At 74.0% G+C, this 56,671-nt stretch carries 49 protein-coding genes and 1 tRNA gene (2 of these 50 running past the window's edge); 27 read left to right on the top strand and 23 right to left on the bottom strand.

Annotation, left to right across the window (positions count from 1 at the left end):
• From egtB to FH609_RS13740, 4 genes are all read right to left on the bottom strand, one after another.
• A protein-coding gene (gene egtB, locus FH609_RS13755; RefSeq protein WP_139669274.1) for an ergothioneine biosynthesis protein EgtB crosses the window boundary here: on the bottom strand, positions 1-1,235 show its 5' portion. 190 nt of this gene lie to the left of the window's left edge; the window shows 1,235 of its 1,425 coding nt (coding positions 1-1,235); the start codon lies at positions 1,233-1,235; its stop codon lies beyond the left edge, outside the window.
• Entirely contained in the window at positions 1,232-2,776 is a 1,545-nt protein-coding gene (gene egtA / locus FH609_RS13750; RefSeq protein WP_139669272.1) for an ergothioneine biosynthesis glutamate--cysteine ligase EgtA, read from the bottom strand. Before egtA ends, egtB begins: the two co-directional genes overlap by 4 nt.
• Before the next feature lie 97 nt (positions 2,777-2,873).
• Complete coding sequence (locus FH609_RS13745) at positions 2,874-4,061, bottom strand: M20 metallopeptidase family protein (RefSeq protein WP_139669270.1); 1,188 nt, start codon at positions 4,059-4,061, stop codon at positions 2,874-2,876.
• A gap of 63 nt (positions 4,062-4,124) precedes the next feature.
• Positions 4,125-5,681 (bottom strand): FtsW/RodA/SpoVE family cell cycle protein, encoded by a 1,557-nt coding sequence (locus FH609_RS13740; RefSeq protein WP_139669269.1) that lies wholly within the window; start codon positions 5,679-5,681, stop codon positions 4,125-4,127.
• 464 nt (positions 5,682-6,145) lie between these two features.
• Between FH609_RS13740 and FH609_RS13735 the strand changes: the two genes are divergently transcribed.
• The 4 genes from FH609_RS13735 (at position 6,146) to FH609_RS13720 (ending at position 10,849) form a co-directional block, all read left to right on the top strand.
• Positions 6,146-7,156, top strand: a complete 1,011-nt coding sequence (locus FH609_RS13735; protein WP_139669266.1) for an RNA polymerase sigma factor RpoD/SigA — start codon at positions 6,146-6,148, stop codon at positions 7,154-7,156.
• Positions 7,157-7,457: 301 nt separating this feature from the next.
• Entirely contained in the window at positions 7,458-8,108 is a 651-nt protein-coding gene (locus tag FH609_RS13730; RefSeq protein WP_139669264.1) for a TetR/AcrR family transcriptional regulator, read from the top strand.
• A gap of 155 nt (positions 8,109-8,263) precedes the next feature.
• Positions 8,264-9,796, top strand: coding sequence for an MFS transporter (locus FH609_RS13725; RefSeq protein WP_139669262.1), 1,533 nt, complete (start codon positions 8,264-8,266; stop codon positions 9,794-9,796).
• A gap of 387 nt (positions 9,797-10,183) precedes the next feature.
• Entirely contained in the window at positions 10,184-10,849 is a 666-nt protein-coding gene (locus FH609_RS13720) for an AMP-binding protein (RefSeq protein WP_193317954.1), read from the top strand.
• 20 nt (positions 10,850-10,869) lie between these two features.
• Here FH609_RS13720 and FH609_RS13715 read toward each other — a convergent pair whose 3' ends face one another.
• The 4 genes from FH609_RS13715 to FH609_RS13700 all read right to left on the bottom strand — a co-directional run bounded on the left by FH609_RS13715 (position 10,870) and on the right by FH609_RS13700 (position 13,847).
• Entirely contained in the window at positions 10,870-11,376 is a 507-nt protein-coding gene (locus FH609_RS13715) for an MscL family protein (RefSeq protein ID WP_405379025.1), read from the bottom strand.
• A 210-nt stretch (positions 11,377-11,586) separates the two neighbouring features.
• The gene (locus tag FH609_RS13710) at positions 11,587-12,156 is read right to left on the bottom strand and encodes a hypothetical protein (RefSeq protein WP_226961637.1); all 570 of its coding nucleotides are present in this window, start codon (positions 12,154-12,156) and stop codon (positions 11,587-11,589) included.
• Positions 12,157-12,552: 396 nt separating this feature from the next.
• A complete protein-coding gene (locus FH609_RS13705) occupies positions 12,553-13,461 on the bottom strand; it encodes an S-methyl-5'-thioadenosine phosphorylase (RefSeq protein WP_139669258.1) in 909 nt (302 codons plus the stop codon).
• Complete coding sequence (locus FH609_RS13700) at positions 13,458-13,847, bottom strand: FmdB family zinc ribbon protein (protein ID WP_139669256.1); 390 nt, start codon at positions 13,845-13,847, stop codon at positions 13,458-13,460. Before FH609_RS13700 ends, FH609_RS13705 begins: the two co-directional genes overlap by 4 nt.
• A gap of 180 nt (positions 13,848-14,027) precedes the next feature.
• Between FH609_RS13700 and FH609_RS13695 the strand changes: the two genes are divergently transcribed.
• Positions 14,028-16,745 carry a penicillin acylase family protein gene (locus FH609_RS13695; RefSeq protein ID WP_139669253.1) on the top strand — a complete coding sequence of 906 codons (2,718 nt, stop codon included), beginning with the start codon at positions 14,028-14,030 and terminating at the stop codon, positions 16,743-16,745.
• 81 nt (positions 16,746-16,826) lie between these two features.
• Here the strand turns inward: FH609_RS13695 and FH609_RS13690 are convergent, their stop codons facing one another.
• A complete protein-coding gene (locus tag FH609_RS13690) occupies positions 16,827-17,438 on the bottom strand; it encodes a 5-formyltetrahydrofolate cyclo-ligase (RefSeq protein ID WP_139669252.1) in 612 nt (203 codons plus the stop codon).
• Positions 17,439-17,689: 251 nt separating this feature from the next.
• On the opposite strand from FH609_RS13690, the gene galU reads away from it, so the two are divergent.
• The 7 genes from galU to FH609_RS13655 all read left to right on the top strand — a co-directional run bounded on the left by galU (position 17,690) and on the right by FH609_RS13655 (position 23,171).
• A complete protein-coding gene (gene galU / locus FH609_RS13685) occupies positions 17,690-18,601 on the top strand; it encodes a UTP--glucose-1-phosphate uridylyltransferase GalU (protein ID WP_139669250.1) in 912 nt (303 codons plus the stop codon).
• Positions 18,594-19,958, top strand: a complete 1,365-nt coding sequence (gene glp, locus FH609_RS13680; protein WP_264372774.1) for a gephyrin-like molybdotransferase Glp — start codon at positions 18,594-18,596, stop codon at positions 19,956-19,958. Before galU ends, glp begins: the two co-directional genes overlap by 8 nt.
• 23 nt (positions 19,959-19,981) lie before the next feature.
• On the top strand, positions 19,982-20,461 hold the full coding sequence (gene moaC / locus FH609_RS13675) for a cyclic pyranopterin monophosphate synthase MoaC (RefSeq protein WP_139669246.1): 480 nt from the start codon (positions 19,982-19,984) through the stop codon (positions 20,459-20,461).
• The gene (locus tag FH609_RS13670) at positions 20,458-20,985 is read left to right on the top strand and encodes a molybdenum cofactor biosynthesis protein B (protein WP_139669244.1); all 528 of its coding nucleotides are present in this window, start codon (positions 20,458-20,460) and stop codon (positions 20,983-20,985) included. The genes moaC and FH609_RS13670 overlap by 4 nt, the downstream gene beginning before the upstream one ends.
• Complete coding sequence (locus FH609_RS13665) at positions 20,982-21,719, top strand: GNAT family N-acetyltransferase (RefSeq protein WP_139669242.1); 738 nt, start codon at positions 20,982-20,984, stop codon at positions 21,717-21,719. Before FH609_RS13670 ends, FH609_RS13665 begins: the two co-directional genes overlap by 4 nt.
• A gap of 161 nt (positions 21,720-21,880) precedes the next feature.
• Positions 21,881-22,984, top strand: coding sequence for a gephyrin-like molybdotransferase receptor GlpR (gene glpR, locus FH609_RS13660; protein WP_226961636.1), 1,104 nt, complete (start codon positions 21,881-21,883; stop codon positions 22,982-22,984).
• A gap of 113 nt (positions 22,985-23,097) precedes the next feature.
• A tRNA-Ala gene (locus FH609_RS13655) sits at positions 23,098-23,171 on the top strand.
• A gap of 123 nt (positions 23,172-23,294) precedes the next feature.
• Here FH609_RS13655 and FH609_RS13650 read toward each other — a convergent pair.
• Positions 23,295-24,500, bottom strand: a complete 1,206-nt coding sequence (locus tag FH609_RS13650; protein ID WP_226961635.1) for an MFS transporter — start codon at positions 24,498-24,500, stop codon at positions 23,295-23,297.
• Positions 24,501-24,552: 52 nt separating this feature from the next.
• Positions 24,553-25,005, bottom strand: a complete 453-nt coding sequence (locus FH609_RS13645) for a carboxymuconolactone decarboxylase family protein (RefSeq protein ID WP_193317953.1) — start codon at positions 25,003-25,005, stop codon at positions 24,553-24,555.
• Positions 25,006-25,051: 46 nt separating this feature from the next.
• Between FH609_RS13645 and FH609_RS13640 the strand changes: the two genes are divergently transcribed.
• Entirely contained in the window at positions 25,052-26,503 is a 1,452-nt protein-coding gene (locus FH609_RS13640; RefSeq protein ID WP_139669238.1) for a PLP-dependent aminotransferase family protein, read from the top strand.
• Between the two features lie 57 nt (positions 26,504-26,560).
• Here the strand turns inward: FH609_RS13640 and FH609_RS13635 are convergent, their stop codons facing one another.
• The 6 genes from FH609_RS13635 to FH609_RS13610 all read right to left on the bottom strand — a co-directional run bounded on the left by FH609_RS13635 (position 26,561) and on the right by FH609_RS13610 (position 30,269).
• Positions 26,561-27,109 carry a hypothetical protein gene (locus tag FH609_RS13635; protein ID WP_139669235.1) on the bottom strand — a complete coding sequence of 183 codons (549 nt, stop codon included), beginning with the start codon at positions 27,107-27,109 and terminating at the stop codon, positions 26,561-26,563.
• Between the two features lie 68 nt (positions 27,110-27,177).
• Positions 27,178-27,519: a thioredoxin gene (gene trxA / locus FH609_RS13630; protein WP_139669233.1), complete on the bottom strand. Its 342-nt coding sequence runs from the start codon at positions 27,517-27,519 to the stop codon at positions 27,178-27,180.
• A gap of 46 nt (positions 27,520-27,565) precedes the next feature.
• Positions 27,566-27,973 carry a MerR family transcriptional regulator gene (locus tag FH609_RS13625; RefSeq protein WP_139669231.1) on the bottom strand — a complete coding sequence of 136 codons (408 nt, stop codon included), beginning with the start codon at positions 27,971-27,973 and terminating at the stop codon, positions 27,566-27,568.
• 143 nt (positions 27,974-28,116) lie between these two features.
• A complete protein-coding gene (locus tag FH609_RS13620) occupies positions 28,117-29,046 on the bottom strand; it encodes a glycosyl hydrolase (protein ID WP_193318156.1) in 930 nt (309 codons plus the stop codon).
• A 202-nt stretch (positions 29,047-29,248) separates the two neighbouring features.
• On the bottom strand, positions 29,249-29,458 hold the full coding sequence (locus FH609_RS13615) for a hypothetical protein (RefSeq protein ID WP_139669226.1): 210 nt from the start codon (positions 29,456-29,458) through the stop codon (positions 29,249-29,251).
• A gap of 97 nt (positions 29,459-29,555) precedes the next feature.
• Complete coding sequence (locus FH609_RS13610; RefSeq protein ID WP_226961634.1) at positions 29,556-30,269, bottom strand: DUF6338 family protein; 714 nt, start codon at positions 30,267-30,269, stop codon at positions 29,556-29,558.
• Between the two features lie 281 nt (positions 30,270-30,550).
• On the opposite strand from FH609_RS13610, the gene FH609_RS13605 reads away from it, so the two are divergent.
• The 3 genes from FH609_RS13605 to FH609_RS31080 all read left to right on the top strand — a co-directional run bounded on the left by FH609_RS13605 (position 30,551) and on the right by FH609_RS31080 (position 35,809).
• The gene (locus tag FH609_RS13605) at positions 30,551-32,929 is read left to right on the top strand and encodes an NB-ARC domain-containing protein (protein ID WP_139669224.1); all 2,379 of its coding nucleotides are present in this window, start codon (positions 30,551-30,553) and stop codon (positions 32,927-32,929) included.
• A 1,336-nt stretch (positions 32,930-34,265) separates the two neighbouring features.
• Entirely contained in the window at positions 34,266-35,288 is a 1,023-nt protein-coding gene (locus FH609_RS13600) for a helix-turn-helix domain-containing protein (RefSeq protein ID WP_193317952.1), read from the top strand.
• 98 nt (positions 35,289-35,386) lie between these two features.
• Positions 35,387-35,809 (top strand): hypothetical protein, encoded by a 423-nt coding sequence (locus FH609_RS31080; protein ID WP_193317951.1) that lies wholly within the window; start codon positions 35,387-35,389, stop codon positions 35,807-35,809.
• A gap of 74 nt (positions 35,810-35,883) precedes the next feature.
• Here FH609_RS31080 and FH609_RS13595 read toward each other — a convergent pair whose 3' ends face one another.
• Positions 35,884-37,068, bottom strand: coding sequence for a substrate-binding domain-containing protein (locus FH609_RS13595; protein ID WP_139669220.1), 1,185 nt, complete (start codon positions 37,066-37,068; stop codon positions 35,884-35,886).
• Positions 37,069-37,236: 168 nt separating this feature from the next.
• On the opposite strand from FH609_RS13595, the gene FH609_RS13590 reads away from it, so the two are divergent.
• The 6 genes from FH609_RS13590 (at position 37,237) to FH609_RS13565 (ending at position 44,023) form a co-directional block, all read left to right on the top strand.
• A complete protein-coding gene (locus FH609_RS13590) occupies positions 37,237-38,523 on the top strand; it encodes an ABC transporter substrate-binding protein (protein WP_193317950.1) in 1,287 nt (428 codons plus the stop codon).
• A 131-nt stretch (positions 38,524-38,654) separates the two neighbouring features.
• Positions 38,655-39,587 (top strand): carbohydrate ABC transporter permease, encoded by a 933-nt coding sequence (locus tag FH609_RS13585; RefSeq protein ID WP_139669216.1) that lies wholly within the window; start codon positions 38,655-38,657, stop codon positions 39,585-39,587.
• Entirely contained in the window at positions 39,584-40,459 is an 876-nt protein-coding gene (locus tag FH609_RS13580) for a carbohydrate ABC transporter permease (RefSeq protein ID WP_139669214.1), read from the top strand. Before FH609_RS13585 ends, FH609_RS13580 begins: the two co-directional genes overlap by 4 nt.
• Positions 40,456-42,432 (top strand): DUF2264 domain-containing protein, encoded by a 1,977-nt coding sequence (locus FH609_RS13575; protein ID WP_226961633.1) that lies wholly within the window; start codon positions 40,456-40,458, stop codon positions 42,430-42,432. The genes FH609_RS13580 and FH609_RS13575 overlap by 4 nt, the downstream gene beginning before the upstream one ends.
• A 131-nt stretch (positions 42,433-42,563) precedes the next feature.
• Positions 42,564-43,403 (top strand): phosphotransferase enzyme family protein, encoded by an 840-nt coding sequence (locus tag FH609_RS13570; protein WP_139669212.1) that lies wholly within the window; start codon positions 42,564-42,566, stop codon positions 43,401-43,403.
• A gap of 47 nt (positions 43,404-43,450) precedes the next feature.
• Entirely contained in the window at positions 43,451-44,023 is a 573-nt protein-coding gene (locus FH609_RS13565) for a hypothetical protein (protein WP_139669210.1), read from the top strand.
• On the opposite strand, the gene FH609_RS13560 is transcribed toward FH609_RS13565, so the two are convergent.
• Positions 44,020-44,397: a winged helix-turn-helix transcriptional regulator gene (locus tag FH609_RS13560; RefSeq protein ID WP_139669208.1), complete on the bottom strand. Its 378-nt coding sequence runs from the start codon at positions 44,395-44,397 to the stop codon at positions 44,020-44,022. The genes FH609_RS13565 and FH609_RS13560 overlap by 4 nt on opposite strands.
• Positions 44,398-44,520: 123 nt before the next feature.
• Here FH609_RS13560 and FH609_RS13555 point away from each other — a divergent pair, with 123 nt between their 5' ends.
• Entirely contained in the window at positions 44,521-44,949 is a 429-nt protein-coding gene (locus FH609_RS13555) for a PPOX class F420-dependent oxidoreductase (protein WP_139669206.1), read from the top strand.
• Positions 44,950-45,034: 85 nt separating this feature from the next.
• On the opposite strand, the gene FH609_RS13550 is transcribed toward FH609_RS13555, so the two are convergent.
• Positions 45,035-46,192, bottom strand: coding sequence for a pyridoxal phosphate-dependent aminotransferase (locus FH609_RS13550; protein ID WP_139669204.1), 1,158 nt, complete (start codon positions 46,190-46,192; stop codon positions 45,035-45,037).
• A gap of 285 nt (positions 46,193-46,477) precedes the next feature.
• Between FH609_RS13550 and FH609_RS13545 the strand changes: the two genes are divergently transcribed.
• On the top strand, positions 46,478-48,292 hold the full coding sequence (locus FH609_RS13545; protein WP_226961632.1) for a hypothetical protein: 1,815 nt from the start codon (positions 46,478-46,480) through the stop codon (positions 48,290-48,292).
• 99 nt (positions 48,293-48,391) lie between these two features.
• Here FH609_RS13545 and FH609_RS13540 read toward each other — a convergent pair whose 3' ends face one another.
• Positions 48,392-49,510, bottom strand: coding sequence for an ADP-ribosylglycohydrolase family protein (locus FH609_RS13540; protein WP_139669200.1), 1,119 nt, complete (start codon positions 49,508-49,510; stop codon positions 48,392-48,394).
• The gene (locus FH609_RS13535) at positions 49,507-52,086 is read right to left on the bottom strand and encodes a bifunctional FO biosynthesis protein CofGH (RefSeq protein ID WP_264372775.1); all 2,580 of its coding nucleotides are present in this window, start codon (positions 52,084-52,086) and stop codon (positions 49,507-49,509) included. The genes FH609_RS13540 and FH609_RS13535 overlap by 4 nt, the downstream gene beginning before the upstream one ends.
• 259 nt (positions 52,087-52,345) lie before the next feature.
• Here FH609_RS13535 and FH609_RS13530 point away from each other — a divergent pair, with 259 nt between their 5' ends.
• The 3 genes from FH609_RS13530 to FH609_RS32125 all read left to right on the top strand — a co-directional run bounded on the left by FH609_RS13530 (position 52,346) and on the right by FH609_RS32125 (position 56,193).
• Positions 52,346-55,276, top strand: coding sequence for an AfsR/SARP family transcriptional regulator (locus tag FH609_RS13530; protein ID WP_139669196.1), 2,931 nt, complete (start codon positions 52,346-52,348; stop codon positions 55,274-55,276).
• Positions 55,277-55,463: 187 nt separating this feature from the next.
• Complete coding sequence (locus FH609_RS13525; protein WP_139669192.1) at positions 55,464-55,925, top strand: hypothetical protein; 462 nt, start codon at positions 55,464-55,466, stop codon at positions 55,923-55,925.
• A gap of 145 nt (positions 55,926-56,070) precedes the next feature.
• Positions 56,071-56,193: a hypothetical protein gene (locus tag FH609_RS32125; RefSeq protein ID WP_264372773.1), complete on the top strand. Its 123-nt coding sequence runs from the start codon at positions 56,071-56,073 to the stop codon at positions 56,191-56,193.
• 368 nt (positions 56,194-56,561) lie between these two features.
• Here the strand turns inward: FH609_RS32125 and FH609_RS13520 are convergent, their stop codons facing one another.
• On the bottom strand, positions 56,562-56,671 hold the end of the coding sequence (locus FH609_RS13520; protein ID WP_139669190.1) for a phosphotransferase. The gene runs 643 nt beyond the window's last position; 110 of the gene's 753 nt are visible here — the last part of the coding sequence; its start codon lies beyond the right edge, outside the window; the stop codon is at positions 56,562-56,564.

Here is a 56,671-nt window from a genome sequence, read left to right as displayed (position 1 = left end):
AAGACCTCGCTGTACTCGCGGTAGGGATGCGCCGCGAACCCCGGGTAGCCGGTGAACTCGGTGTCCGTCCACTCCCAGACGTCACCCAGGAGTTGACGGGCGCCGCAGGGCGCGGCGCCGTCCGGGTAGGCGCCGACGGGGGCGGGGCGGAGGTGGCGCTGGCCGAGGTTGGCGTGGCGCGGCTCGGCGGGCGCGTCGCCCCACGGGTGGCGCAGGGAACGGCCGGTGGCCGGGTCGTGGCGGGCGGCCTTCTCCCACTCGGCCTCGGTGGGCAGCCGGCGGCCGGCCCAGCGGGCGTAGGCGTCGGCCTCGTACCAGGTGACATGGAGCACGGGTTCGTCGGGCGGCACGGGTTCGACGCGGCCGAAGCGGTGGCGCAGCCAGCGGCCGTCCAGGTCGCGGTACCAGAACGCGGGCGCGGTGAGGTTGGCCTGGCGGCGGTGGAGCCAGCCGTCGGGGTGCCACCAGCGCGGCTCGTGGTAGCCGCCGGCGGCGATGAACTCCTGGTAGGCGGCGTTGCTGACGGGCGTGGTGTCCAGCCAGAACGCGGGGATCTCGACCCGGTGGGCGGGGCGTTCGTTGTCCAGCGCCCAGGGGTCGTCGGCCGGGTCGGTGCCCAGGGTGAACGGGCCGGCGGGCACGAGGACCTCGGCGGGGAGCGCCTCCCCGTGGGGCGCGCGCGGGGGTGAGGGGGCGTGCAACACGGGGCTTCCACGGCGCAGTTGGTGGGTGGCCAGCATGGTCTCGTCGTGCTGCTGCTCGTGCTGGGCGATCATCGCGAAGAGGAACGCCTGCTCGGGGCCCGCCTCGGCGAGCACGTCGAGGGCCGCCGCGCGGACCTCGGCGGCGTACCGCCTGGCCTCGGCGGGCGACAGCAGCGGCAGCGCCGGCCGGTCGCGGCGCGCGTGGCGGAACGCGTCGTAGCAGGGGTCGAGGTCGGCGCGCAGCGGGGCGCGTGCGCCGGCGCGGCGCAGCAGCCAGATCTCCTCCTGGTTGGCGATGTGCGCCAGGTCCCAGACCAGCGGGGACATCAACGGGGAGTGCTGCGCGGTGAGTTCGCTCTCCGGCAGGCAGTCGGTGAGGTCGTGGGTGCGCTCGCGCGCGGCGTTCAGCGCCCGGGCCAGCGCGCCGGCGTCCGGAGGGGCGACGGAGCCGGCGGGGGCGGCCGTGCCGGCTGGGCCTGCGGGGCCGGCTGGGTGCTCGGCGGGTGAGGGGGCGACGGGGGTCTCGGTCATTCGCTTGCCTCCTGGGGGGCGAGCCGACGGGATGGGGGCCGTCGTCCCTGGGGTTCGGTCGGGGCCGGCCGGCGGCCGCCCGGGGCCGCGCGGGGGCGGCCTTCGAGCGCGTCGAGTTGGTCGTCGGCCGGGCAGCGCCCGCGCTCGGCGTAGCGGTCGGCGAACGCGGCGACGTCGGCGCGGAGTTCGGCCGCTTCGGGCAGCCGCGCCAGGGCCGAGTCGGCGGCGGCGAGGCAGGCGCGGACGGCGGGGCCGAGTTCGGGGTCGGCCGGGCCATGACGGGCGGCGCGCAGCCAGACGTCGAGCGCCGGCAGCGCGCGCCCCCGGGTGAGCGGCTCGGTGGCGCGCCACGCCTCCTCGGCGGCGCGCGGGTCGTCCAGCAGGACGCTGGCCACGGCCAGCGGCACGGTCCAGCCGTCGCCGGGCTGGGCGTCGATCATCCGCAGTTCGAGCCAGCCACGCGGCCGCACCGGCGGGAAGAGCGTGCCCAGGTGGTAGTCGAGGTCGGCCAGCGCCGGGGCGCGGGCGTCGGCGGTGGGGCCGCGCAGCCAGGAGCGGAAGGAACGGTTGGGCGGCGCCGTCCAGCTCGCCGGCGCGGCGCGGCGCACGCACAGCAGCGAGGCGTCCAGGGCGTAACGGGCCCACGCCGCGCGGGGGTCGGCGTGGCCGGTGGCGTGGCCGTTGCCGGCGTCAGCCGTCTCGCAGGACGCCTCCCCGGGCGCCTCCCAGGACGCCTCCCCGGGGGCCGGCGGGCGGGTGCGGCCCGGGTCGATCCGGGTCCACAGGGCCTGTCGGGTGGAGCGCCAGCCGGTGGGGCGGCCCAGCCAGAGCGGCGAGTTGGCGAAGGCGGCGGTCAGCACCGGACCCAGCCGGTGCGCCAGTGCCCAGCGGGCGCGGTAGCCCCGCGGTCCTTCGGACTCGTCGCCGGCGTCCACGCTGATCTGCACGGAGGCGGTGGCCCGCATGACGAGCCGGCCGCCCGGGCTCTGGCGGTCGAAGTAGCGCTCCATCGCCCGGTAGCGGGGGTGGTCCAGGACCCGGGGCGGGCTGCGGTGCGGGTCGAGGCCGAGGCCGACGGCCGCCAGGCCGGCGTCGGCGAGGGCGGCGCGGACCCGTTCCAGGTCGGCCCGGGTGGCGGCGACGCAGGCGGCGAGGGAGGGCGCCGGCGCGCTGCTGATCTCGACCTGGCCGCCGGGCTCCCTGGTCAGCCGGCCGCCGCCGGGCAGCGGCCCGGCGTCGGTGAGGCGGTCGAGGGCGGCGCGGGTCGCCGCGCCCGGCACCGGGGCGCCGGGGTCGTCGGGGCGCCACACCAGCCACTCCAGCTCGACACCGGTGCGGGCGGGCGGGCCCGGGGCGAAGCAGTGGGCGGCGACATGGGCCTCGGCGTCGCGTTCGCTCAGCGGCGCGGACGACGGCGCGAACGACGGCGCGAACGACGGCGGGGGCGGGGACGGGCGCGCGGGAGGGGGCGTGGGCGCCGGCGCGCGCTCGGCGGCACCGGCCGGGTCGTCCCTCGCGGGGCGAGACGCATCCGAGGCCATCCCGGCCGCCCTCCTTGCGATTCCGTTCTGACCCTTTGATCCTGTTTCGTCGGGCCAGTGGAATCACGGTAGGACGGCCGGGGGCGACCCGCCGGCGCTATACGGCCAGTCGGCGCACGGCCAGCTCCGCGTAGAGCGCGGCGCCCCGCGCCAGCACCGACTCGTCGAACGCGGCCAGCGGCGAGTGGTTGGTGGGCGCGGTCTCGGGGTCGGCGCCCTCGGGGGTGGCGCCCAGGAAGACCATGGCGCCCGGCACCTCGTCGATCACCCGGGAGAAGTCCTCGGCGCCGGTCAGCGGGCTCTCCATGGGCGAGAACCACTCCTCGCCGAACGTCTCCCGCACCGCGTCGGCGGCGAACGCGGTCTCGGCGACGTCGTTGACCGTGACCGGATACTGCTCCACGAACCGCGCGTCGACGCCGAGCCCGTGGGCGGCGGCCACCCCCTCGCAGACCGCGACCAGGCCCTCGGCGAGCCGGGACCTCGCCTCGTGGGAGAAGCTCCGCACGGTGGCGGCGAACCGGGCGTCGTCCGGGATGATGTTGGTGGCCGTGCCGGCGTGGAACCGGCCGACGGTCAGCACCACCGGGTCGAAGACGTCAAAGGCGCGGCTGACCCAGGTCTGGAGCGCCGTGACCATCTCGCAGGCCGCCGGGATCGGGTCCAGCGCGCGGTGCGGCGCCGAGCCGTGGCCGCCGGCGCCGCGCACCGTGACCTCCAGCACGCTGGAGGCGGCCATCGCCGGGCCGCCCCTGGCCGTGAAGACGCCGGCCGGCCAGCTGTGGGAGAGGACGTGCAGGGCGTAGGCGGCGACCGGGCGGTCGCCGGTGGCGTCCAGCAGGCCCTCCGCCAACATGTGGCCGGCGCCGTTGTAACCCTCCTCGCCCGGTTGAAACATCAGCAGTATGTTTCCGGCCAGTTGGTCCCTGTGCGCGGCCAACAGCCGGGCCGCGCCGGCCAACATGGCGGTGTGCAGGTCGTGGCCGCAGGCGTGCATCCGGTCGGCCTCGGCGGCGAACGGCAGGCCGGTGCGCTCGGCGACCGGCAACGCGTCCATGTCGCCGCGCAGCAGCACGGTGGGTCCCGGCCGCGCGCCGCGCAGCACGCCGGTGACCGAGGTCAGACCGGCGCCGGTGGTGACGTCGATGGGCAGACCGTCGAGCGCGGCCAGCACCGCCTCCTGGGTCCTGGGCAGCTGGAGGCCGATCTCGGGGATGGTGTGCAACTGACGGCGGAGCCGAACGAGTTCGTCGCTCATCGCCCTGGCGTCGTCGAGAAGGTTCATCGTGGAGTTCTTCCCAACTCTGGCCGGTTTCAGCGCTCTTCGCGGCCTCGGGATCGGGTTCCGTCAGAGGGGATCGGGCCGGTCACGGCGGTGGCCCCGGACCGGCGGACCGTCCGTGACGGCGGGGGTGATGATGGTGGCGTTCCCCTCCGGCTCGGTCGCAGCCCGCCCGGCGCGGTCGCTGACCCGGATCAGCAGCGCCACCAGCAGCCAGTTGGCGACCGTCGCCGAGCCGCCCTGGGCGAGGAACGGCAGCGCCTTGCCGGTGAACGGGATCAGCCCCGTGACCCCGCCCGTGATCACGAAGACCTGGAGCGCGAGCACCGTGGAGAGCCCGGCGGCCAGCAGCTTGCCGAACGGGTCGGGGGTGACCAGCGCCGCCCTGATCCCGCGCTGGACGAGCAGCGCGTAGAGCATCAGCACCAGCGTCATGCCCGCCAGGCCCAACTCCTCGCCGACCGTGGTCAGGATGAAGTCGCTGCGGCCGGCGAACCGCACCAGCCAGGAGTGCCCCTGCCCCAGACCCGTTCCGGTCAACTCTCCGGCGCCGAAGCTGAACAGGGCCTGCGCCGGCTGGTCCGAGACGATTCCGGCCGGCTGCTGGTCGGGCGGGAGGAACGCCGCCATGGGGTCGAGCCAGGCGCGCACCCGGCCCTGGACGTGCTCCTGGGTCGCGGCGACCGTGACCGTTCCCACCACGGCCAGCAGCGCGCCGAAGACCAGCCAGCCGATGCGGGCGGTGGCGATGTAGAGCATGGCCACGAAGACGCCGAAGAAGATCAACGAGGTGCCCAGGTCACGCTCGTAGAAGAGGACGACGAGGCTGACCGCCCAGACCAGCAGGATCGGGCCGACGTTCCGCCCGCGCGGCAGGGCCACGCCCAGCACCCGGCGGCCCACCAGGGCGAGCGCGTCGCGGTTGGCCATCAGATAGCTGGCGAAGAAGATCACGATCATGACCTTGACGAACTCGCCCGGCTGCACGGAGAAGGAGCCGACCGTGATCCAGCGCTTGGCGCCGTAGGTGTCCTCGCCGAAGAACGCGGGGGCGATCAGCAGCGCCATCGCGACCGCCATGCCGAGGTAGGGGTAGCGCTGGAGCGTGCGGTGGTGGCGCAGCACCACCAACGTCGCGATCAGCAGGGCCACCCCGATCACGGTCCAGCGGACCTGGTCGGGGGCGACGGGCGGCGAGAGCCCCGGGTCGTGGGCGAGGTGGGTGGCGTAGGCGTGGTCGAGCCGGTCCAGCAGGACGAGGCCGAGGCCGGTGAGCAGCACCGTGATCGGCAGCAGCAACGGGTCGGCGTAGCGGGCGAACCGGCGCACCACCAGGTGGGCGGCGAGCGCCAGGGCGCCCAGGCCCAGCGCGTGGGCGGGCAGGCCGGTCGGCAGCCGCTCTTCGAGGGTCAGGCCGACGATGGCGTGCCCGCCGGTGACGATCGCGATCGCGAAGATCACCAGCGCCAGTTCGACGTTGCGGCGGTGCGCGGTCCAGGCGCGCACCCAGGGCGGAACGTGCGGGCCCCGGCTGCCTCGGCCGGCCCGGCCGCCGCGCCGCCGGCCCGCGCCACGGCGGCGGGGCCCCCGCCCCGCGCGCGTGCTGCTGCTGCTGCGATTCATCCCCACCCCATGTGTCGTTCCGCACACGCGGCGACGACCCAGAGGGCCGTCGCGCCGGGCGGAGGCGAACGCCGTTTCGCAACCTACCCAGCGACGTTGGGCGCGTCACCCGGCGGGGGCCCGGCGCATGTCGGCCGAGGACCGGGGGTACCCGGACGCAACTATCGCTCGTCTCTGTTCGTCTTCAGGGTGGGGAGGGGGTGACGGCCCCGGTTTCGGCGCCGGCGCGCGATGGCCCAGGGTGACCGAGCAGGTGCCCGAACGGCGTCGGCGCGCGATGGGGACGTGTGGCCGGGCAGGGTACTCCATCGCCCAGAAAAAGATGCACTGGTTGGGAATTCTGTCCGGATTCCCGTCGTTAGATCGTTACGGGCTTGGGAGGCAAGGGGGCATCCCGGGTCCGGTCCGAGGAGGACCGTGTGTGATCACCTCGATCACCTTTGATCAATCGCAAGGGAGCACGTATGGCAACCCGTGCCGTCGCCCGGCGTCAGGACACCGATGACAGTGTCGCGACGGGCAGTGTCCGGTCCAGCGCGAGCAGCGATGCCACGGAGCGCGACCTGGTCGGAATGTATCTGGACGAGATAGCGCGCACCCCGCTGCTCGACGCGGCGAAGGAGGTCGAGCTGTCCCTCGCCATCGAGGCGGGGCTCTACGCCCGCCGCCTGTTGGAGGGGCTGGAGGAGCCCGCGGAGGGTGGGGCATCGGCCTCCGCCTCGCGGGAGGAGCTGGCGGAGCTGGTCCGCGAGGGCGAGCGCGCCAAGGACAGCTTCATCCGGTCCAACCTCCGCCTGGTCGTGGCCGTCGCCCGGCGCTACCCGCGCAGCGGACTGCCGCTACTCGACCTGATCCAGGAGGGCAACGCCGGCCTGGTCAGGGCGGTGGAGAAGTTCGACTACACCAAGGGCTTCAAGTTCTCAACCTATGCCACCTGGTGGATCAGGCAGGCCATCACCCGGTCGATAGCCGACCAGTCGCGCACCATCCGGCTGCCGGTGCACCTGGTGGAGGAGCTGGGCCGCATCCGCCGCGTCCAGCGCGAGTTCAACCGCGAGCACGGCCGCGAGCCCGAACCGGCCGAGGTGGCCGGCGAGTTGGGCTCCACGCCGGAGCGGGTGCAGGACGTGCTGGACTGGGCGCGCGACCCGGTCAGCCTGAACATGTCGGTGGACGACGAGGGCGAGACGCAGTTCGGCGACCTGCTGGAGGACACCTCGGCGGCCTCGCCCGAGCAGTCGGTGCTGGTGATGATGCGGCGGGAGGGTCTTGAGGACCTGATCAGCCGGCTCGACCAGCGCACGGCCGACATCATCAGGGCGCGCTACGGCATCGAGGACGGGCGCGAGCGCACGCTCACCGAGGTGGGCAAGCAGCACGGCCTGACCAGGGAGCGCATCCGGCAGATCGAGAAGCACGCGCTGCTGGAGCTGAAGCGGATGGCGAACGACTCCGGCTTCGACGCGGCGGCCTGACCCGGCCGCCCGTCGGGCGGGGCGGTCGCCCCAACCATCCCGGGACGGCCCGTCGTTGACGGCCGTCCCCCCTCACCGACTCGACGGCCCCGGTGCCCATGGGCACCGGGGCCGAGCGCTGCCGGAAGCAGGTGTGACGGTCAACACACCGACGCGGGGAAATAACCGGGGACCCCCTCCCCGTTGAGACCCGTGTCCGACACAAACGGGGAATCGCTCCCCGGTTGTTGAAATCCGCACCAGTTGACATCCGCGCCATTCGGCGCGGAAACACCAGACCGGTACATCCGTGGGGGGCAACGTGGAGAGCACCATCGCCAGGGGCGGGACGCGCGCCCCGCTGCGCGCCGACGCGGCGCGCAACCGGGAACGCATCCTGGTCGCGGCGCGGGAGGCGATCGTCGAGCAGGGGCCGGATGTGGCCCTGGACGAGGTCGCCCGCCGCGCCGGGGTGGGCAACGCCACCGTGTACCGGCACTTCCCCGACCGGGAGTCGCTGCTCCACCACGTGCTGATCCACGTCAGCGACCGGATCACCCAGCGCGCCCAGGAGGCGTTGGAGTCCGAACGCGATCCGTTCGAGGCCCTCAGCCGGATGATCCTCGACTCGGCCGACGAACGCGTGGGCGGTCTCTGCGGACTGCTCAGCCTCTCGGTCGACGTGCACGGGGCCGAACTGGCCGCCGGCCGCCAGCGGTTCCTGAAGGTCACCGAGGAGCTGCTGGCCAGGGCCCACGCCTCGGGGCAGCTGCGCGAGGACGTCGGAGCGGGGGACCTGCTGGTCGCCGTGAGCCGGCTCACCCTCACCGTGCCGGGCAGCACCTGCGCCCACGACAGCACCCTCGCCCGGCGACACCTCCAGATCTTCCTGGACGGTCTCCGCACGCCGCCGCGCAGCCAACTGCCCGGCAACCCCACTCACTTGGCGGACCTCAAGGACGAGTCCCGCTGACCGGCCCCCGGTGGCCGACGCGCCACCGATGAGTTCCACCTCACCGACCGGTCATTTCCACCAGCCCTCACCCGACACGCCCTGCCGGCGAAGCCTTGTCTTCTCCTGGCCCACTTCCGTCACTTCTGACCCTCCCCGATTGAGGTAACCACCCGATGCCACCCGACAACGCCACCCTGAGCAAGGCGCCGGTCGGCGCCGACCCTCGACGCTGGCAAGCCCTCTTCTTCATAGCGCTGGCCCAGCTGATGGTCGTGCTCGACGGCACGATCGTGAACATCGCCCTGCCCACCGCCCAGGCGGACCTCGACATCTCGGCGGGCAACCGCCAGTGGGTGATCACCGCCTACGCCCTCGCCTTCGGTGGCCTGCTGCTCTTCGGCGGCCGGGTCTCCGACCTGTGGGGACGGCAGCGCACCTTCGTGCTGGGCCTCGTCGGCTTCGCCGCGGCCTCCGCCCTGGGCGGCGCCGCCCAGAACGAGCTGATGATGTACGGCGCCCGGGCGCTCCAGGGCGCCTTCGGTGCCCTGCTCGCGCCGGCCGCGCTCTCGCTGCTGACCGTGATGTTCACCGACGCCAAGGAGCGCGCCAAGGCGTTCGGCGTCTTCGGCGCCATCGCCGGCGCCGGCGCGGCCGTCGGCCTGCTGCTCGGCGGCGTGCTCACCGAGTACCTGGACTGGCGCTGGACGTTCTATGTGAACGTGCCCTTCGCCGCCGTCGCCGTCGTCGGCGCCCTGCTGGTGATCCGCGAGCCGGCCGAGGCCCGCAACCGCTCGACCCTCGACGTGCCCGGGGTGCTCCTGGCCACGCTCGGCCTGGTCGCGCTCGTCTACGGCTTCAGCCGCGCCGAGCACGAGAGCTGGACCGAGACCTGGACCGTCGCCAGCTTCGTGGCCTCCGCCGTGCTGCTGCTCGCCTTCGTCATCGTCGAGTCCCGCGTCAGGGCGCCCCTGCTTCCGCTGCGCGTGATCACCGACCGCAACCGGGGCGGCACCTACCTCGCGTTCGCCCTCTCCGTGATCGCGATGTTCGGGCTGTTCCTCTTCCTGACGCTGTACCTCCAGGGCATCAGGGGCTACTCCCCGGTCGAGACCGGCTTCGCCTTCCTGCCGATGGTCTTCGGCATGGTGATCGGCTCCACCCAGATCGCGCCCCGGCTGTCCTCGAGGCTCGCACCCCGCTACCTGATGGGGCCCGGCCTGGGCGTCGCGGCGCTGGGGATGCTCTGGCTGACCCAGCTCGACCTCAACTCCTCGTACGCCGAGGTGATCCTGCCCGCGCAGTTCCTGCTGGGGCTCGGCATGGGCACCTCCTTCATGGCGGGGATGAGCCTGGCGACGTCCGGCGTGCGGCCCACCGACGCCGGCGTGGCCTCGGCCATGGTCAACACCGCCCAGCAGATCGGCGGCGCCATCGGCACGGCGCTGCTGAACACCATCGCGGCCAGCGCCAGCAGCAGCTACCTCGCCTCCCGCATCGCCGGAACCTCCGGCGAGGCCGCCCAGCTGCGGCTGGGCCTGGAGTCCGAGGTGCACGGCTACAGCGTCGCGATCTGGTGGGGCTTCGCCATCGTGGCGGCGGCCGCCGTGATCGCCTTCGCGCTGATCAACGCGCCCAGGAGCGGCGGCCCGGTGCTCAACGCCGACGGCGAGCTGGAGGGGCAGCCGGCCCCCGTCATGGCGCACTGACGCCGGGGGCGCCCCGGCGCCGGGGCCGGACACTGTCAACCGGCCCCACCGCCCGCCGGGGCGCCTCAGGGGCGCGCGGCCTGCCCGGTCCTTCGACCGGGGGCCGCGCGCCTTCGCATGGCCTCCGGTTGCCGAGGCCGGGGCGGGCGCGGCAGCGTGGACAGTGCGGTGGTCCCGGACGCGCGCCGACGCTCCGGGGCCACCGGCCCGCACCGCACCCGCCGCCGGCGGACACCCGCACAGCGCCGCAACCGCCTCCGGTGGACAACCGGGCCCCCGAGCCGCACCGCCCGGCGCAGCGGGCCCCCGAGCAGGGCTTGACGCCGGCCCTCGCGGTGTCGATGGGGCGTTTATCGGATGTCCAGCGCGACCGACCAGTCTGGTGGCATGTCGGGAGATCAACACGGCGGAGGACGCTGGTCCGGCCCTGCGGACGTCCTCACCCACGGCCAGCTGCTGCACATGGGCGAGAAGGCCGGCACGACGCTGCGCCGGCACGGGGTGGCCGAAGGGGACGCCGTCGCCGTACAACTGCCCATGTGCCTGGAGTCGGTGGTGGTCACCCTCGCCTGCCTGGCGATCGGTGCCCAACGCATCACGCTGCCGATAGGCGACCACCAGCGCTTCGTCCGCGACCGGCTCAACGGCTGCCGGGCCAGGGTCGTCGTCTGCGCCGACGCCTGCGAGATCGACGGCCGCGTCCACGCCGTGAAGTCGGCCATGAACCGCGTCCTGGAGGAGTGCCCCGACGTGCGGTCGGTGCTGGTGGTCAGGCAGCTCGCCCGGCCCGTGCCGTGGGAGCCCGGGCGCGACCGCTGGTGGCACGAGGAGCTGCACCCCCGCACCCTGCCGCCCCGGCCTTATCCTGGCCGCATGAGCGAGCTGAACCCGGAGGACCAGCGCCAGGGAGCCGAACGGCTCGTCTTCGACGATCCGCTCGCCGGCCGTTCGTCCGACGACAGCGACCACGGCTGGGGCGAGGGCTCGCCCGAGGACGCCGCCGACGGCAACCTGGCGCGCCTGATCGACGAGCGGCCGCCGCACCACATCTGAGACGACGGCCGCCCCGCCGGCTACTCGTCGTCGCCCTCGGCCGAGCCCGGGCCCTCGCGCCGCTCGCCCGACGCCTCCCCCGTCTCCGCGCCGGGCGCCCGCCGCTGGGCGCCGACCGAGGCCACGCCCGGGGCCGCGACGCCGGCCGCGCCACCCGTCCGCAGGGCGATCAGCTCGTCGCGGATCTCCGCCAGCAGCTCCACGTCGGTCTTGGCCTCCGGCTCCACCGGCTGCTTCGCGCGCCGCCGCTCCAGGTACCGGGTCATGGGCAGGATCATCAGGAAGTAGACCACCGCCGCGGTGATCAGGAAGGTCAGTGAGGCGCTGATCACCGAGCCCCAGCGGATCGAGATGCCGCCGCTCTCGTCGCAGACCCCCCGCAGACACGAGTCGTAGTCGTCCAGGCTCTGGGTGCCGAAGGCTCCCACCACGGGGTTGATGACGCCCTCGACCACCGAGTTCACGATGTTGGTGAAGGCGGCTCCGATGACCACGGCGACCGCGAGGTCGACCACGTTCCCCCGCATCAGGAAGCTGCGAAAACCGTCCAGGGTGTTCCGCACGCCCGCCAGCCGCTGCCCGCCGCTCCGATCTTCCTGGTTCACCGTGGTGCCTTCCTGCCGCTCCGCCCGGGCGCGGTGCGCCGAGCGGTCCGTGCGCTCTCGTCGATCCGTGCCGGTCACCGTGCACCACGCGTGGACGGGCTGTCCAATCCAGAAACCACCGCAGCAGCGCCCTCACCATCGGGCCACCGCCAGCCGGGAGCCCGCCGCCGCGCCCGTCAGCTCGACCGCCGTCTCCGCGTCGACCGAGACCACCAGCTGCCCGCCGAGACCGTCCGGCCCCGCGGCGAACGCCTCGCCCTCCGCCGGCGCGGGCACCCCGATCACCCGCACCCCGCTGGCCACCAGCCGCGCCTCCCCGGCGCCCGAAGCGGCGCCCGGGACGGCCGGCGGGCTTCCGTCCTCCGAGGCTCCGGCGGCATAGAGATCGACGCGGTCGCCGACCTCCAGCAGGCGCAGCGAACCCGGGTCGGCGATGCGCAGCGGCAGCTCGACGACCCTGGGCTCCGGCGGCCTCGCCGGCCGCTCGCCGCCGTCGCTCTTCGACTCACGCGGACCGTCAGCACCCCCGCTGACCAGGCCGCCTTCCTCCCTCTCCGCAGGCGGGCCGCCCTGCGTCAGCAGGGTCAGCAGCGCGGAGGCGACCAGCGCCAAGGCGCCCGCCAACAGCCGCCGCCCGCGCCCGGGCCGCCACAGCCGCCGGCGCCCGACGCGTGGCCGGATCGGCGGAAACGCCGGCACCACGACGGACTCCACCCCCGTGACGCCCGACGGACGCGGGGCACCGGCGGCGGCGAGGGAACCGGGGCCGGCCGGCGCCCCCCGGCCGGCGCCGGCGCGCGGCTCGGCAGGATCAGAGAAGGGGGCCCGCAGACGCTTGACGAAGGAGTTCATGGCGCCACCCTGCCCGCCGCGCGCCGATCCCGCTGGGGCCTGTGGACAACCCTCGGCCTGTGGAAAAACCCCTCACCCGAACGTGTGACACGCGAGCCCGACCAACGGTCGTACGAGCCCCGCCGACGGTCGCGCGAGCGCCGCCGACCGCCCCCTCCTACACCGCCCGGGCGGCCGAACACCCCACGCGCCGGCGGGTGTTGGGCCGTGAAACCGCCGCGCCCGCCGCGCGCCCCGACCGGGCCCTCAGGGCAGGGCGATCCCCGGGTCCTGGCCAGCCAGCGCCGAGGCGCACAGACAGTCGCGCCGCTCGGGCAGCCGACCCACCACGTCGAAGAGGACGTCCCGCAGCCGCCCCACGTTGCGGCCGAACACCTCCAGCACCTCCGCGTGCGAGACTCCCTCGCCCGCCTCGGCGCCCGCGTCCAGGTCGGTGACCAGGGCCAGCGACGTGTAGCACAGCTCCAACTCGCGCGCGAGGGCCGCCTCGGGGTGGCCCGTCATGCCCACGACCGACCAGCCCTGCGCGGCGTGCCAGCGGGACTCCGCACGGGTCGAGAAGCGCGGCCCCTCGATCACGCACATGGTGCCGCCGTCCACCGCGTCCCAGTCACGCCCGCGCGCCGCGTCGAGGGCGACCCGGCGCCCGGCCGGGCAGTACGGGTCGGCGAGCGAGACGTGCACCACCCGGGAGCGCTGCCCGTCGGGCCGGGTCTCGCCGTCGAAGTAGGTGCCGACGCGGCTCCTGGTGCGATCGACCAGCTGGTCGGGCACCAGCAGGGTCCCGGGTCCGTACTCGGGGCGCAGCCCGCCCACGGCGCAGGGTCCCAGCACCTGGCGCACGCCCACCGAGCGCAACGCCCAGAGGTTGGCGCGGTAGTTGATGCGGGCGGGCGTGAGGTGGTGCCCCCGCCCGTGCCGGGGCAGAAACGCCACGCGCCGCCCCGCGACCTCGCCGAGGAACAGCGCGTCGCTCGGCGGCCCGTAGGGGGTGTCGACGGTGATCTCGGTCACATCGTCCAGGAACGCGTAGAACCCGGAGCCACCGATCACGCCGATCTCGGCGAGCGGCTCGCCCGTCGGGACCGTCACGGCCTCGCTCGCCGAGCCCCCGCTCACGGAGTCAGAGCCCCCGGAGGAACCGGTCGAGTTCATGCGGCGGAGGCCGCCGCGCCCGCGCTCTTGGAGGGGCCGCTGGTCAGCCCGGCGCCGCCCGAGGTGGCCGCCGACGCCGAGGAGCCAGCCCCGGAGGAACCCGAGGACCCAGAGGAGGAACTGGAGGAAGAACCGGAGGAGGAGTCGGACTTCTCGCCTTTGCCACCGCCCGACGCGCCCCCGCCCGCCGGGCTGCTGCTCGACGAGGCGTTGCGGCTGTCGTTGCGGTAGAAGCCGGAGCCTTTGAAGACGATGCCGACCGCCGAGTAGACCTTCTTCAGGCGCCCCTGGCAGCTGGGGCACTCGGTCAGCGCGTCGTCGGTGAACTTCTGCACCACCTCAAGACCCTCGTCGCACGCGGTGCACTGGTACTGATAGGTCGGCACGTCTTCCTCCTGGCACTCTGCACTGTGGAGTGCTAACGACGACCCATCGTGCAACATTCCGGGGCCGGAAGTCCACCGCAGTCGCCTGTGACCCGCCCGTCACGCTCCCCGTAGGCTCACCCCAGTGGCCGTATGTCTATGGTTGCTTCCACCCGCTCAGCTGCCCTGTGAAGGACAGAGATGCCCGCCAAGAAGCCCAGGCGACGCGGTCGTCTGATCGTGATCGCGCTCGTCGTGCTGCTCGTGGCCGGTGTCGGCTACGGCGCCTGGTGGAGTGTGTCCACCGTGCGCGCGTCGTTCCCCCAGGTCTCGGGGGAGATCGCGATCGACGGGCTCTCGGCGCCCGTGACGGTGGAGCGGGACGCCAACGGCATCCCCCAGCTCTACGGCGACACGGCCACCGACCTGTTCCGCGCCCAGGGTTATGTGCACGCCCAGGACCGGTTCTGGGAGATGGACGTGCGGCGGCATATGACCGCCGGACGCCTTTCGGAGATGTTCGGTGAGGACCAGGTCGAGACCGACGCCTTTCTCCGCACGCTCGGTTGGCACCGGGTCGCCCAGGAGGAATTCGACAACGAACTGTCGGAAGAGACCAAGGAGTTCCTGGTCGCCTACTCGGAGGGCGTGAACGCCTATCTCGCCGAGCACAGCGGCGAGGAGATCTCCGTCGAGTACGCGGCGCTGGACCTGGTCAACGACTACCGGCCCGAGGAGTGGCAGCCGGTCGACTCCGTGGCCTGGCTCAAGGCGATGGCCTGGGACCTGCGCGGCAACATGGAGGACGAGATCGACCGCGCCTTCATGTCCGAACGGTTCACTCCGGAACAGATCGAGGAGCTTTATCCGGAGTACCCGTACGACCGGAACCGCCCGATCGTGACCGAGAACGGCGCGGACGAGGACACGGACGGCGGCGACTTCTACCCGGTCGAGGACCCGGTCGAGGACCCGGACGGCGTCCAGGACGCGGCCGACGGCGTCACCACCCAGCTCGGCTCGCTCTCCGAGACCCTCGACGAGATCCCCGCGCTGCTGGGCACCAACGGCTCGGGCATCGGCTCCAACTCCTGGGTGGTGCACGGCGACTACACCACCACCGGCAAGCCGCTGCTGGCCAACGACCCGCACCTGGCCCCCTCGCTGCCCGGCGTCTGGTACCAGATGGGGCTGCACTGTTCCGAGGTGACCGAGGAGTGCCCGTTCGACGTCTCGGGCTTCACGTTCTCCGGAATGCCGGGCGTGATAATCGGCCACAACCAGGACATCGCCTGGGGCCTGACCAATCTGGGCGCCGACGTGACCGACCTGCGTCTGGAGAAGCTCGACCACGGCAACTATCTGCGCGACGGTGAACAGGTTCCCTATGACACCCGAACCGAGGAGATTCGGGTGGCCGGCGGGGAGACCAGGGAGATCACCGTTCGTTCCACCGTCAACGGGCCCATCGTCTCGGACCGGCACGAGGAGTTGGAGGCCCTGGGGAACAGCGCGCCCGTGGACGCCGGCGCTCCCGACCGGGGCAGCGGCTACGCGGTCTCGCTCAACTGGACGGCGCTGCGGCCCTCCAACACGATGGACGCCGTCTTCGGGCTCAACGCCGCCCGCGACTGGGACGAGTTCCGCGCCGCCGCCCAGGACTTCGCCGTGCCCTCGCAGAACCTGATCTACGCGGACACCGAGGGCAACATCGGCTACCAGACCCCGGGCCAGATCCCCATCAGGGGCGCGGGCGACGGGCGTTACCCCTCGCCGGGCTGGGACTCCTCCTACGACTGGACCGGGTTCATCCCGCAGGACGAGCTTCCCTGGGAGTTCAACCCCGAGCGCGGCTACATCGTCACCGCCAACCAGGCGGTGATCTCCCCGGACGACTACGCCTACCACCTCACCGACGACTGGAGCTACGGCACCCGCAGCCAGCGCATCGAGGACCTGATCCAGACCACCGTCGAGGACGGCGGCAAGATCTCGATGGGCGACATGCAGGACATCCAGCTGGACAACAGCAACGAGATGGCCAAGATCCTGGTCCCACGCCTGCTGGAGATCGACATCTCCGATCCCTATGTCCGCGAGGCCCAGGAACTGCTGGAGGGCTGGGACTTCAGCCAGGACTCCGACTCGCCGGGCGCCGCCTACTACAACGCGGTCTGGCGCAACCTGCTCCAGCTGGCCTTCGGCAACAAGATGCCCAAGGAGCTGCGGGTCGAGGACCAGTGCCTGTGGGTGCGGCCGGCCGACGACTCCGAGCCGATGGAGGACCTCGACGGCGAGGAGCGGCTGGTCGAGGAGTGCGGCGAGCGCTCCCCCGACACGGCCCAACCGGACGGCGGCGACCGCTGGTTCGAGGTGGTGCGCAACCTGTTGGAGGAGCCGGACAGCGAGTGGTGGAGCACGCCGGCCACCGCCCAGGCGGCAGGCGCCGAGAACCTGGACGAGCTGCTGGCGCGGGCCATGCGCGACGCCCGCTGGGAGCTGACGGCCGAGCTGGGCAAGGACATCGACACCTGGAGCTGGGGCCGGCTGCACCAGCTGATGCTCAACAACCAGACGCTCGGCACCGAGGGCCCTGGCCCGGTTCAGTGGTTGCTCAACCGGGGCCCGTGGAACATGGCCGGCGGCTCCGACGCGGTGGACGCCACCGGATGGAACGCGGCCGGCGGCTACGACGTGACCTGGGTGCCGTCGATGCGCATGATCGTCAACCTCGACGACCTCGACGAGTCGCTCTGGATCAACCTCACGGGCGCGTCCGGCCACGCCTACCACGCCAACTACACGGACCAGACCGACCTCTGGGCCAGGGGCGAGTACCTGCCCTGGCCCAGCAGCCAGGAGGCGGTCACCGAACGGTCGAGCAACACCCTCAACCTGACCCCGGCCGCCGGAGGCTGACCACGCCGCGCGGCGGGCCGGGGTGCGCTGCGCCGGCGCACGGTGGGCCGGCGCACGGTGGGCCGGAGGGTGCGCACCGGTTCACCGCGTGAACCGGTGCACGCCCTCCGGCGTGAGCGCCGCGTGCACGCGCCGGTCATGGGGCTCGTCGGGCACCACGTCGACGACCTCGTGCCCGTAGACCAGCGCCACCAGCGCGGGATCGGCCCCGGACTCGGCGAGCCTGGCCAGCGCGCGGTCGTAGGAGCCGCCGCCGCGCCCCATGCGCACCCCGCGCCCGTCCACCGCGAGGCCGGGCAGCAGAACGGTGTCGGCCCAGGTCACGGCGTCGGGGCCGAGACGGCGGCCGGACGGCTCCAACAGGCGGACGCGGCCGGCGTGTTCGGCCTCGACCAGCCGGCCGTGGCCCTCGAACTCCGCCCAGTCCAGGTCGTTGTCCGCGAGCAGCACCGGCAGCAGCACCTGCACGCCCCGCTCGCGCAGCGCGCGCAACAGCGGCCCGGTGCCCGGTTCACGCCCCACCGAGACATAGGCGGCCACCGTGCCGGCCTCGGCCAACTCCGGCAGCTCCAGGGCCCGTTCGGCCAGCGCCTCGGCCGCCTGGGCCACCTCGTCGTCGGCCAGCGCCGCCCGCACCGCCGACAGGTCGCGGCGCAGCGCGCGCTTGAGCCGGGCCGAGTCAGTCACCGCCATGCCACCGCCCCCGTTCCCGCCGTGCGCCCCGTCCGGGCCGCCGTCACCGTCGGACGGCTGGTCGCCCCGGTCCCTCGCGCACCGCCCCGCCGTGCGCTCCGCGTCTTTGGTTTCACAACCGTCCCTTCCACCACACCGTTCGATAAGCGGCACGTAACCAGTAGGCACCCCACACGCCAAAACTGTTCACAACACGACGCCTCCGGGGCAAGTGTCGGGAACACACAGGCCAGATGGATAAAGTGACCGGCATGACCTCAGCACGCCCCCGGATCAGCAAGGCTGTCATTCCCGCCGCCGGTCTCGGCACTCGGTTTCTTCCGGCGACCAAGGCCACGCCCAAGGAAATGCTGCCGGTGGTCGACCAGCCGGCGATCCAGTACGTGGTCGAGGAGGCGACGGCCGCCGGCCTGACGGACGTTCTGATGGTCACCGGCCGCAACAAGCGCGCCCTGGAGGACCACTTCGACCGCAACTACGAGCTGGAGGACGCGCTCCGCCGCAAGGGCGACAGCGAACGTCTCGCCCGCGTCCAGCAGTCGACGGCCCTCGCCACCATGCACTACGTCCGCCAGGGCGACCCCAAGGGCCTTGGCCACGCGGTGCTCTGCGCCGAACCCCACGTCGGCGACCAGCCGTTCGCCGTCCTCCTCGGCGACGACCTGATCGACCCGCGCGACCCGCTCCTCACCGAGATGATCAAGGTGAGGGAACGCCACGGCGGCAGCGTGATCGCGCTGATGGAGGTGGCGCCCGAGCAGATCCACCTCTACGGCTGCGCGGCCGTCGAACCGGCGGCGGACGGCGTGCTGCGGGTGACGGGCCTGGTCGAGAAGCCGCCGAGCGGCGAGGCGCCCAGCTCGTACGCGGTGATCGGGCGCTATGTCCTGGACCCGGTCGTCTTCCGGGTGCTCGCCCAGACGGCGCCGGGCAGGGGCGGCGAGATCCAGATCACCGACGCCCTCCAGGCCATGGCCGCCGACCCGGGCCTCGGCGGCCCGGTGCACGGGGTGACGTTCAAGGGCCGGCGCTACGACACCGGCGACCGCGCCGACTATCTGCGGTCCATCGTCCGGCTGGCCTGCGAACGGCCCGACCTGGGCCCGGAGTTCCGGTCCTGGCTGCGGACCTATGTGGCGGAGGAGTTGCCGCGCCTTGACTGACAGCCACGGCCAGGCCGGGGACCACGCCGGGGGCAACGGCGGGCCAGCGCCCGGCGTCCGTTCCCCCACCGGCCCCTGGTCGGTCGACGAGCACCTGGCGGACGTGCTCAGCGCGGTCCGCCCCCTGGAGCCCATCGAGCTGCCGCTGCTGGACGCCCAGGGCTGCCTGCTCACCGAGGACGTCACCGTGCCGGCCGCGCTGCCGCCGTTCGACAACAGCTCGATGGACGGCTACGCCGTGCGGGTCGCCGACGTGGACGGCGCCAGCGAGGCGTTCCCCGCCGTGTTGAGCGTGGTCGGCGAGGTGGCCGCCGGCAGCGGGACGCTGCCCCGGGTCGGGCCGGGGCAGGCGGCGCGGATCATGACGGGCGCGCCACTGCCGCCCGGCGCGGAGGCCGTGGTCCCGGTGGAGTGGACGGACGGCGGGACCGGCGGCGGCCCGGCCGTGGACATGACGGGCCCGGCGGGCGCCGAGGTGCGGGTGCACCGCGCGCCGGCGCGCGGACAGTTCGTGCGCGCCCGGGGCAGCGACGCCGCGCTGGGGACGGTCGCGCTGACCGCCGGCACCCCGCTGGGCCCGCCGCAGCTCGGCCTGCTCGCCGCGCTGGGCCGCGCCTCCGTGCCGGTCCGGCCGCGCCCGCGCGTGGTGGTGCTCTCCACCGGCAGCGAACTGGTCCCGCCGGGCGCCCCGTTGGGCCCGGGGCAGATCCATGACTCGAACAGCTTCATGCTGGCCGCCGCCGCCAGGGACGCGGGCGCCGTCGCGCACCGGGTGGCGGCCGTGGCCGACGACCCGGGCACGCTGCGCGCCACGCTGGAGGACCAACTGGCCAGCGCCGACCTGCTGGTGACCAGCGGCGGGGTCAGCGTCGGCGCCTACGACGTGGTCAAGGAGGCGCTGACGGACCTGGACCCGGCGTTCGGCTCGGTGACGTTCCGCAGGCTCGCCATGCAGCCGGGCAAGCCCCAGGGCTTCGGGCTGGTCGGCAGCGCGCGTTCCCCGCTCTTCGCGCTTCCGGGGAACCCGGTCTCCGCGTATGTCTCGTTCGAGCTGTTCGTCCGCCCGGCGCTCCGCGCGCTGGCCGGACACCCGGGCGGGACGCTGACCCGGCCGCGCGCCAGGGCCCGGCTGCTGGCCGACGCCCCGCTGCCGTCCCCCGGCGGCCGGCGACAGTACCTGCGCGGGCGGTACGAGCCGCCCGCATCGGGCACCGGGCCCGGCACGGTGCGGCCGGTGGGCGCGGCCGACTCGCACCTGGTCGCCGCGCTGGCCCGGGCCGACGCCCTGATCGAGATCCCCGAGGACACCACTCAGGCCGCCCCCGGTGGGGAGTTCGCGGTGGTGCTCCTGGGGTGAGCGGAGGGGTACCGTAAGCCGTCATGAACAGCCCTCGTCTCAGCCACATCGACGACACGGGTGCGGCTCGGATGGTCGACGTCTCGGAGAAGGCCACGACCACCCGCACCGCACGGGCCACCGGCAGGGTGCTGGTGTCGCCCGAGGTCGTGGCGCTGCTGCGGGGTGGCGGGGTGCCCAAGGGCGACGCCCTGGCGACGGCCAGGATCGCCGGGATCATGGGCGCCAAGCGCACCCCCGACCTCATCCCGCTCTGCCACCCGCTGGCGGTCTCCGGCGTGAAGGTCGACCTGGAGGTCGCCGACGACGCGGTGGAGATCGCCGCCGAGGTGCGCACCACGGACCGGACGGGCGTGGAGATGGAGGCGCTCACGGCGGTCTCGGTCGCCGCGTTGACGGTGGTGGACATGGTGAAGGCGGTGGACAAGGCGGCGGTCATCAGCGACGTGCGCGTCGAGGAGAAGACCGGTGGCGCGTCCGGGGACTGGAGCCGACGCCGATGAGCGAGCCGTTGAACGGGGCGGCGGCCGCCGGGTCCACGGGCGGCGGGCCGTACCGCGCGCTGGTCGTCACCGCCTCCCACCGTGCCGCCGCCGGCGTCTATCCGGACACCGGCGGGCCGCTGTTGGTCGAGGGGCTGGCCGAGTTGGGCTTCGCCGTCGAGGGCCCCGTGGTGGTGCCCGACGGGGAGCCGGTCGCCGAGGCGCTGCGCGCTGCGGTCGCCGAGGGCCATGACGTGGTGCTCACCACCGGGGGCACCGGGATCTCCCCCACCGACGCCACCCCGGAGGCCACCCGCCGGGTGCTCGACCACGAGGTGCCGGGCATCGCCGAGGCGATCCGCGCGGCCGGGCGGGAGAAGGTGCCGACCGCGGCGCTCTCCCGTGGGCTGGCCGGCGTCGCGGGGCGCACCCTGATCGTCAACCTGCCCGGTTCCACCGGCGGCGTCCGCGACGGGCTCGCGGTGCTGCGCCCGCTGCTGCGGCACGCGGTGGACCAGCTGCGCGGCGGCGACCACCCGTCGTGAACGCGTCCTGGAGCGTCGAGTTGGCCCTCGGCGAGGTCGGACTGCGACCCATCAGACAGCGGGACCATCGCGCCTGGCGCGAGGTCAACCAGCGCAACCGCGACTGGCTGCGCCCCTGGGAGGCCACGATCCCGCCCCCGCCGCACGGCCATCTGGCGCCGCGCCGGCCCACGTTCCGGCAGATGGTGCGGCATCTGCGCGCCGAGGCGCAGTCGGGGCGGATGCTGCCGTTCGTCGTGACCTACCAGGGGCGGCTGGCCGGGCAGTTGACGGTGGCGGGCATCACCTGGGGCTCGATGTGCTCGGCGCACATCGGCTACTGGGTCGACCGCGCCGTCGCCGGCCGTGGCGTGATGCCGTCGGCGGTCGCGCTCGCCGTCGACCACTGTTTCCTGACGCTCGGGCTGCACCGTGTGGAGGTCTGTATTCGTCCGGAGAACGGGCCGAGTCGACGCGTGGTGGAGAAACTGGGATTTCGTGAAGAGGGGGTGCGGCCGCGCTTTCTGCATATCGACGGCGGCTGGCGCGACCACCTCGTCTTCGCGTTGACCGCCGAGGAGGTCCCCCAGGGTCTCGTGCCCCGCTGGCGTCAGCGGAACGCGGCGACCGGACGGGATGACACCCCGCCACCTCGCGGCTCCGCACCGGGGTCGACCGGAGGCCCGTCGCACGGCCCATCACACGACGGCCCCTCACGTGAGGGGCCCTCACACGAGGACTCCCCCCGTAAATAAGAAATCTGTTCGAATTTCGGGGTGAAGAACGCCACGCGGATAGCCGAACGCACGGCCGACTTCATAACAATCCGAAGAAAGCCCTGGGATGACCGCCTGATCGTGCGACACACCGCCCAATTTGGCAGATGGACCCCCGCCTACCCCTCTACGGTGTGACCGTGAGCAGCAGTGGCCTCATCTTCGCAATGATCGTCGGGGCCTGGGCCGCGTACCTCGTGCCGATGTGGCTCCGCCGGCAGGACGAGTTGAACGACTCCCGCCCGACGGAACGCTTCAGCACCGCCATCCGGCTGCTGACGCGCGGTAAGCGCGCGCCCGCACCGGCCGAGCAGGGGGACACAGCGGAGAACGGCCCGGCCGCGCCCGACGCCCCGGACGGCTCCGCCGACCTCCGGGCCTTCGCCGAGCCCGTGACCACGGTGGGATCGGCCGCCACCTCGTCACCCGCCGAACCGGCCGACGACCCGGCTCCGGGGAACGCCTCCCCGACCGGCAGACCCTCGGCGTCCTCGGCGGGCAGACCTTCGGGGGGCGCGGCCTCCGGCGGCCCGACCGGGGGCACGGCCGGCAGCTCCTCGGGGGCGCAGCAGGGCAACGGTCAGCGCGCGAGGGTCCTGGCCCGCCGGCGGCGCACCACCATGGTGCTCTTCCTGGCCTTCACCCTGCTCGGCATCTTCGCGGTCTCCACCAGCACGAGCCTGCTCTGGCTGCCGGCGATCCCGGGACTGCTGCTTGTCGCGTACATGGTCCACCTGCGCAAGCAGGAGCGCCGCCGGTGGGCGGTCGCGGTGGACCGCCGGCGCGCGGAGGAGGCCGCGCGCCGGCTGCGGGAGCGCGGCCAGGCGACGCCGGAGCCGACGGCCGAGCCGGCGCCGGCTCGGGATCGGGCTCCGGCTCGCGCCCGGACTCGGGATCGGGCTCGGGCTCGGGAGGAGCCGGCCAGGGCGGTCGTCGAGCAGACCGACCACGCGGAGTGGGTCGACGACCAGCAGCGCGACCACGCGGCCGCGCCCGAGGACCCGGCGCAGGGCTGGGACCCGGCGCCCGTTCCGTTGCCGACCTATGTCAAGGCGCCGGTGGCGCCGCGCACCTCGCGGGGGGTGGACCTCGACGCCCCCGACACCTGGAGCGCGGCCCGCTCCACGACGGCCGGGACCCCGCAGCAGCCGCCGGCGCCCCGCGCCGAGCCGAAGGGGCCGCAGCGCACCCCGCTCTTCGACCAGTACGCGGACGACGACCGCCGCCGGGCCGCCGGCGAGTAGCCGCCCGGCCAGGCCGGACGCCCCCCGGGGACCCGGCCGGCCGGCGGCCGGGAGCGGACGACTGCGGATTTCGGCCCACCCTCCTCGGAGTGCTAGAGTTCTGGCGTCCGCACGGGCCTGTAGCGCAGCCTGGTAGCGCATCTCGTTCGCAACGAGGGGGTCAGGGGTTCAAATCCCCTCAGGTCCACAGACAGGACCGTTCACGAAACCAGGTGTGAGCGGTTGCCGAGATCCCGTCCGATCGTCTCGATCGGACGGGATCTCGGCGTTTCCGGTCCCTCGTGCGGGCCGGCCGGCCGGGGGCGCTGGTCTACTCCGCAGCGGTCGGGGTCGGGGCGCGGCGGGCCGGGGCCAGCACGAGGAGGGCGGCCAGGGCGAGGGCGGCGCCGATCCACAGGACGCTGGTGGTGGCGATGCCGTCGACGGCCAGGCCGCCGAGGAGGGCGCCCAGCGCGATGGACAGGTTGAACGTGGAGACGTACAGCGAGGAGGCGGCCTCGGCGGTGTCAGGTGCCGCGTCGAGAATCCAGGTCTGGAGGGTGACCGGCACCGCCCCGTAGCCCAGGCCCCACAGGACCATGAGGGCCGCCGCGCCGGCGACGGAGGGCTCGGCGAGCGCGAGGAGCACCATGGCCAGCGTGAGCACCACGGAGATGGCCGCCGCGGTCTGCGGCAGCCACCTGGCCACGAGGGCCCCGGCGAGGAAGTTGCCGGTGATGCCGGCGACTCCGAAGACCAGCAGCAGCGCGCCGATCAGGCCCGGGTCGACGCCGCCCTCCTGGAGGATCGGCCGGACGAAGGTGTAGGCCAGGAAGTGGCCGGTGATCACGAGGAACGTGAGGGCGATCCCGGCCCGCACGCCCGCGTTGCCCCGGAAGACGCCCGGCAGTTCCGCGAAGGTGATGGTTTGTCGCGCCGGCACCGCCGGCATCAGGAAGACCATGCAGGTGAGGGCGACGAGGCCCAGGACGCCCACGGCGGCGAACGCGGTCCGCCAGCCGCTGAGGTCGCCGAGGAACGTTCCGGCGGGGACGCCGAGGACCGAGGCGGCCTCGACGCCGCCGAAGATGACCGCCATCGCCCGGGGAACGTGCCTCTCCGGCACCAGGCGCAGCGCGATCCCGCCGGCGATGGCCCAGAAGCCGCCGACGCTGACGCCGATCAGCACCCTGGCGGCCAGGACGACGGTGAAGCTGGTGGCGAGGGCGGAGGCGAGGTTGGCCGCGCCCATCAGGCCGATCAGGACCACCAGCACGGCGCGGCGGTCCAGGCGCCCCGTGGCCACCGTGACCACGGGCGCCGAGACGGCCGCGACCAGGCCGGGAACGGTCACCATCAGCCCCGCGCTGCCCTCGGACACCTCCAGGGCGGAGCCGACCTCGGTGAGGAGACCCACGGGCAACAGTTCGGAGGTCATCAGCGAGAAGATGCCCAGGGTCACCGCCAGGACGGCGAGCCAGCCCCTGACGGGCGAGCGGTCCGTGCTGGCGGCCGCCGGTGGGGCCTCGGTGGTCACGACGTCATCAGCCTTTCGTCGACGGGTGGTTCGGGTGCGGGGCGAGGTCCGGCTACGGGGTGCCGGGCGTCTTGCGGGTCGCGACGTTCATCCGGTTCCACGCGTTGACGGTGAGGATCAGCGCGATGAGCTGGGCGAGTTCCCGCTCGTCGAACCGCTGCGCGGCCTCCTGGTAGACGTCGTCGGGCACGCCACGGGGCAGGAGCGTGACGGCCTCGGTCAGCGCGAGGGCGGCCCGTTCCTCCGCGGTGTACAGACTGGACTCCTGCCAGGCCGCGAGCTGGTGGACGCGCTCCTCGGTCTCCCCGGCCCGGCGGGCGTCGGTGGTGTGGTAGTCGACGCAGTACGCGCAGCGGTTGATCTGGGAGGCCCGGATCTGCACCAACTCCAGCAGCACCGGGTCGAGTCCCTCGCGAGCGGCGGCGTCGAGGGCCAGGACGGCCTTGAAGACCTTGGGGGCGACGGCGGAGAAGTTCATGCGCTCAGGGATCTGGATCGTTGACATGCCTCGACCGTAAGAGCGGAAAAGTCCCCGAGTATGGTGCATTTCCATGGCAGAAACGTGGGCCAATGTGCCGGAGTCGGGGGCCGACCTCCATCTGGACCTCTCCGGGGAGGGCAGCCTCCGAGGCCGGCTGATGCGCGCCCTGCGGGAGGCCATCCGTTCCGGCCGGCTCGCGCCGGGCACCCGGCTGCCGCCGCACCGCAGCCTCGCCCACGACCTGGGCATCGCCCGCAACACCGTCGCCAACGCCTACGCCGAACTCGTCGAGGAGGGCTGGCTGTACGCCCGCCAGGGCTCCGGCACCCGCGTCGCCCGGCGCGCCACGCCGCTCCCGCTGGACCGTGCGCGCCCCTCGCTCCACCCGCACCGCCCACGCGTCGCGCACAGCCTGATGCCGAGTTCGCCCGACGCCGCCGCGTTCCCGCGCTCTGCCTGGCTCACCTCCACCCGCAGGGCCGTCGCCGCGGCCCCCAACGACGCCTTCGGGGTGGGCGATCCGCGCGGCCGGGCGGAGCTGCGCGAGGCGCTCGCGGAGTATCTGGCGCGCGCCAGGGGCGTGCGCACCGAGCCCGACCGGATCGTGGTCTGCTCCGGCTTCGCCCACGCGCTCCAGCTGCTGGGCGGCGTGCTGACGGCCGGCCCGGTCGCGGTGGAGTCCTACGGGCTGGACTTCCACCGGGAGCTGTTCGAGGGGGCGGGCCGGCGCACGGTCCCGCTGTCGGTCGACTCGCACGGGGCCCGGATCGACGAACTGCCCGGCACCGGCGCGCGGGCCGTCCTGCTCACGCCGGCGCACCAGTTCCCCACCGGCGGGCCGCTGCACCCGGAACGCCGGGCGGCCGTCGTCGACTGGGCCCGTTCCCACGGTGGCCTGGTGCTGGAGGACGACTACGACGGCGAGTTCCGCTACGACCGGCAGCCGGTCGGCGCGGTCCAGGGCCTGGACCCCGACCGGATCGTCTACCTCGGGTCGGCCAGCAAGAGCCTGTCGCCGGCGCTGCGGCTGGGCTGGATGGTGCTGCCGCCGTGGCTCGTCGACGAGATCGTGGCCGCCAAGGGGCCCCGGGAGATCTGGTCGAGCGCCATCGACCAGCTCGCCCTCGCCGACTTCATCGCCTGCGGCGCCTACGACCGGCATCTGCGCCGGATGCGGCGGCACTACCGGCGGCGCCGCGACCAGTTGGTCGGCACGCTCGCCGAACGCGCCCCGCACATCCAGGTCAGCGGCATCGCGGCCGGGCTGCACGCGGTGCTCGAACTGCCGGAGGACACCGAGGCCGAGGCGCTGCGCGCGGCCAGGCGGCGGGGGCTGGCCCTCGACGGACTGGGCCCCTACCGCCATCCCGACAGCGCGATGCCCCGGCGCGAGGGCCTCGTCATCGGCTATGGCACGCCGCCGGACCACGCCTTCGCCGCCGCCCTGGAGGCGCTCTGCCTGACCCTGCCGGACCCGCCGGGGGGCGGGAGGAGCGGTGCTGCTCGTCCGGACGGGACGTGACCGCGCCCCGGGAGGGCCCAGGGCCCGGGTGCGTTCCGGCGGGCGCGGCTCGTCGGGTCAGGGGGCGTCGAGGGTGGTGGGGGTGGTGAGTTGGATGTCCTCGCGGCGGGTGGCGAAGGTGCGCCAGGTGGTGTCGTCGCCGTCGCGGTGGGCGTCCCAGAGCCAGATCCAGGTGCCGGAGCTGCCGAAGGAGAGGACGGGGCGGTCGGTGGGGACGGGGCCGTTCTCAACGGCGATCGGGCCGTCGCCGGTCGGGGCCACGCACATGATGCTGGGGTGGAGTCCGAAGTAGGAGGCGAGGGTTCGGCCCGCGCGGACGTCGGCCTTGGCCTGTTCGGCGGCTGCGCCGGCGCCCTCGGCGGCGAGGAGGACGGCGGTCAGCGCGTAGACCGCGCAGAGGCCGACGGTGACCGGCACGGCGAGGTACGCGGGCGCCGAGGAGAAGTGCCGTATCCAGCCGACGGCTCCGAGGATCAGCAGGCAGAGCCCGAGGGCCGGGCCGAGCGGCTTGCCGGCGGCGCCCGGGCCGGCCGCCGGGCGCGGGGCCCGGCGGCGGGTCGCCGGGTGGCGGGGTTGTCGGCGGGGCGGATTCGGGGAGGGGGTCACGGGCCGACGGTACGAGGGGTAGGGCAACGACCGGTAGCGGGCGGCGGGTTGGGGTCCCCGGTGGGAGGTCAGCGGGGCGCGAGTTCGTCGGCTAGGTCCTCGGCCAGGCGGGCCTTGGAGCGGGCGCCGACCAGGGCCTTCAGCGGCTGACCGGCGCGGAAGAGCATCAGGGTGGGCACGGAGAGCACGCCGTAGTTCATGGTGGTGAGCGGGTTGTGGTCGATGTCGAGGGTGACGACGCGGAGTTGGCCGCGCCGTTCGGCGGCGAACGCGGCCAGCACGGGGGCGATCATCCGGCAGGGCGGGCACCAGTCGGCGGTGAAGTCGACGAGCACCGGCAGCGGTGCGGACAGCACCTCGTCGGCGAAGGTGGCGTCGGTGACGGCGGTGATGTCCAGGGTTTCGGGCATGGCGGAGCCTCCCGGTTGGTGGGAAAGGGGCAGGGGCGACGGGCGTTCAGGCGGGTGGGGCGGGCGGCGGCGCGAAGGCGCAGCCGGGGGGCGCGTCGGCCGCCGTTGCCTCCGCCTGGCTGAGGCGTTCCCGCACCGACTGTCTGACCCGCGTCAACTCGTCGATGATGCTGTCCAGTTCGGCGAGCTTGGCGCGGTAGGTGGCGAGGGAGGCGGGGCAGACGTCCCCGCTGGGGAAGCCGGCGCGGAGGCACTCGACGAAGGGCCTGGTCTCCTCCAGGCCGAAGCCGAAGTCCTGGAGCGTGCGGATCTGCCGCAGCATCCGGAGATCGTTCTCGTCGTAGGTGCGGTGCCCCCGGTGGTCGCGGCGCGCGGTCAGCAGCCCCAGCGACTCGTAGTGGCGCAGCGCGCGGGTGCTGGTGCCGGCCAGGGTGGCCAGTTCTCCGATGCGCATGGGCTCTCCTCTCCGGGCGTGGGCCTACCGCCGCGCGACGGCCGGTCAACGGCTGTCGTGCCGTTGACCGCGTCATCCGCGACGGTAGTACCTGACGTCGGCGTCAACGCCAGCCCGGGGAGCGCCCTTTCTTTCTCGGCGTCTCAGGCGCGCCAGGCGGGGAGGTCCGGGAGGTTGCTGATTCTGGGGTGGTGGTAGAGGGCGCGGATGGCCTCGTCGGAGTTGCGGTCGGTGATGACGTTCGGCCAGGCCATGAACCAGGCCCAGCGCGGCTGTTGGGCCAGCGCCTCGACGGGCGGGAGGTCACCGATCTCGCCCAGCCCGAGGGGGCGTCCCTCGGCGAGGGCCAGCAGGTTCTCGTAGTGCTCGGGCTCGTAGTGGCCGCCGTAGGTGTCCATGGCCAACGCGTCGACCACGTCGTGCCCCGGGTAGTAGGGGGCGAACGGGGTGGCGCTGTCGTAGGCGGCGTTGGGGCTCCAGACCCACACCAGGTTGCGCAGCCCGTGGTGGTGGACCAGCCGGTCGAAGAGCTGTCGCCAGAGCGCGACCAGCCGCTCGGGCTGGGCTCCCCACCAGAACCAGGGGCCGTTCATCTCGTGGTACGGCCGCCACAGCACCGGAACGTCGGCGTCGCTCAGGCGCCGCAACACGTCCGCCGCGACGTCGACCTGGGCGCACCAGCGGGCGTGGAGGTCGGTGCCGGGTTCGAGGACCGCGTCGAACTCGGCGGGGGCGAACTCCCTGATGATCCCGCCCTCGAACTCGACCGGCTCGTCGTCGGCCGGGCAGACCGCGTGCCAGGTGTAGGTGATGACCGCGCCGCGCCGGTGCCAGGCGATGGCCTCGGCGACGTTGGGCTCGCGGTGGTCGACGCCGTCGAGGGTGCCCGGCGCGGAGAAACCGATGTCCTGGCCCCAGACGGCGGGCACCCGGTCGGTGATGGCGGTAATCCGCTCGGTCCATGCGGAGCGGTGGACGGGCTGGTTGTGCTGGCCGGAGAGCGTGGTCTCGCCGGAGACCCGGTGGAGCAGGTCGAGCAGGGCCCGGGCCGCCGGGGTGGCGTCGGGTGTCACGGGCGCGAACGGGGCGGTGGGGGCGGCCGGTTCGCGCGGTGTGGGCGGTGCGGGCGGGGTGGGCGGTGTGGCTGGTGTGGGCGGTGTGTGCGGCATGGTGTAACGATATAGGCGGCGGTCGGCCTGGGTCGGGTGGGTGGACGGCCGAGGCCGCCGGCCCGCGCTCCCACGGGAAGCGCGGGCCGTCGCGCCGTGGTGCCCCTCAGGCGTCGGGGCCGCCGCCCGGGCCGGTGGGCGGCGGGCGTTCCTCGTCGCCGGCCCCGGCGGGCGAGGTGCTGGCCGGGCCGCCCGGGGCCTCGCTCGGCTCGGGAACCCCGTCGTAAGGCGTGTAGCCGCGCACCTCCCCCGGGTTCTCCAGCAGGGCCAACTCCTGCGGCGTCAACTCCGGCTCGGACTCGTCGCGTTGTCGCATGGCATCACCTCTCTGTGCCGTGGGGCGTGCGTCGCTCTGGTCGGGGCGCCGGCGGGGACTCCGCTGCCCGGGCGGCCCGCCTCCCGGCCGGTCGCGGTCATGTCCCGGCCTTCGGGTCGCCGGCCGGCGGCGTGGGATCGGAGGGCGTGGGATCGGGCGGCGTCGGGTCGGAGGGCGGGGGCGGGGGCGGGGAGAGGAACTCCAGGAGGTCCAGGTCCTCGCCCAGCACCCGCAGTCCCGCCGTGTGCGGGGTGCGCCGGTCGAAGGAGCCGTCCGCGCGCATCCGCCAGGCGGACTCCAGGAACAGCTCCGGCGGATGCGGGTAGGAGGTGGCGTACGACCGGCCGCCGTACCAACCGCCCACCCAGGTGCCGTCCTTGAGGCGGACGCGGACGAAACACGAGCCACGGGCGCGGAACATGTGGTCCCAGGCGGTGGGCGTGCCGCGGTAGCGGGCGCGCCAACGGCGGCGCTCCCACCAGGAGACGAGGCCGGCGGCGAGCGCCGGCACGGCTATCAGCAGCACCAGCCCCCACAGCCCGGCGGCCCTCGGCCGCTCCAGCAGCCCGTCCCACCCCTTGCCGTCGGCGCCGCGCAGCAGCCGCAGCAGCCGGGGACCGACCGCCACCGCATACACCCCGTCGAGCAGGATGGACGCCACCAGCGCCCGCAACACCCGCTCCCCCAGCTCCCGTTCGCCCGGGACCGGGCCCCGGAACCGCTCCCGCAGGAACTGGTACACCGCGCCGGGCAGCACCACCAGCGCCAACAGCGCCAGCTGCACCACCGTCGAGGGCGCCGCCTGCCCCATGTCGCTCCCCTCCCTTCGTGTCCCCCCGTGCTTCCGTCCCGCGCCGCCCCCGCGCCCCGGCGCGACACGCCGGGGCGGCGGGCGAAGCCCGGGCCGGCCCCAAACATCTACCGAGCGTGACCAGTTGGCGCCCATCGTAACGCCCACCACCGACAACGCCCCCGTTCCCATGACGCGGGGTGACGGCTCCTCAGGCCGGCCGCCTCCTCGTAGTCGTTCCATGTCAGAGGGTGCCGATACGATGCCGACAGCGTGGAGTTGGGGGTGGGACGATGGACCCGATGGGCTCGGTTCTCGCGATGGTGGACACGGCGCTCTCCGGATATGTCTCCGGCGCCGCCGACGTGGCCGGGCAGCGGCTGGCCAACCGGCTTCTCGGCCTTGCCAGTCGGGCCAGGGAGGGCACCGACGAGCCGGTCCCCACGCTGCCGACCACCCCCGACGAGCGGCGGCAGCTCGCCGCCGAGCTGCACCGGCTCGCCAGCGGATCGACCGACCTCGGCGTCGAGTTGGCCCGGCTGGTCGAGGAGGCGGAGGCGATGGCCAGGGCCGGCCGGGCGCCGCTGGCCGTGCCCCGGATGCTGCCGGCGGTCACGCGCCACTTCACCGATCGGGACCTGGTGCGTGCCCGGCTCACCGCGCTGCTGGAGGCCGCGGCCGAGGCGCCCGACGGCTCGCCGGCGGTCGGCGCGCCCACGGTGGCCGCGCTCGTCGGGCCCGGCGGGGTCGGCAAGAGCGCCACCGCGCTGGACTGCGCCCACCGCCTCAAGGACCGTTTCCCGGACGGCCAGTTGTACGCCTCGCTGCGCGGCGCCTCCGCCGCCACCGCCGTCTCGCCGGCCGAGGTGCTCACCGTCTTCCTGCGGTCCCTCGACCCGAGGGGCCCGCAGCCGACGGGCGGGCTCGACGAGTTGGCCGCCAGGTTCCGCGACACCGTGGCCGGCCTGCGACTGCTGGTGCTGCTGGACGACGCGCACTCGGCCCGGCAGGTCGTCCCGTTGCTGCCGGCGCATCCCGAGGCGCTGGTGCTGGTCACCAGCCGGCGCCGGCTGGGCGGCCTGGGCGTCGACCCGGGAGCGGAGATCATCGCGCTGGGCCCGTTGGAGCCGCCTCACGACCGGCTGCTGTTGGCCCGCGTCGCGGGGCGCGAGGTCGAGGGCGGGCCGGCGGCCGGCGAGGTGGCGGCGCACTGCGGCGGGATGCCCCTGGCGCTCTGCGAGACCGGCTCGCTGCTGCGCGAGCGCGAGCATCTGACCTGGGCGACGCTCGGGCGAAGGCTGGCCGAGCGGGCGGCGGCCCGCTCGCCGGAGGGCGACGACTGGGAGGACACCATGACCGACCGAGGCGGGCCCGACCCCCTGTGGGCCACCACCGAGGTGAACTACCGCGAACTCTCGCCCGCCGCCGCCCGGTTGATGCGTCTGACGGCGCTGTGGCCCTGGCCGGCGATCACGCCGGGGCTGGCCGCCGCGATCGCCGGGCTGGACGAGGAGGGCGCGCGCGCCGGCCTGGAGGAGCTGGCGTCGGTGCATCTGTTGGAGGAGTTCGGCGAGGAGCGGTACCGGTTCCACGACGCGGTGCGGCAGTTCGCCGTCGCGCGGGCGGAGCGCGAGGAGAGCGAGCAGGAGCGGGCCCGGGCGGTGCGCCTCGCGGTGCTCTGGGTCCTGGGGCGCGCCGCCGAGCACGCCTTCCGGGTGTTGCCCGACCGCTGGTGGCTGGGCCCGGCGTTCGCCCGGCTGAGCGTCCCGGCGGACCGCCCGCGAGAGGACGCGGCGCTGGCGCTGCGCGCGTTGGACGCGGAACGGGAGACGCTGTGGGCGGCGGTCGACGCGGCCGCCAGGTACGGGCTGGACGAGCAGACGTGGCAGCTGGCGGAGGCCAGTTGGCCGCTCCATCTGCGGCTCGGCTACCACGAGCGGCTGGTGGCCACGCACGCGAAGGGCGCGGAGGCGGCCGCGCGGCACGCGGCGGAGGCCTATGGCGACCCGATGGCCGAGGGCCGGATGCTGGTGGAACGGGCCTACGGGTATCTGTGCCTGGGCCGGTTCGCCGAGGCCGAGGAGGCGTTGGACCGGGCGCTGGCGGCGGACCGCAGGGCCGAGCACCGGCGCGGCCAGGCCAGCGCGCTGGAGATGCGGGGTCTGCTGCGGCTGCGGCAGTGGCGCTGCCAGGAGGCGCTCGACCTGTTCACCGAGGCCAGGGCGCTGCTGCGGGCGATCCGGCCGGGGGAGGTCGGCGCGGCGGACGTGCCGCGCGCCGTTGCCCTGCTCGAACACCACCGGGGGCGCGCGATGCGCACCCTGCGCCCCTACCCGGAGGTGGTGGACCAGCTGAACGCGGCGCTGGTCGCGCTGCGTGAGGTGAACGATCCGTACAACGAGGGCCGCGTCTACACCAGCCTCGGCGAGACGCATCTGGAGGCGGGCGCGCTGCCCGACGCGCGGATCTGTCTGGACCGGGCCATCGAGAAGATGGCGGCGGCGGACGCGCGACCCTACTGGGTCGACGCGTTGGAGCTGCGCGCGCGGGTGGCCAGGGAGGACGGCGACGCCGCCGCCGAACGGGCCGACCTGACGGCCGCGGAGGCGCTGGCCGCGCGGGGCGCGGACCACCCGACGGTCAACCGCCTCCGGGAGCGGCTGGCCCAACTCGCCGGGTAGTGGCCTGGCGGCCAGCCTCGGGATGCGGGGTGAGCCTGGCGGCCAGCCTCGGGATGCGGGGTGGGCCTGGCGGCCAGCCTCGGGATGCGCCGGCAGGCGCCGGGCGCCGGCGCGGCGCGGGCCGCTGCGCGCGGCGGGCGAGGGCGCGGGCCGCTGCGCGCGGCGGGCGGGGGCGCGGGCCGCCCCGGCGGGGCTAGCGGCGGCCACTTGCCCGAGGGGAACGGCGGGTTGTCGAGGCCGAGTTCATGGGCCAAGCGGCGTGGCTGCCGCGACCACGTGGGAGAACGAGGCGAAGACCGGTAGGCCACCCGACAGGCCGACGGCGGGTTACCGAGGCCGGGCACGTGCGGACGGCCACCCGTGAACCCGCTCCCGCGTCCGCGCGGGAGCCTGACGGCGACCGGCAGGCCGCTGGGCAGCCGGGCTGGAGCTGGCGGAACGCAGCAGAACTGGCCGCCCGCCCCGGGACACGCCGGCAGGCGCGGCACGCGATGCGCCCCGGCGAGGCTGGCGGCCGGCTATCCCCGGACGGGAACGGTGAGTTGTCGTCCGTAGCGGGGGCGGCGCGGCTGCCGCGCCCACGCGGGAGAACGAGGCGAAGACCAGCAGGCCACCCCGACAGGCCGACGGCGGGCTGCCGACACCGGGCACGTGCGGACGACCACCCGTGAACCCGCTCCCGCGTCCGCGCGGGAGCCTGACGGCGACCGGCTGGCCGTCGCGCTCGGGGCGCATCCCGACCAGCGCGGCAAGCGCCCCGTGGGCAGTGCGGCGCGGCCGGCGGCAGAACGCCAACTCAGATGCGGCGGAGGCGGGTTGCCGCCATGGCAACGGTTCTCGGGCACCGGGGTGGGCCCCGTTCAGTCGGCCTCGGCGTGTCCCCGGGTGCGGACGCCCGGTTCTGCCGGGGCGGTGACGGCGGCAGGCGCGCACCTTCGTCTCGACCGATCGGCGCCGCGCCGGCTCGCAACGGGCAACGCCCAGCAAGCGACGCGAAGTAACGCCCCATCCGCCGCCGGCCCAAGGCACGCCGCCAGGCGACAACCCGCGTCCGCCCCGGCGAGTGGCCAACGTGACGGCGGCAGGCGCGCACGTTCGTCCCGACCGATCGGCGGTGCCCCGCCGCCTAACGGGCAACGCCCGGCAAGCGACGCGAGGTTGCCCTCCGGAGCCCACGCACCGAGCAACGCCCCACCGGTCGCCAACCCCAGGCGCGCCGCCAGGCGACGAAGGTTCACCGGGGGAGCCTCCCAACGGGGGGTTCCGTTCACCGGCGGTGCCTACGCTCGTCGACCCCGGGCCCCCCGGGCCCGGGGTTCCGGGGAGGGGGAGAACGGTGCTGCGTACGGTTTTTCACACGGACCAGGTCGCCACGGCCGAGGAGCGGTTCGCCGCCTGGCGGGAGTGCGTCAGCCGGGGCGTGGTCGTCACCACGCAGGAGCCGCTGCCGACCGGTCCTGAACGGTCGGCGTTTCGGGGGGTGTTACGCGCCGGCGCGCTCGGTCCGGTGCGGGTCAGCGCCATGGAGTACCGGGCGCTGGTCGCGAAGCGGACGCCTCGGCAGATCAGGGAGCTGGACCCGGGCTGGTACCAGGTCGGGTTGATCCTGCACGGTCGCCAGAGCATCGCGCTCGACGGCCCGCCGACCCGGCTGTGGCCGGGCGACATGGTGCTCTACGACACCACCCAGCCGTTTGTCGCCCGGGTGCCGCCGGCGCTGTCCACCGGTTCGGTGGTGCTCCAGCTGCCGACCGGTCAACTGCCGTGGCAGCGAGGCCGATTACGGCCGCTGTTCGGGCGTCGGCTGCCGGGTGACGATCCGGCGGTCGCCCTGCTGCGGCGGCTGCTGCTGGATCTGATCGGGCCGGTGGCCGGCGGGGCGGGGTCCGGCTGGGGGCCCAGCGACGCGGGGCGGCTCGGGGTGTTGGTCACCGACCTGGTGACGGCGGTGGTCGAGCGGCGGTTGGACCCGGCCGAGCCGCCATCGCCGGCCGGCGCCGACGTGCTGCGGCTGCGGATCGGCGCGCATATCGAGCGGCGGCTGGCCGATCCCGGGCTCGACCCGACCAGCGTCGCGGCGGCGCACCATATCTCGGTGCGCTATCTGCACCGGATCTTCCAGCCGTCGGGCGGAGTCGCGACGGCCATCCGCGCGCTGCGGCTGGAGCGTTGCCGCCGCGATCTGTTGGACCCGGCGCTCGCCGACACCCCGGTCAGCAGCATCGGCGCGCGGTGGGGTTTCACGCGCCCCTCGGACTTCGGGCGCGCCTTTCGGGCCGCCTACGGCCTCCCGCCGGGCGCCTACCGGCGCGAGGCCCTTGCCGCGCGCCCCGTTCCGGTCGGTGCGCCCGGCGCATAGCGGAGTGCGCGCAGGCCGCATCGCCGGGCGGCTCGCGCTGGCAAGACTTCCCGTGGTTCCGGCCCCCGGGGCCTCAACTCGACGCGAAGGACGCACCGATGGCACGACCGTTGGCACTCCGCACCCGACTCGCCACCACCGCCGCACTGGGCGTGGCGACGCTCACCCTGTCCGTGCTGGCGCCGCAGGCCGCCTCGGCCGCCCCGGCCGAGCAGCCCACGGCCCAACAGCCCGCCGCCGCACAGCCCTCCGCCGCACAGCCCGCCGCCGGGCAGCCCTCCGTCTCCGCCGTCACCGGCGTGGTGCACGGCGGGCACTCGGTCTGGACGCGGGTCAACCCGTTCTCCGGCAAGAAGCCGTGGACCACCATCCAGGGCGAGTCCATCACCGCCACCTGCAAGCGGTGGGGCGCCGACGGCAAGTGGTGGTACTGGGTCCGCTTCAACGTGGACGGCCTGACCGGCCATGTGGCCGGCGACGTCACCAACATCACGCACTCGCACCTCGACACCTGTTCCTGAGTCTTCCGCAGGCCCGAAGGAACGGCCGACCGGCCGGTCCGCGACCCGCCCCAGGGGTCGCGGACCGCCCGCGTTCAGGCGTCGGCGCCGCCCGACGGCTGCCCCGTCGGTTGCGCCGGCGGGCGGCTGCCGCAGGAGTCGCGGATGGTCAAGCGCGGGTGGAGCACCACGTGCCGGGTGGCCAACGGGCCGGCGTCCGGCGGGGTGTCCATCCGGTCGAGCAGCAGCTGCGCCGCGACCTCGCCCAGCAGCCGCTTGGCCGGCGCGACCGCCGTCAGCGGCACCTCGGCGAGCGAGGCGATCTCGTCGTCGTAGGCGATCAGCGCCATCTCGCCGGGCGTGTGCAGGCCCCGGGCGCGCAGCCGCTGGAGCAGCTCTATCGCGTCGTAGTCGGAGTGCACCAGGGCCGCGCGGGTGCCGTTCGCCAGCAGCGCGTCGATGAACGCGTCGTACCGCCGGTCGGCGCCCCGCGCGTCCGGCGCGGGCCGGCCGCCGTCGATCGCCGGCGCGCCCGGGTCCAGGCCGAGCCGCGCCACGGCGTGCTGGTAGCCCTCGCGGATCAGCGGCGCGGTGGGCGTCTCGTTGAGGTAGAGCCCCACCGAGCGGTGGCCGAGCCCGTGCAGTTGGCGCAGCGCGTTGAAGGCGCCGAGCCGGTGGTCGGAGACCACGAACTCGCAGGGCTCGTACGGGTCTTCGGGCCGCCGCTCCAGCAGCACGAACGGCAGCCCGGTGGCGCGCAGCCGCTCCAGCGTGGGGGCCGGCAGGTAGTGGCCGCCGGTGGAGGCGATCAGCAGCCCGCCGGCGCCGGTGGCGCACAGCTCGTCGATCTGCTGGATGTCGCGCGGGCTGTCGTACTGGGTCAGCCCGATCACGATCCGGGTGTTCCGGCGGGCGGCCACCGAGCGCACCCCGGCGACCACGCTCGGGTAGTAGTAGGTGGCCGAGGGGACCAGCAGCCCGATGGTGCGCTCCGCCGCCGGGGCCGAGGGGGCCGGCGGCGGCTCGGGGCTCGGGGCGGCGGCCGACGGCTCGACGGGCGGCGCCGGCTCGCCTGTGAGCAGGGAGGGTTCGCCGCGCGGCCCGGCGAGTATCGCCCCGCCGCGCACCTTGGTCAGTCGCCCCAGCTCCGCCAACTCCGCCAGGTCCCGCCTGATGGTGCCGGCCGACACCCCGAAGCGGGCGGCGAGTTCGGCGACGCGCACGGCGCCGCTGGCGTGCAACTCGCGCAGCAGCAGCTCCTGCCGTTGTTCTACGAGCATCTGGGCAACCCCTCTCGGTTGATCGTAGAGCTTAATGGTTGTTCGTAGATGCTCATCAACGTTTTTGCACACTTCTCTTGACTCGTGATTGAAGCTGGTTCAGGGTGCAGGCATCCGTCACCCAAGGAAGCGGAGCCGTTCGTGTTTCCTCGCCGATGCCATGCGACGTTGCGGAGCATCCTGACCACAGCGGCAGCAGGTGCCCTGCTCACCTCCTGCGCGCTCACCGGTGGTTCCTCCGACGACGGGCCCACCACCATCACCTACTGGTCCTGGATCTCCGGCTCCCAGGAGATCGTCGACCGGTTCAACGAGACCCACGACGACGTGCAGGTCGACTTCCAGCTCATACCGGGCGGCGGTGACGGCGGGTACGCGAAGATGTTCAACGCGGTCCGGGCCGGCAAGGCGCCCGACATCATGACCGTGGAGTATCCGCAGCTCAACAGCTTCATCACGCAGGACCTGATCCAGCCGATCACCGACTGGAACGTGGACGAGCTGGCGGACCAGTACCCGGAGTGGACCTGGGAGTTGGTCTCCCCCTCGGGCGACGAGGTCTACGCCCTGCCCAAGGACGTCGCCCCGACCGTGCTGTTCTACCGGGCCGACCTCTTCGAGGAGTACGGCCTGACGCCGCCGGAGACCTGGGAGGAGTTCCGCGCCACGGCCGAGCGGCTCCAGGAGCAGCAGCCGGACGCGTTCCTCACCACCTTCGGCCACAACGACTCCGGGCTGCTGTCCGCGCTGGCCTGGCAGGCCGGCGCCGAGTGGTTCGACACCGCGAGCGGCGAGTGGTCCGTCAACACCACGGACGAGAACACCCGGCGGATGGCCTCCTACTGGGACGAGCTGATCGCCGACGGGCTGGTCACCTCCGAGCCGATGTACGCCGAGAAGCACATCACCGACCTCCAGCAGGGCCGTTCACTCGCCCTGATCGGCGCGCCCTGGTCGGCGGCCAACCTCTCCCGCTTCCTGCCCGAACTCGCCGGCAAGTTCGATGTCGCGCCCATGCCCCGCTGGGACGACGAGCCGACCGCCGGCAACTTCGGCGGCTCCACCATGGCGCTGCCCGTCGGCTCCCCGCACCCGGACGCGGCCATGGAGTTCGCCCGTTGGGTCTCCACCTCGCCCGACGCGGTGGCCGCCGCAGCGCCCGTCTCCACCGCCTACCCGGCCAACGTCAACCTCCAGGAGACCTGGGCCACCGAGGTCAGCTCGGTCAACGAGTGGGTCGAGGGCATGAACCTGCCCGAGGTCACCTCGGCCGCCGCCCAGGAGATCAACCCCGCCTGGGAGTGGGGCCCCGACATGACGGAGAGCTTCTCCCGCCTCGCCAACGCGACCAGTTCCCGTGCCGGCCAACCCGGCGGCCTGGAACGCGCGATCACCGGCTGGCAGGACACCGTCGTCGACCAACTCCGCCTCCGTGGCTACAACGTCGCCGACTAGCCGCCCACCGGCCGCCGGACCAGCACCGCCGGCCGCCCACCGGCCGTCGCGCGCCGCGCGACGCACCCCGGCCAAGACCGACCCGGCGCAAGCCGACTCGACTCGACCCGACTCGACCCACGGGACACCCCATGGCCTCACTCACCTCGACCCGGACCCCCCGGGGCGCGGGCGGCACGACCGGAAAACGTCGCTCCACGGTTCCGCTGCTGCTCGGACCGTTCTTCGTCCTGTTCGCCTTCACCTACCTCGGCCCGATCCTCTACGCCTTCGGCCTCAGCTTCTTCCGTGAGCGCTTCGACGGCATCGGCTGGGACGGGCCCAAGAAGGTCTTCGCCGGCTTCGACAACTACACCAGGGCGCTCGGCGACGCCGAGTTCCTCCAGGGCGTCGGGCGGGTGCTGCTCTACGGGCTGGTCTACGTCCCGCTGCTGATCGCGTTCGCCGCGCTCTTCGCGCTGCTGCTGGACAGCGCGGTCACCGCGTTCCGCAGGACCTGGCAGACGATCCTCTTCCTGCCGCACATCGTGCCGGGCCTGATCGCCTCCATCGTGTGGCTCTACCTCTACACCCCGGGCCTGAGCCCGGTGTTGGACGGCCTGGAGGTGTTCGGCTGGGAGATCGACTTCCTGCACGGCGCGACGGTGCTGTTCTCCCTGGTCAACATCGCCGTCTGGGGCAACCTCGGCTTCAACGTGGTGCTGATCTTCGTCGCGCTCCAGGCGATCCCCCGCTCCACCATCGAGGCCGCCCGCCTCGACGGCGCCAGCGAGTCGCGCATCGGGCTGCGGATCAAGCTGCCGCAGGTGCTGCCGGCGATGGTGGTGGCGACGCTCTTCACCATCATCGGCTCGCTCCAGCTGTTCACCGAGCCGTACATCCTCCAGGCCTCCGGCAACAGCTCGGTCTCCAGCACCTGGACGCCCAACATGCTGTCCTACACGGCCGCGTTCCAGTCCAACGACTACCACTACGCAGCCACCGTCTCCGTCCTGGTCGCGGTCCTGGCCGGCGTCCTGTCCTTCACCGTCACCAAGCTCTCCAACAGAAGGGCACTCCGATGAGCACCCTGGGAACCCAGGTCGGCACCGGCGACCGGGCCTGGTGGATGCGGCGGTCGTTCGCCACGCTGCTGTGCGCCCTCGCCGCGCTCTACACCCTGATGCCGCTGGTCTGGCTGCTGTTCGGCGTTACCAAGACCCTGCCCGACCTCTACGGCAGCAACGGGTTCGCGCCGTCGGGCGGGTTCCATGTCCTGGACAACATCAGGGACCTGTTCGCGCAGGACGGCGGGCTCTACGGCCGCTGGCTGCTGAACACCGCGATCTACGCGTTCGGCGGCGCCACCGTCGCCACGCTGCTGTCGGTGGCCGCCGGCTACGCGTTCGACAAGTTCGAGTTCCGGGGCCGCGAGAAGTGGTACGGCCTGGTCATCGCCGGGGTGCTGGTCCCGCACACCGCGATCGTGGTGCCGATGTACCTGATGATGTCCGAGATCCGCATGACGGACACCATGTGGTCGGTGCTGATCCCGGTGATGGTCAACCCGTTCGGCGTCTACCTGGCGCGCGCCTACTCCTCCGGCGCGATACCCAACGAGCTGCTGGAGTCCGCCCGTATGGACGGCGCGAGCGAGCTGCGCACGTTCTTCTCCGTCGGGCTGCGGCTGATGGGGCCCGGCGCGCTGACCATCTTCCTGTTCCAGTTCATCGCCATCTGGAACAACTTCTTCCTCCCGATGGTCATGATCACCAACAACGACCTGTTCACGCTGGGCCAGGGCCTGTTCACCTGGAACACGGGCGTGGGCCAGAACCCCGACTACACGCGGATGGTCGTCGTCGGCTCCGCCGTCGCCACCATCCCGCTGATCCTGCTCTTCATCCCGCTCCAGCGCCGCTGGCGGGCCGGACTGACCGAAGGTGGCATCAAGTGACCGACGAGCACCGGAATCTGGCGCTCTCCCCGCACACCGGCTGGACCAGGGACGACTGGCTGGCGACGGCGGACCGGCTGTTGGCCGCCGTCCGCCCGCACGCCACGCCCGGCAACTCCCTGATCCACCTGCCCGGGCCGCCCAGCCGTTCCGGAAAGCTCAGCGACGGCCTGGAGGGCTACGCCCGCACCTTCCTCTTGGCGGCCTTCCGCACCGGGGGCGCGAACCTCGAAGACCCGCGCGCCCCCGAGCTGTTGGCGCCCTACGCGGAGGGCCTGGCCGCCGGCACCGACCCGGCCCACCCGCACGCCTGGCCCCGGCCGGCCGAGCTGGGGCAGGCCAGGGTCGAGGCCGCCTCCGTCGCCATCGGGCTGCACGAGACCCGCGCCCTGCTGTGGGACCGGCTGACGCCCGAGGTGCGGGAACGGGCCGTCGCCTGGCTCTCCGAACTCGCCGACGTGTGGGTCCCGGAGAACAACTGGGTCTGGTTCCGCGCGACCGTCGCCGCGTTCCTGCGCTCCGTCGGCGCGCCCCACCGGGCCAGCGACATCGCGTACGCCATCGACGAGACCGAGGGCTGGTACGCGGGCGGCGGCTGGTACGCGGACGGCGCCTACCGGCGCGGGGAGTTCCGCAACTTCGACTACTACAACGCCTGGGCGATGCACCTCTACCCGCTCTGGTACACCCGGATCTCCGGCGCCGAGGCCGAGCCGGGGCTCGCCGACCGGTACCGGGCGCGGCTGCGCCGCTTCCTCGCCGACGCCGAGCACCTGGTCGCGGCCGACGGCGGGCCGCTGTTCCAGGGCCGGTCGCTGACCTACCGGTTCGCGGCGGCCGCGCCGTTCTGGACCGGCGCGCTCTTCGACGCCAGCCCGCTGCCGCCGGGCCGCACCCGGCGGATCGTCTCCGGGATGGTGCGGCACTTCCTGGACCGGGGCGCGGCGGAGGAGAACGACGTCCTGTCGCTGGGCTGGCACCGCCGCTTCGAACGCGTCCGGCAGATGTACTCGGGGCCCGCCTCCCCTTACTGGGCCAGCAAGGGCATGGCCGGCCTGCTGCTGCCGGCCGACCACCCGGTGTGGACCGCGACCGAGGAGGAACTCCCGGTGGAGCGCGGCGACTTCAGCCGCGCCCTGCCGGTGCCCGGCTGGCTGGCGACGGGCACCGTCGCCGACGGCGTGGTGCGGGTCGCCAACCACGGCACCGACCACACGCCGCCCGAGCTGCCCGCCCGCGACGACCCGTTCTACGGCCGGGTCGCCTACACCACCCACACCGGGCCCGAGTTGGGCGCCACGCCGCCGCCCGATCCGGAGCGCGACAACCACCAGCGGGACGGCGACCACCGGGCGGGCGTCGCGTTCGACGGGCAGGTCACGCTGCTCGACGCGGACGGCGTTCCCGCGCACCGCAGCCCGTTCCAACGGGTCGCGCTCACCGAGGAGTTCGCGGTCTCCCGGCACCGGGCGCACTGGCCGGGCGACGCGGCCGACCGCGCGGGCTGGCCGCGCGGGCCCTGGGTGCTGACCGTGGCCGTGCCGCGCGGGCCGTGGGAGGTGCGGCTGGCCCGGGTCGGGCAACCGGACGGCGGGCGGCGGGTGTTGGTCGGCGGCCACGCGCTGGCCGCGAGCAGCCCGCCGGCCCTCTGGTCGGAGGGCGCGGTGCGCCGCGAGGACGGGCTGACCAGCGCGGTCGTCCCGCTCCACCCGGACGGGGGCGGCGAGGTCACCGTGCACCGGGCGGAGGGCGCCAACGCGTTCGGCCCGCACAGCGCGACGCCCGCCTACCGGGGGACGGGGCCGCTGCACGCGGTCGCGGTCTTCCTCGGCAGGACCGAGCCGGACGCCGGGCTGCCGCCGGCGCCGTCGGTGGCGTTCTCGGACGCGGGGGCGGACGCGGGGACGGGCGTACTGACGGCCGTGGTGACCTGGCCGGACGGCGCGGAGACGACGGTGCCGCTGGACGAGTAGGCGAACGGGGCGGGCAGCCGGGGCGGGGCGCGCGTGGCGGGGTGGCGCGCCCCGGCGGGTTGTCGGCGCGCGCCCCGGCGCGCGGGTTATTGCCGCGCGCCCGGCGGCCCCGGCTGCCACACTCGTCCGCGATGAGCCCACCGCACCCCGGCCCCGAACGTCCTTCCGGCGCCCCCGAGACCCCGCTGACCGGCGGCAACGTCAGCGCGCACGTGGTCAGGGTCGGCGACACCGTGCGCCGCCCCGCCGGGCCCTGGACCCCGGCCGTCCACGCCCTGCTCGACCACCTGCACGCCGTCGGCTTCGCCGGCGCGCCCCGCCCGTTGGGCATCGACGAACGGGGGCGCGAGGTCCTGACGTTCGCGCCGGGCGGCCCGGCCTGGCCCGACCGCTTCGCGCTGCTCGACCCCGGGCACCGGCTGGCCCGCGTCGGCCGGCTGATCCGCGAACTCCACGACGCCGCCGCCTCGTTCACCCCGCCGCCGGACGCCGCCTGGCAGCGGCTGATCCCGCCGGACGGCGCCGACCAGATCGTCCACCACGACCTGGCGCCCTGGAACCTGATCCTGCCGCCGTCCGACCGCGTTGACCAGGGCGATCGGTCCGGCTGGCAGTTCATCGACTGGGACGGCGCGGGGCCCGGCACCCGCCTCGGCGACCTCGCGTACGCGGCCCACGGCTTCGTCCCGCTCTCCGCCAACCCGGCGTTCACCTACCCCGAGGCGACGGCCGCCCGCCGGCTGCGGACGCTGGTCGACGCCTACGGCCTCGACGAGGCCCAACGCCGCGCGCTGGTCCCCCTGTTGACCGCCCGCACCCGCGCGATGCACGACTTCCTGCGCGACCGCTCGGCGCTCGGCGAGGAGCCGTGGACCACGCTCTGGCGCGAGGGCCACGGCGAGGTCTGGCTGCGCGACGCCGCCTACACGGCCGAACGGGAGGCCCGTTGGCTGGCCGCCCTGCTCGCCTGACCCGTTCCCACCCACCCGAGCAACCGGCCGCTCACGAAAGGGCGTTCATGTCCCCCACCACGTTCGAGGCCCTGCTCATCGGGGGCCGCTCCGGGGTCGGCAAGACCACCGTCGGCTGGGAGGTCTCCGCGCTGCTGCGGGACGCGCGCGTCGCGCACTGCCTGGTCGAGGGCGACAACCTGGACCAGGCGTTCCCCGCGCCAGCCGACGACCCGCACCGGGCGCGGATGACCGAGGCCAACCTCGCCGCCCTCTGGGCCAACTACGCCGCGCTCGGCTACCGCCGGCTGATCTACACCAACACCGTCTCCGTCCTGGAACCCGACCTGATCGCCCGCGCGATGGGCGGCGAGCCCCGCATCAGCGGTGTGCTCCTGACCGCCGACGACGCGACGACCCGCCAACGCTTCGGCGCCCGCGAGATCGGCAGCCAACTCGATACCCATGTGGAACGCAGCGGCGCCATGGCCCGCCGCCTGGACGCGGCCGCACCGCCCTGGGTCACCCGCGTCCCCACCGGGGGCCGTTCCGTCACCGCGATCGCCCGCGACGCGATAGCGGCGGCCGGCTGGCCCCTCGACGAGCGGCCGACCGACGGGAACGCGGGCTGGCTCAACTAGCGCGTACCGGCGGGGCCCTGGCGCCGCTCCAGCGGGGCCGGGTGGCGGGCCGCCCAGGCGGTGAGGCCGGTGAGGTGGGCGTACAGCTCGCGCGCCCGCTCGGTGGCGGTGTACTCGACCCGGGGCGGCACCGTGGGGTACACCGTGCGCGTCAGCAGCCCGTTCCGCTCCAGGTCACGCAGGGTCAGGGTGAGCATCCGGCGGCTGATCCCGGGCAGCGACCGTTCCAGCGCGGCGAACCGGACGGGGCCACGCGTGGTCTCGTTCAGGACGCCCAGGCTCCACTTGCCGCTCACCCGGCCCAGCACGCCGAGAACGGCGCAGACCTCGCGGTCTTCGACCCCATCCGTTGGACATGCGGCGGTACGTGACATAAATGTGCCTTCTTCCGTTGGGTGGGGTTCTCTCGCAGGATGAGGGTTCCGCGCCGGGCCCGCGTCGGGCGGGTCCGGCCGCGCGTCGAGGCGACGCGCGCGACAGGACACGGAGGACCACCCATGAGCAACGCCCACGGCGCGGCCGAACCTTCCCCGCCGGTCGAACTCGACGCCACAGTCCGCGCGTTGCTCGACGGCCGGAACTTCGCCGTGGTGGCGACACTGAACCCGGACGGCGGCCCACAGACCTCGGTCGTCTGGGTCGGGACCGAGCGGAACGCCGTGGTCTTCTCCACGACCACGACGCGCGTGAAGGCCCGCAACCTGGCCCGGGACCCCCGCGTCAGCCTGACCGTGTACGACCTCGCCAACCCCTACCGGTCGGTGGAGATCCGGGGGACGGCCGAGCTACTGCCCGATCCGGGCCGGACGTTGCCGCGCCGGCTGTCCCGGCGGTACCTGGGCGAGGACCCGCCGGCGGAGCCGGCCGACGTCGAGCGCCTGATCGTGCGCGTCACCGCGCGGAGGGTCGTCGCGACCTCCGTCTAGCCCGCCACCGCGCCGCCGCGCCACCGCCCCCGGCCGGTAACCCCGGTCGAACGGCGCGCCGTTCGGCCGGTCCCGTCGGCCGGGCTCACAGCGCGGCGGCGAACCGGTCGGCGAGGCCGGTCAGGCGGGGCACCGGTTCGTTGGCGAAGACGAGGCGGAGGTAGCGGTCGCCGCCGGGGCCCCAGCCGGTCATGGGGGTGGCGGCCACCCGGCCCCTGGTCAGCAGGCGTTCGGACAGCTCGGCCGGCGTGCGGCCCAGCGACTCCGCGTCCAGCAGCAGCGACCAGCCGCCGCCGGGGCGGACCAGCGGATAGTCGGCGAGTTCGGCGAGGACCGTCTCCGCGCGGCGGCGCCACTCGTCGGTGGCCGCCGCCACGTCCTCGTCGGCGCCGGGCGCGGACAGCGCCTCGGCGACGGCGCGTTGGGCGAGGCCGACCTGGCAGACCACGTTGGTCAGGCCGACCAGCCGCACGTCGGCCAGGATCTCGGCCGGGCCGACCACCCAGCCCACCCGCCAGCCGATCATCCGCAGCTCCTTGGAGGCCGAGCCGACGGTGATGGTGCGGTCGGCCAACCCGGCGTGGGCGGCGGGGTGTTGGGGCGGGCGGCCGTCGAAGCGGACGCGTTCCATCGCCGCGTCGTAGACCAGCCAGGCGCCGTGTCGGTCGCAGGGCTCGGCCAGCGCGGCCCAGTGCCGTTCGTCCAGCAGCAGCCCGGTCGGCATCGCGGGGCTCATCAGCAGCACCACCGCCGTGCGCGGGCCGACGGCGGCGGCCAACTCCTCCGGGTCCACCTGCCAGCCCTCGGCCGTGGCCCGGCCGGGCACGAAGCGCGGCACGCCGCCGGCGAGCCGCACCCGGTTGACCAGGCCGGCGTAGATCGGGTCGGTGAGGACGACCTCGTCGCCCGGTTCGACGGTCGCCAGCAGGGTGTTGAGAACGCCGTTGAGCCCGCCGGCCACGGAGACGCACTCGGTGGCCGGGTCGTAGGAACGGCCAGCGATCCGGCCGACGTGCGCGGCCGCCGCGCCGCGCAGCGCTTCGCTGCCCTGGAACGGCAGATAGCTGTTGGCCTCGTCCCGGTCGACGGCCTGGTGGGTGGCGACCAGCGCGGCGTGCGGCGGGCGCAGGTCGGTGTCCAGGTTCTCCAGCCGCAGCAACTCGGGGTCGGCGAGGGCGTCGGCCCGGTCCCCGAGCACGTCGACGCCGATGCCGGGAATCCCACGCAACCTGCTGACGGGCATCCAGGGCCCCCTCCCATGGCCGGCGGTATGGCGCGATCCATCACATCACGGAGCGCCCTCCGGCGCACGGGGGCGGACGCCGTTCCGCCGCACAACCCGCGTGCCACCAGGGCGTGTTGCGGTCCTGCCGGCCGGTATCGCGCACCCGGCGCCCGCTCCTGACGCATATTCGGCCAGCATGTTCCGGCCAGTGCGACGGGTGCTGGAACGGAAGGGGAACGCGGGGCATCCTGGGGAAGACGACGCCTCCTGTGGGGGTCGAGGGCGGCGGAGGGGGAGGAGCGGGTGGACGAGGGGACGGCGGGCGGACTGCGGGTGCCGGTCGGGCGGGACGCGCAGCGCTGGGTGACCAGGGCGCGCTGCCGCCGGGTGCTGCTGGTGGTGCACAACGTCACCTCGGCGACGCGGCTGTTGGACGTGCTGCCGCTGATGGCCGACGACCTGCGGGTGCAGATGCTGGCCACCTGCACCGGCTCCTCGCCGTTCCTGGCCGGAATGCCGGAGCTGCTGGGCTCGTTGGGCCTGCCCGTGCTGCCCTGGGAACAGGCCCAGGCGACCCCCGTCGACTTGGCGATATCCGCCAGCTACGGCGGCCGGCTCGACCTGATCCAGGGCGATCTCGCGGTCCTCTCGCACGGCGTCGGCTACAACAAGCGGCTGGCGCTCCCCGGGACGCCCGCCAACGGTGCCGAGGGCGGGAACGGTTCCCCCGGCGCGGGTGGCGTCGCGCCCGTCTTCGGGCTCTCCCCGGACTGGCTGCTGCACCGCGGCCGGCCGCTGGCCAGCGCCACCGTGCTGTCCCACCCCGAGCAGATGGACCGGCTGCGCGCCGCCTGCCCCGAGGCGGCGCCGACCGCCGTGCTGGCGGGCGACCCGTGCTGGGACCGCATCCTGGCCGCGCGCCCCTACCGGGCGCGGTTCCGGCGGGCGTTGGGGGTGGCGCCCGGGCAGCGGCTGGTGGTGGTCAGCTCCACCTGGTCGCCGCGTTCGCTCTTCGGCGACGGCGACGCCGGCGAGGAACGCGACGAGCTGCTGCCCTGGCTGCTACGGCGGCTGGTCGGCGAGTTGCCGGCGGACGAGTACCGGCTGGCCGCCGTGCTGCACCCCAACATCTGGTACGGGCACGGCCCGGGCCAGCTCCGCGCCTGGCTGGACCGGGCCCGCCGCGCCGGGCTGACCCTGATCGACCCGCTGGAGGGCTGGCGGCAGGCGCTCATCGCGGCCGACTGCGTGGTCGGCGACCACAGCAGTGTGACCACCTACGCGGCGGCCACCGGAACGCCCGTGCTGCTGGGCGCGTTCCCCGAGGCTGACCTCGACCCGGACTCGCCCGTCGCCGGTCTCGGCCGGACCGCGCCCCGGCTGCGCCAGGGCGGCAGCCTCCGTGCCCAGCTCGACCGGGTCGTGGCCGAACACCGCCCGGAGCGGTACGCGGCGCTGGCCGACCACATCTCCTCGGCGCCGGGCCAGTCGGCGCGGCTGCTGCGGGGGCTCTTCTACCGGCTGATGGACCTGCCCGAGCCGGACGACCGCCCGGCCCGGCTCGACCGGCTGCCGATGCCCGCCTTCGAACCGGCCGAACGCACCGCCCCCGTCCGGGCGTTGACCCGGCTGGTGAGCGAGGCGCCGGCGGAGGTGGCGGTGACCCGCTACGCGGACCCGGACTTCGAGCCGGAGGACCCGGCGGTCGACGCGGCGTACACCATGGTCCACGAGGACACCCAGGACCCGAGCCGGCTGTCGGTGGCGGATGTCATCCTGCGGTACGCGGCGGAGGACGACCCGCGCTACGGGCCGCCGGCGACCTGGACGGCGGAGACCCTGGCGCGCCACCGCTCCTGCGCGCTGGCGGTCTATGTCGGCGGGCCCGACCGCTGCACGGTGCGCACCAGGGACGGCGCGACGTTCCGCCTCACGGCGGTGCCGGACGCGGACGGCAGGGCCGACCTGTGCGACCCGGCCGCCTACGCCTCGGCGCTGCACCTCTGGCTCGACCTGCGGCCGCGCCCGGCGGAGCCGCCCGCGACGCTGCTGGTGACGACGGGGCGGACGCGGCACCGGATCATGGTCGTTCCCCTCACGCGTGACGCGGCGGCATAACCGGGGCGGCCCGTGGCCGGCCGGGCCCGGACAACACACCCGGCCTTCCGGGCGGCCGGCCACCCGCCGTCGTGGGGACCGCCGGTGGGCCTCGTCTCCCTATCCCCGGGGATACCGTTCCAGCCAGATGTCCGCCGAGTCGCCCGGGCCGTGCAGGGCCGGGCCCTGCGTCATCTCCATCGCGAAGTCGTCCGCCAGTTCCAGGATCGTGGCCCGCCCCTCCAACTCCGCCACCCACGCCGGCGGCAGGGACGTCTCGCCGTGCAGCGCGCCCAGCAGGTTGCCGCAGATGGAGCCGGTGGAGTCGGAGTCGCCGCCGTGGTTGACCGCCAGCAGCAGCCCGTGGCGGATGTCCTGCGCGACCAGCGCGCAGTACACGCCAATGGCCAGCGCCTCCTCCGCCGTCCAGCCCTCGCCGAGCGACGCGACCCGTTCCGGCGTCGGCAGCCCCTGCCGGACCGCGCCGAGCGCCTGCCGCAGCGCCTCGGACGTCTCCTCGTGGCCCGGCCTGGTGGCGAGTTGGGCGAGGGCCTTCTGCACCGCCGCGTCCAGGTCGTCGTTGCGCACCAGCGCGTGCACGATGGCGGCGAAGGCGCCGGCCGCCAGCATCCCGGTGGGGTGGCCGTGGGTCTGCGCCGCGCACTCGACGCCGAGTTGGAAGACGAGCTGTGGCTCCCAGCCGACCAGCAGCCCGAACGGCGCGGAGCGCATCACCGTTCCGCAGCCCTTGGAGTCGGGGTTCTTGGGGTTGTCGACGGTGCCCATCCGCTCGTCGGCCAAGCCGCTGAGGCAGGCGCGGCCGGGGGCGCGCTGGGCGTAGAGCCACTCCTGGCGGGCCAACCAGCCGTCCTCGGGGCGGCGTTCGTCGGGTCCCCACTCGTGCTGGGTGCGGTACCAGCGGCGGTGCGCGGCGTGCACGTCGGTGGGCGGGTGCCAGGCGCCGGTGTCGCGGCGGACGTGGGCGCGGATCAGGCCGTCCACGGTGAAGAGGGTCATCTGGGTGTCGTCGGTGACGGCGCCGCGCCGGCCGTAGGCGGGCACGTAGTTGGTGACGCCGTCGGGGCCGTGGGTCGCGCGTATCGCGTCGAGGGAGTCGAACTCGACGCCGGCGCCCAGCGCGTCGCCGATCGCCCCGCCGAGCAGGCAGCCGCGCACCCGGCTGCGGAAGTCCTGCTGGTCGGCGCGGCCCCACAGCGAGCCGCCGACCGGGGCGCTCACCCGGCACCGCCCACGAGGGGCAGCAGCTTCGGCAGCCGCCCGTCGGCGGCCCGCGCGGCGGCGACGCGTTCGGCCGGCACCTCGCCGTAGGTGGTGGTGCGCGGGCGGGCGGGGCGGCCGGCGAGTTCGGCGATGGCGGTCAGTTCGGCGACGGTGCGGTGCGAGCCGTAGGCGGAGCCGGCCATCCGGGAGATGGTCTCCTCCATCAGGGTGCCCCCCAGGTCGTTGGCGCCGGAGCGCAGCATCTCCGCCGCGCCCTCGGTGCCCAGCTTGACCCAGCTGGTCTGGATGTTGGTGATGTGCGGGTGGAGCAGGAGTCGGGCCATCGCGGTGACGGCCCGGTTGTCCCGCGCGGTGGGCCCGGGGCGGGCGATGCCGGCGAGGTAGACCGGGGCGTTGGTGTGCACGAACGGCAGCGTGACGAACTCGGTGAAGCCGGCGACGCCCTTCTCCTCGTTCCGCCGCTGGATCGCGGCGAGCGTCCGCAGGTGCCCCAACCAGTGCCGGGGCTGGTCGACATGGCCGTACATCATGGTGGACGAGGAGCGCAGGCCCAGCTCGTGGGCGGTGCTGACCACCTCGATCCAGGTGTCGGCGGGCAGCTTGCCCTTGGTGAGGACCCAGCGCACCTCGTCGTCGAGGATCTCGGCGGCGGTGCCGGGGATGGTGTCGAGGCCGGCTTCCCGCGCGGCGGTCAGCCAGTCGCGGAGGGACATCCCGGTGCGGGAGGCGCCGTTGACGACCTCCATCGGGGAGAACGCGTGGATGTGCATCCCGGGGACGCGTTCGCGGACCGCGCGCACGATGTCGAAGTAGGCGGTGCCCGGCAGGTCGGGGTGGATGCCGCCCTGCATACACACCTCGACGGCGCCGACCTCCCACGCCTGTTGGGCGCGGTCGGCGACCTGGTCCAGGGAGAGGGTGTAGGCGTCGGCGTCCGTGCGGCGCTGGGCGAAGGCGCAGAACCGGCAGCCGGTGTAGCAGACGTTGGTGAAGTTGATGTTGCGGGTGACCACATAGGTCACGTCCTCGCCGACGACCTGGCGGCGCAGCTGGTCGGCGACGTCGGTCAGCGCGTCCAGCGCCGGCCCGTCGGCGTGCAGCAGGGTGAGCGCCTGCTCGTCGGTGAGCCGGGTGGGGTCGTCGGCGGCGACCGCGAGCGCGGCGCGGGCCTCGCCGTCGAGGCGGGGCAACGGGCGGGCGTCGGGGGTGAGTCCCGGCTGGGCGAGGGCGCGCAGCTCGTTCCAGTCGCCGTAGACGTCCTCGAAGTCGGCGCGCCGGTCGCCGGTGCGGCCCTCGGTGTCGATGGTGCGGTGCAGTTCGGTGCGGCCGCTGGCCACCAGCGGCTCGTCGGGTTCCTGCCAGGGCAGGCCGACGGGGCGGGCGTCCTCGTTGGCGAGGCCGGTGGCGGGGTCGACGAGGGCGTTGATGTGGGGCAGCAGCCTGGGGTCGATCCAGGGCTCGCCGCGCTGGATGAACTCCGGGTAGACGGTGAGGCGTTCGCGGAGTTCGAAGCCGGCGGCGCGGGTGCGCCGGGCGAGTTCGTCGATGGCGGGCCAGGGGCGTTCGGGGTTGACGTGGTCGGGGGTGAGAGGGGAGACGCCGCCCCAGTCGTCGATGCCGGCGCGGATGAGGAGCGCGTACTCCTCGTCGACCAGGTTGGGCGGGGCCTGCACCCGCGCGGACGGGCCCAGCAGCAGGCGGGTCACGGCGACGGCTGCGGCCAGTTCCTCCAGTTCGACGTCGGGCATGGCGCGCATCGCGGTGTCGGGCTTGGCGCGGAAGTTCTGGATGATCACCTCCTGGATTCCCCGGTAGGTGCGGGAGATCCGGCGCAGCGCGAAGATCGACTCGGCGCGTTCGGTGAAGTCCTCGCCGATGCCGAGGAGCAGGCCGCTGGTGAACGGGACCGAGGAGCGGCCGGCGTCCTCCAGCGCGCGCAGCCGCACCGCCGGCTCCTTGTCGGGCGAACCGTGGTGCGGGCCGCCGGGCTCGGACCACAGCCGGGTCGCGGTGGTCTCCAGCATCATGCCCATCGAGGGCGAGACGGGCTTGAGTCGCTGGAAGTCGGTCCAGGTCAGCACGCCGGGGTTGAGGTGGGGCAGCAGCCCGGTCTCCTCCAGCACCCGGATCGCCATGGCCCGCACATAGGAGAGGGTGTCGTCGTAGCCGGCGGCGGCGAGCCAGTCCTTCGCCTCGGGCCAGCGGTCCTCCGGCCGGTCGCCCAGGGTGAAGAGGGCCTCCTTGCAGCCCAAAGCGGCGCCGCGACGGGCGATTTCCAGCACCTCGTCCGGCGAGAGGAACATGCCGTGGCCCTCGCGACGAAGCTTTCCCGGAACAGTCACAAACGTGCAGTAATGGCAACGGTCCCGGCAGAGACGGGTCAGCGGGATAAACACCTTGCGGGAGTAGGTGATCACCCCCGGACGCCCCGCCTCGGCCAGCCCCGCGTCGCGTACCCGGCCAGCCGCCTCGGCCAGGCGTTCCAGGTCAGCGCCGCGCGCCTGGAGCAACACCGCCGCCTCCGCCGTGTCCAGCGCCACTCCGTCGCGGGCCCTGCGCAGCGCCCGGCGCATCGCGTTGGCGGGGGGAACGTCCGTGCTTCTCGTCATGCTCCCGAGGATAGGAGGGCGCCGCTCGGGGCGACAGGACACGGTACGGGTGTGGCCTGGAGTGGTTCATCCCGAGAAGACCGTCTCCCGACCCGGCCCACTCCGTGCCACACTGCCATGGCCGTTCCGGTCCTCAGGGGCCTGGTCTTCAAAGGACTCCGTCCCGCCGGATAGACTCCAACGTTCGCCCCATACGTGCAGAGGTTGAGAAGCAGAGGACACCATGGCCGTTGGTGAGGGGACCACGGGGGGTTACACGCCTGCCTTGCGCTTCGCGGTGCTCGGGCCGGTGCGCGCTTGGCAGGGCGAACAGCTCCTGCCCCCGGGATCGCCCCAACAACGCGCCCTGCTCGCGGCCCTGTTGCTGCGGCGCGGCCGGCCGGCCTCGGCGACCGAGCTGGTCGACGCGCTGTGGGACGAGCCCCCGCAGCAGGCCATCGCCGCGCTGCGCACCTACGCCTCCCGGCTGCGGAAGTCGTTCGGCGCGCGCGCCTCGGTGCTGGTCAGTCAGTCCGGCGGCTACGCCCTACGGCTCGGCCCGCGCGACGAGTTGGACCTCGACGAGGTGTCACGGCTCGGCGCCGCCGCCGAGAAGGCGGCCGGCTCCGGCGACCTGACGCAGGCCCACGAGCTGTACGGCGAGGCCGTCGACCTGTGGGACGGCGAGGCGCTGGCCGGGCTGCCGGGTCCTGAGGCCGAGATGCAGCGCACCCGGCTCGCCGAGCAGCTGCTGACGCTCCGCGAACAGCGCCTGGACATCGGGCTCCAGGCCGGGCTGCACGCCGACGCGGTCGCCGAGCTGACCGCGCTCTCGGCCGCGCACCCGCTGCGCGAGCGGCTGCGCGAGCTGCTGATGCTGGCGCTCTACCGCAGCGGCCGGCAGGCCGAGGCGCTGGCCGTCTACGCCGACGCGCGGCGGCTGCTGATAGACGAGCTGGGCGTCGAACCGCGCGCCGAACTCTCGGAGTTGCAGAACCGCATCCTCAACGCGGACAGCTCCCTGACCCTGAAGAGCGTTCCCTCCGGCTCCCCCGCCAGGCCCAGCGTGCGGCCGGCGCAACTGCCGGCCGCGGTTCCCGACTTCACCGGGCGGGCCTCGTTCGTCCGCGAGCTGGGCGCCCAACTGGCCGGCGCCGGCGGCCAGGTGATGGCCGTCTCGGCGGTCGCCGGCATCGGCGGCGTCGGCAAGACCACGCTGGCCGTGCAGGTGGCGCACGCCGCGCGCGAGCACTTCCCCGACGGCCAGCTCTACGTGGACCTCCAGGGCGCCGGCGCGGCCCCCGCCGACCCGACCGCCGTGCTCGCCGCGTTCCTGCGGGCGCTGGGCATCCCCGACGACGGGATACCGGACGGGGTGGACGAACGCGCCGGCCTCTACCGCTCGTTGCTCGCCGGCCGCCGGGTGCTGACCCTCCTGGACAACGCCCGCGACGCGGCACAGGTCCGCGACCTGCTGCCGGGAACGCCCGGCTGCGCCACGCTGATCACCAGCCGGCTGCGCATGGTGGACCTGGCCGGGGCGCACCTGGTCGACCTGGACGTGATGAGCCCGGACGAGGCGCTGACCCTCTTCACCAGGATCGTCGGCGAGGAGCGCGTCGCCAGCGAGCGCAGGGCGGCGATGCAGGTCGTCGGGGCCTGCGGCTTCCTGCCGTTGGCGATCAGGATCGCCGCCGCCCGGCTGGCGGCCCGCCGCACCTGGACGGTCTCCACGCTCGCCAGGAAGCTGAGCGACGAACGCCGCAGGCTGGACGAACTGAAGGCCGGCGACCAGGCGGTCAAGGCCACCTTCGAGCTGGGATACGGCCAGCTGGAGGCCGAACAGGCCCGTGCATTCCGGCTGTTGGGGCTGACCGAGGGCCCCGACATCTCGCTGACGGCCGCCGCGGCGCTGCTCGACCGGGACCCGGAGACCACCGAGGAGCTGCTGGAGTCCCTGGTGGACACCTCGCTGCTGGAGTCGGCGGCGCAGGGCCGCTACCGCCTGCACGACCTGGTGCGGCTCTTCGCCCGCGCCTGCGCCGAACGCGACGAGCAGCCGCCGGCCGAACGGGAGGCCGCGCTGTCCCGGCTGCTGGACCACTTCCTGGCGTCCAGCCGTCAGGTCTACGCGCTCGAACGCCCCGGCGACCGCCTCGTCGACCATGTGGCGCCCACCGACCACCCGGGGCTCACGTTCCCGGACAAGAGCGCCGCGCTCGACTGGTTCTTCAGCGAGGCGGAGTGCCTGCTGGCCAGAGTCCGCCAGCAACATGCCTCGGCGGGGCTGCGGCGCGCCGTCGACACCCTGCTGACCGCGCAGGACCTGGCCGAGTCGGGCGCGTTCTCCCACCAGTTCGACCAGGTGGCGCGCGGGATGCTGGAGACCGCGCGACTGGCCGGGGACGACCTGTCGCAGGCCCGGCTGCACGCGCTGCTGGCCCACGGGCTCTCGGTGGACGGCAAGTTCGACGAGGCCGACGCCGAGAGTCAGCAGGCGCTGCTGCTGGGGACGGCGGTCGGCGATCCGCTCGCCGTCTCCACCGCGCTCAACGACCGCGGCATCATCGGGATCTACCGGGGCGACCTGGCAGCCGCCGAGGACTACCTCACCCGCGCGGTCGCCGAGTACCGCGCCGACCGGAACGAGCCCGGCGAGGCGAGCGCCCGGTGCAACCTGTCCCGGGTACACCTGCACACGGGCCGGGTGGACAGCGCCATCGAGCTGGCGCAGTCCTGTGTGCGGCTCTACAGCAGCGGCGCCAGCCAGCCGCTGCGCCTGGCCAACGCCCGCTACACGCTGGGCGTCGCGCTCAACGAGGCGGCCCGGCACGGGGAGGCGCTGGAGCAGTTCGGGCTGGCGATGGACGGGTTCCGGGACGGCCGGCAGCGGCTGTGGGAGGGCGTCACGCACTACCGCATCGCCGAGGTCCACCTGGCCGCCGGGCGGCCGGCGGAGTCGGCGCGGCACGCTGAGCGGGCCCTGGTGTTGGGCGGCATCGGCGGCGAGTGGCGGCGCGGGACCATACTGCTGGTGCTCGGGCAGGCGCTCGCGGCGCTCCAGCAGACGGACCGCGCGCGGGCCTGCTGGTATGACGCGCTGGCGATCATGGAGGAGATCGACGCTCCCGAAACGGCCACCGCGCGGAACCTTCTCTTCCCCGCTGGCGTCTAGAGTCGCAGGCGAAGTCCGAAGAGCGCCGAGTTGGCACGTTTATTGATCATTTATTTCTGCGTGCCACGCTCTCCGGACCAATCGTCATGAGGGGGGCGGCGATTCTCGGCTGGGGATCGACCGATCAAACGGGGGTTGCTGGCTAACCGTGTCGCCCCACGACAGTCACACCGTCAAGGAGCTGACGTTGACCGACACCACGACCAAGAACGAGACGCCGGACCAGGACATCCAGCCGACGGACCACCACGTCTCCACCGAGCCCGGGAAGAAGCCCGTCCAGCCGACGGACCACCACGTCTCCACCGAGCCCGGGAAGAAGCCCGTCCAGCCGACGGACCACCACGTCTCCAGCGAGCCGAAGGACAGGCCCGTCCAGCCCACTGACCACCACGTCTCCAGCGAACCGGCGGACAGGCCCGTCCAGCCCACCGACCACCACGTCTCCAGCGAACCGGCGGACAAGCCCGTCCAGCCCACCGACCACCACGTCTCCAGCGAACCGGCGGACAAGCCCGTCCAGCCCACCGACCACCACGTCTCCACCGAGCCCGGGAAGAAGCCCGTCCAGCCGACGGACCACCACGTCTCCAGCGAGCCCAGGGACGAGAACGGCCCGTCAACCCCTGTGGACCACTTCGCTTCCTGAGCCCACAATGGTTCTGTCTGAGGCCGGCTCCCGGACCCGGGAGCCGGCCTCAGCGATGAGCGGTTCCGCACCACCTCGCACCACCGAAGTTTCGACCCACCACCGGTTGGGGACGCGTTCCGGTGTTCCCAGTGAGGAGTCCGGCATGACCCGCATCAGGAAGTTCGCCCTCGGTCTCGCCCTGGTCACCGCGCTGTGGGGCGCCACCACGGGCCTCGCCCACGCCGACCACCACATCAGCGGAGGCACGCAGTCGTCGGGGAGGTGACCTCCTCCCCCGACGCGTCGCGGCGGCCCCTCGTTCGGGCCGGCCCCGCCGTTCGGCGACGGCCTCTCCGCTCCCGGGCGGCCCCTCTCAGGGGCCGCCCGCACTCGTTTATCGCGTGTTTATGACGGACTGACATGCTCATCCTTGTCCGGCCGCACAGGGGTGCGCGGCCGGCCTCCCCGGTGGAGCCTGTTCGGCGGCAACGGGGGAGTCGCCGGGCAGGTCTCGGGCGGCGGTTCGGGTGGCGTGGAGGGGGCGTCGCCCGGACCCGACCGGCTCGAACCCACCCAGACATCGGCCGTCGGTGGGGGCCGACGGCCGATGTCCCAACGCCCCGCAGGGCGGGCCCCGCACCCCCGGGAGGGCCCTCAGCCCAACGCCCGCGCCAGCGCCGGCCGATGCTCGACCACCCAGGCGCTCGCCGCCCTGATACCGGCCGGCACCTCCGCCGCCACCAGCCGCGCCATCGCCGGCTCGC

The sequence above is a fragment of the Streptomyces sp. 3MP-14 genome (assembly GCF_006334905.2).
Taxonomy (GTDB): domain Bacteria; phylum Actinomycetota; class Actinomycetes; order Streptomycetales; family Streptomycetaceae; genus Streptomyces; species Streptomyces triticirhizae.
Note: the sequence above shows the minus strand (reverse complement) of the source record. Positions and strands in the feature narration are given on the sequence as shown.

What these genes read in the sequence shown, in the direction of transcription:
- FH609_RS13715 (WP_405379025.1), bottom strand. Translation starts at nt 11,376, where the DNA reads ATGCGGGGGAACGTGGTCGACCTCGCGGTCGCCGTGGTCATCGGAGCC.
- egtA (WP_139669272.1), bottom strand. Translation starts at nt 2,776, where the DNA reads ATGGCCTCGGATGCGTCTCGCCCCGCGAGGGACGACCCGGCCGGTGCC.
- FH609_RS13625 (WP_139669231.1), bottom strand. Translation starts at nt 27,973, where the DNA reads ATGCGCATCGGAGAACTGGCCACCCTGGCCGGCACCAGCACCCGCGCG.
- FH609_RS13745 (WP_139669270.1), bottom strand. Translation starts at nt 4,061, where the DNA reads ATGAACCTTCTCGACGACGCCAGGGCGATGAGCGACGAACTCGTTCGG.
- FH609_RS13725 (WP_139669262.1), top strand. Translation starts at nt 8,264, where the DNA reads ATGCCACCCGACAACGCCACCCTGAGCAAGGCGCCGGTCGGCGCCGAC.
- FH609_RS13605 (WP_139669224.1), top strand. Translation starts at nt 30,551, where the DNA reads ATGGGCTCGGTTCTCGCGATGGTGGACACGGCGCTCTCCGGATATGTC.
- FH609_RS13695 (WP_139669253.1), top strand. Translation starts at nt 14,028, where the DNA reads ATGCCCGCCAAGAAGCCCAGGCGACGCGGTCGTCTGATCGTGATCGCG.
- FH609_RS13550 (WP_139669204.1), bottom strand. Translation starts at nt 46,192, where the DNA reads ATGCCCGTCAGCAGGTTGCGTGGGATTCCCGGCATCGGCGTCGACGTG.
- trxA (WP_139669233.1), bottom strand. Translation starts at nt 27,519, where the DNA reads ATGCCCGAAACCCTGGACATCACCGCCGTCACCGACGCCACCTTCGCC.
- FH609_RS13585 (WP_139669216.1), top strand. Translation starts at nt 38,655, where the DNA reads ATGGCCTCACTCACCTCGACCCGGACCCCCCGGGGCGCGGGCGGCACG.
- moaC (WP_139669246.1), top strand. Translation starts at nt 19,982, where the DNA reads ATGAACAGCCCTCGTCTCAGCCACATCGACGACACGGGTGCGGCTCGG.
- FH609_RS13705 (WP_139669258.1), bottom strand. Translation starts at nt 13,461, where the DNA reads ATGAACTCGACCGGTTCCTCCGGGGGCTCTGACTCCGTGAGCGGGGGC.
- FH609_RS13610 (WP_226961634.1), bottom strand. Translation starts at nt 30,269, where the DNA reads ATGGGGCAGGCGGCGCCCTCGACGGTGGTGCAGCTGGCGCTGTTGGCG.
- FH609_RS13560 (WP_139669208.1), bottom strand. Translation starts at nt 44,397, where the DNA reads ATGTCACGTACCGCCGCATGTCCAACGGATGGGGTCGAAGACCGCGAG.
- FH609_RS32125 (WP_264372773.1), top strand. Translation starts at nt 56,071, where the DNA reads ATGACCCGCATCAGGAAGTTCGCCCTCGGTCTCGCCCTGGTCACCGCG.
- FH609_RS13530 (WP_139669196.1), top strand. Translation starts at nt 52,346, where the DNA reads ATGGCCGTTGGTGAGGGGACCACGGGGGGTTACACGCCTGCCTTGCGC.
- FH609_RS31080 (WP_193317951.1), top strand. Translation starts at nt 35,387, where the DNA reads ATGGCACGACCGTTGGCACTCCGCACCCGACTCGCCACCACCGCCGCA.
- FH609_RS13615 (WP_139669226.1), bottom strand. Translation starts at nt 29,458, where the DNA reads ATGCGACAACGCGACGAGTCCGAGCCGGAGTTGACGCCGCAGGAGTTG.
- FH609_RS13645 (WP_193317953.1), bottom strand. Translation starts at nt 25,005, where the DNA reads ATGTCAACGATCCAGATCCCTGAGCGCATGAACTTCTCCGCCGTCGCC.
- FH609_RS13740 (WP_139669269.1), bottom strand. Translation starts at nt 5,681, where the DNA reads ATGAATCGCAGCAGCAGCAGCACGCGCGCGGGGCGGGGGCCCCGCCGC.
- galU (WP_139669250.1), top strand. Translation starts at nt 17,690, where the DNA reads ATGACCTCAGCACGCCCCCGGATCAGCAAGGCTGTCATTCCCGCCGCC.
- FH609_RS13670 (WP_139669244.1), top strand. Translation starts at nt 20,458, where the DNA reads ATGAGCGAGCCGTTGAACGGGGCGGCGGCCGCCGGGTCCACGGGCGGC.
- FH609_RS13580 (WP_139669214.1), top strand. Translation starts at nt 39,584, where the DNA reads ATGAGCACCCTGGGAACCCAGGTCGGCACCGGCGACCGGGCCTGGTGG.
- FH609_RS13570 (WP_139669212.1), top strand. Translation starts at nt 42,564, where the DNA reads ATGAGCCCACCGCACCCCGGCCCCGAACGTCCTTCCGGCGCCCCCGAG.
- FH609_RS13720 (WP_193317954.1), top strand. Translation starts at nt 10,184, where the DNA reads ATGTCGGGAGATCAACACGGCGGAGGACGCTGGTCCGGCCCTGCGGAC.
- FH609_RS13535 (WP_264372775.1), bottom strand. Translation starts at nt 52,086, where the DNA reads ATGCGCCGGGCGCTGCGCAGGGCCCGCGACGGAGTGGCGCTGGACACG.
- FH609_RS13735 (WP_139669266.1), top strand. Translation starts at nt 6,146, where the DNA reads ATGGCAACCCGTGCCGTCGCCCGGCGTCAGGACACCGATGACAGTGTC.
- FH609_RS13555 (WP_139669206.1), top strand. Translation starts at nt 44,521, where the DNA reads ATGAGCAACGCCCACGGCGCGGCCGAACCTTCCCCGCCGGTCGAACTC.
- FH609_RS13640 (WP_139669238.1), top strand. Translation starts at nt 25,052, where the DNA reads ATGGCAGAAACGTGGGCCAATGTGCCGGAGTCGGGGGCCGACCTCCAT.
- FH609_RS13690 (WP_139669252.1), bottom strand. Translation starts at nt 17,438, where the DNA reads ATGGCGGTGACTGACTCGGCCCGGCTCAAGCGCGCGCTGCGCCGCGAC.
- FH609_RS13595 (WP_139669220.1), bottom strand. Translation starts at nt 37,068, where the DNA reads ATGCTCGTAGAACAACGGCAGGAGCTGCTGCTGCGCGAGTTGCACGCC.
- FH609_RS13565 (WP_139669210.1), top strand. Translation starts at nt 43,451, where the DNA reads ATGTCCCCCACCACGTTCGAGGCCCTGCTCATCGGGGGCCGCTCCGGG.